This is a genomic window from Bradyrhizobium sp. RT6a, assembly GCF_040547675.1.
Taxonomy (GTDB): Bacteria; Pseudomonadota; Alphaproteobacteria; order Rhizobiales; family Xanthobacteraceae; genus Bradyrhizobium.
In genome coordinates this window covers 230687-287274 of record NZ_JBEPQC010000009.1, presented here as the reverse complement: position 1 = coordinate 287274, position 56588 = coordinate 230687, and the positions used below count along the sequence as shown (strand labels likewise).

The 56588-nt window shown below is 63.4% G+C and carries 50 protein-coding genes, 1 tRNA gene and 2 pseudogenes (2 of these 53 running past the window's edge); 26 read left to right on the top strand and 27 right to left on the bottom strand.

The features are described 5' to 3' along the window. Positions 1 to 1530, top strand: the 3' portion of a protein-coding gene (locus ABIC03_RS33795) for a [protein-PII] uridylyltransferase (RefSeq protein WP_354064554.1). 1260 nt of this gene lie to the left of the window's left edge; only the last 1530 of its 2790 coding nucleotides appear in the window; the start codon falls outside the window, past its left edge; it ends in the stop codon at positions 1528 to 1530. A 140-nt stretch (positions 1531 to 1670) separates the two neighbouring features. Here the strand turns inward: ABIC03_RS33795 and ABIC03_RS33790 are convergent, their stop codons facing one another. Further along, positions 1671 to 2201, bottom strand: coding sequence for a methylated-DNA--[protein]-cysteine S-methyltransferase (locus ABIC03_RS33790; protein ID WP_354064552.1), 531 nt, complete (start codon positions 2199 to 2201; stop codon positions 1671 to 1673). A gap of 9 nt (positions 2202 to 2210) precedes the next feature. Between ABIC03_RS33790 and ABIC03_RS33785 the strand changes: the two genes are divergently transcribed. The 3 genes from ABIC03_RS33785 (at position 2211) to ABIC03_RS33775 (ending at position 5471) form a co-directional block, all read left to right on the top strand. Then, positions 2211 to 2654 (top strand): DUF1304 domain-containing protein, encoded by a 444-nt coding sequence (locus ABIC03_RS33785; RefSeq protein WP_275168632.1) that lies wholly within the window; start codon positions 2211 to 2213, stop codon positions 2652 to 2654. 134 nt (positions 2655 to 2788) lie between these two features. Further along, positions 2789 to 4015 carry an ABC transporter substrate-binding protein gene (locus tag ABIC03_RS33780; protein WP_275168634.1) on the top strand — a complete coding sequence of 409 codons (1227 nt, stop codon included), beginning with the start codon at positions 2789 to 2791 and terminating at the stop codon, positions 4013 to 4015. A 229-nt stretch (positions 4016 to 4244) separates the two neighbouring features. Further along, a complete protein-coding gene (locus tag ABIC03_RS33775; protein ID WP_354064549.1) occupies positions 4245 to 5471 on the top strand; it encodes an ABC transporter substrate-binding protein in 1227 nt (408 codons plus the stop codon). A gap of 118 nt (positions 5472 to 5589) precedes the next feature. Here ABIC03_RS33775 and ABIC03_RS33770 read toward each other — a convergent pair whose 3' ends face one another. After that, on the bottom strand, positions 5590 to 6015 hold the full coding sequence (locus ABIC03_RS33770) for a DUF1330 domain-containing protein (RefSeq protein WP_275168638.1): 426 nt from the start codon (positions 6013 to 6015) through the stop codon (positions 5590 to 5592). Positions 6016 to 6182: 167 nt separating this feature from the next. Here ABIC03_RS33770 and ABIC03_RS33765 point away from each other — a divergent pair, with 167 nt between their 5' ends. After that, complete coding sequence (locus tag ABIC03_RS33765) at positions 6183 to 8390, top strand: transglycosylase domain-containing protein (protein ID WP_354064547.1); 2208 nt, start codon at positions 6183 to 6185, stop codon at positions 8388 to 8390. A gap of 255 nt (positions 8391 to 8645) precedes the next feature. Here ABIC03_RS33765 and ABIC03_RS33760 read toward each other — a convergent pair whose 3' ends face one another. The 4 genes from ABIC03_RS33760 to ABIC03_RS33745 form a co-directional block, all read right to left on the bottom strand. Next, positions 8646 to 9485, bottom strand: coding sequence for a M48 family metallopeptidase (locus tag ABIC03_RS33760; RefSeq protein WP_354064545.1), 840 nt, complete (start codon positions 9483 to 9485; stop codon positions 8646 to 8648). A 216-nt stretch (positions 9486 to 9701) separates the two neighbouring features. Beyond that, positions 9702 to 11030, bottom strand: coding sequence for a polyhydroxyalkanoate depolymerase (locus ABIC03_RS33755; RefSeq protein WP_275168641.1), 1329 nt, complete (start codon positions 11028 to 11030; stop codon positions 9702 to 9704). Between the two features lie 121 nt (positions 11031 to 11151). Continuing rightward, a complete protein-coding gene (locus ABIC03_RS33750; RefSeq protein WP_354064543.1) occupies positions 11152 to 11970 on the bottom strand; it encodes an ABC transporter permease in 819 nt (272 codons plus the stop codon). Positions 11971 to 12079: 109 nt separating this feature from the next. After that, entirely contained in the window at positions 12080 to 12883 is an 804-nt protein-coding gene (locus tag ABIC03_RS33745) for an ABC transporter ATP-binding protein (RefSeq protein ID WP_354064541.1), read from the bottom strand. Between the two features lie 105 nt (positions 12884 to 12988). On the opposite strand from ABIC03_RS33745, the gene ABIC03_RS33740 reads away from it, so the two are divergent. Both ABIC03_RS33740 and ABIC03_RS33735 read left to right on the top strand, forming a co-directional pair. Beyond that, on the top strand, positions 12989 to 14299 hold the full coding sequence (locus ABIC03_RS33740; protein WP_354064539.1) for an ActS/PrrB/RegB family redox-sensitive histidine kinase: 1311 nt from the start codon (positions 12989 to 12991) through the stop codon (positions 14297 to 14299). 103 nt (positions 14300 to 14402) lie between these two features. Beyond that, positions 14403 to 14957: an ActR/PrrA/RegA family redox response regulator transcription factor gene (locus ABIC03_RS33735; RefSeq protein ID WP_007598178.1), complete on the top strand. Its 555-nt coding sequence runs from the start codon at positions 14403 to 14405 to the stop codon at positions 14955 to 14957. A gap of 153 nt (positions 14958 to 15110) precedes the next feature. On the opposite strand, the gene ABIC03_RS33730 is transcribed toward ABIC03_RS33735, so the two are convergent. Continuing rightward, complete coding sequence (locus ABIC03_RS33730; protein ID WP_275169140.1) at positions 15111 to 15599, bottom strand: MmcB family DNA repair protein; 489 nt, start codon at positions 15597 to 15599, stop codon at positions 15111 to 15113. 277 nt (positions 15600 to 15876) lie between these two features. On the opposite strand from ABIC03_RS33730, the gene ABIC03_RS33725 reads away from it, so the two are divergent. Further along, the gene (locus tag ABIC03_RS33725; RefSeq protein WP_275168646.1) at positions 15877 to 17574 is read left to right on the top strand and encodes an alpha-amylase family protein; all 1698 of its coding nucleotides are present in this window, start codon (positions 15877 to 15879) and stop codon (positions 17572 to 17574) included. Between the two features lie 162 nt (positions 17575 to 17736). On the opposite strand, the gene ABIC03_RS33720 is transcribed toward ABIC03_RS33725, so the two are convergent. Further along, the gene (locus ABIC03_RS33720; protein WP_354064536.1) at positions 17737 to 19335 is read right to left on the bottom strand and encodes an alpha-amylase family glycosyl hydrolase; all 1599 of its coding nucleotides are present in this window, start codon (positions 19333 to 19335) and stop codon (positions 17737 to 17739) included. Between the two features lie 172 nt (positions 19336 to 19507). On the opposite strand from ABIC03_RS33720, the gene ABIC03_RS33715 reads away from it, so the two are divergent. After that, the gene (locus tag ABIC03_RS33715) at positions 19508 to 20188 is read left to right on the top strand and encodes an MBL fold metallo-hydrolase (protein WP_354064534.1); all 681 of its coding nucleotides are present in this window, start codon (positions 19508 to 19510) and stop codon (positions 20186 to 20188) included. Positions 20189 to 20191: 3 nt separating this feature from the next. Here the strand turns inward: ABIC03_RS33715 and ABIC03_RS33710 are convergent, their stop codons facing one another. Next, a complete protein-coding gene (locus tag ABIC03_RS33710; RefSeq protein WP_354064532.1) occupies positions 20192 to 20560 on the bottom strand; it encodes a winged helix-turn-helix transcriptional regulator in 369 nt (122 codons plus the stop codon). Positions 20561 to 20692: 132 nt separating this feature from the next. Here ABIC03_RS33710 and ABIC03_RS33705 point away from each other — a divergent pair, with 132 nt between their 5' ends. Then, positions 20693 to 20995 (top strand): hypothetical protein, encoded by a 303-nt coding sequence (locus ABIC03_RS33705; protein ID WP_247463976.1) that lies wholly within the window; start codon positions 20693 to 20695, stop codon positions 20993 to 20995. 1 nt (position 20996) lies between these two features. Here the strand turns inward: ABIC03_RS33705 and ABIC03_RS33700 are convergent, their stop codons facing one another. Next, complete coding sequence (locus ABIC03_RS33700; RefSeq protein ID WP_354064530.1) at positions 20997 to 22163, bottom strand: extracellular catalytic domain type 1 short-chain-length polyhydroxyalkanoate depolymerase; 1167 nt, start codon at positions 22161 to 22163, stop codon at positions 20997 to 20999. Positions 22164 to 22717: 554 nt separating this feature from the next. On the opposite strand from ABIC03_RS33700, the gene ABIC03_RS33695 reads away from it, so the two are divergent. Both ABIC03_RS33695 and ABIC03_RS33690 read left to right on the top strand, forming a co-directional pair. Further along, a complete protein-coding gene (locus tag ABIC03_RS33695; protein WP_354064528.1) occupies positions 22718 to 23953 on the top strand; it encodes an LLM class flavin-dependent oxidoreductase in 1236 nt (411 codons plus the stop codon). A 63-nt stretch (positions 23954 to 24016) separates the two neighbouring features. Beyond that, positions 24017 to 25393: a cytochrome P450 gene (locus tag ABIC03_RS33690; protein WP_354064526.1), complete on the top strand. Its 1377-nt coding sequence runs from the start codon at positions 24017 to 24019 to the stop codon at positions 25391 to 25393. Between the two features lie 119 nt (positions 25394 to 25512). On the opposite strand, the gene ABIC03_RS33685 is transcribed toward ABIC03_RS33690, so the two are convergent. Further along, the gene (locus ABIC03_RS33685) at positions 25513 to 26352 is read right to left on the bottom strand and encodes an SDR family NAD(P)-dependent oxidoreductase (protein ID WP_354064524.1); all 840 of its coding nucleotides are present in this window, start codon (positions 26350 to 26352) and stop codon (positions 25513 to 25515) included. Positions 26353 to 26547: 195 nt separating this feature from the next. On the opposite strand from ABIC03_RS33685, the gene ABIC03_RS33680 reads away from it, so the two are divergent. The 9 genes from ABIC03_RS33680 to ABIC03_RS33640 all read left to right on the top strand — a co-directional run bounded on the left by ABIC03_RS33680 (position 26548) and on the right by ABIC03_RS33640 (position 38213). Further along, positions 26548 to 27513, top strand: a complete 966-nt coding sequence (locus ABIC03_RS33680) for a sensor histidine kinase (protein WP_354064522.1) — start codon at positions 26548 to 26550, stop codon at positions 27511 to 27513. A 208-nt stretch (positions 27514 to 27721) separates the two neighbouring features. Further along, complete coding sequence (locus ABIC03_RS33675) at positions 27722 to 29458, top strand: putative bifunctional diguanylate cyclase/phosphodiesterase (RefSeq protein ID WP_354064520.1); 1737 nt, start codon at positions 27722 to 27724, stop codon at positions 29456 to 29458. A 221-nt stretch (positions 29459 to 29679) separates the two neighbouring features. Continuing rightward, positions 29680 to 30864, top strand: coding sequence for a substrate-binding domain-containing protein (locus ABIC03_RS33670; protein ID WP_354064518.1), 1185 nt, complete (start codon positions 29680 to 29682; stop codon positions 30862 to 30864). A 164-nt stretch (positions 30865 to 31028) separates the two neighbouring features. Beyond that, positions 31029 to 31805 (top strand): ABC transporter ATP-binding protein, encoded by a 777-nt coding sequence (locus tag ABIC03_RS33665; RefSeq protein ID WP_354064516.1) that lies wholly within the window; start codon positions 31029 to 31031, stop codon positions 31803 to 31805. Continuing rightward, positions 31802 to 32524 (top strand): ABC transporter ATP-binding protein, encoded by a 723-nt coding sequence (locus tag ABIC03_RS33660; protein WP_354064514.1) that lies wholly within the window; start codon positions 31802 to 31804, stop codon positions 32522 to 32524. The genes ABIC03_RS33665 and ABIC03_RS33660 overlap by 4 nt, the downstream gene beginning before the upstream one ends. Further along, entirely contained in the window at positions 32521 to 33531 is a 1011-nt protein-coding gene (locus tag ABIC03_RS33655) for a branched-chain amino acid ABC transporter permease (protein WP_354064512.1), read from the top strand. The genes ABIC03_RS33660 and ABIC03_RS33655 overlap by 4 nt, the downstream gene beginning before the upstream one ends. Then, complete coding sequence (locus tag ABIC03_RS33650; RefSeq protein ID WP_354064510.1) at positions 33528 to 34613, top strand: branched-chain amino acid ABC transporter permease; 1086 nt, start codon at positions 33528 to 33530, stop codon at positions 34611 to 34613. Before ABIC03_RS33655 ends, ABIC03_RS33650 begins: the two co-directional genes overlap by 4 nt. 136 nt (positions 34614 to 34749) lie before the next feature. Continuing rightward, complete coding sequence (locus ABIC03_RS33645) at positions 34750 to 37860, top strand: bifunctional diguanylate cyclase/phosphodiesterase (RefSeq protein WP_354064508.1); 3111 nt, start codon at positions 34750 to 34752, stop codon at positions 37858 to 37860. A gap of 276 nt (positions 37861 to 38136) precedes the next feature. Continuing rightward, positions 38137 to 38213 (top strand) — tRNA-Arg (locus tag ABIC03_RS33640). Positions 38214 to 38263: 50 nt separating this feature from the next. On the opposite strand, the gene ABIC03_RS33635 is transcribed toward ABIC03_RS33640, so the two are convergent. Further along, on the bottom strand, positions 38264 to 38473 hold the full coding sequence (locus ABIC03_RS33635; protein ID WP_354064506.1) for a hypothetical protein: 210 nt from the start codon (positions 38471 to 38473) through the stop codon (positions 38264 to 38266). 122 nt (positions 38474 to 38595) lie between these two features. Here ABIC03_RS33635 and dinB point away from each other — a divergent pair, with 122 nt between their 5' ends. Further along, positions 38596 to 39696: a DNA polymerase IV gene (gene dinB / locus ABIC03_RS33630; RefSeq protein ID WP_354064504.1), complete on the top strand. Its 1101-nt coding sequence runs from the start codon at positions 38596 to 38598 to the stop codon at positions 39694 to 39696. A 111-nt stretch (positions 39697 to 39807) separates the two neighbouring features. On the opposite strand, the gene ABIC03_RS33625 is transcribed toward dinB, so the two are convergent. Next, the gene (locus ABIC03_RS33625; RefSeq protein ID WP_354064502.1) at positions 39808 to 40101 is read right to left on the bottom strand and encodes a hypothetical protein; all 294 of its coding nucleotides are present in this window, start codon (positions 40099 to 40101) and stop codon (positions 39808 to 39810) included. A gap of 208 nt (positions 40102 to 40309) precedes the next feature. Further along, positions 40310 to 40996, bottom strand: coding sequence for a DNA-3-methyladenine glycosylase I (locus tag ABIC03_RS33620; protein ID WP_354064500.1), 687 nt, complete (start codon positions 40994 to 40996; stop codon positions 40310 to 40312). A gap of 218 nt (positions 40997 to 41214) precedes the next feature. On the opposite strand from ABIC03_RS33620, the gene ABIC03_RS33615 reads away from it, so the two are divergent. Further along, the gene (locus tag ABIC03_RS33615) at positions 41215 to 42042 is read left to right on the top strand and encodes a metallophosphoesterase family protein (protein WP_354064498.1); all 828 of its coding nucleotides are present in this window, start codon (positions 41215 to 41217) and stop codon (positions 42040 to 42042) included. On the opposite strand, the gene ABIC03_RS33610 is transcribed toward ABIC03_RS33615, so the two are convergent. The 5 genes from ABIC03_RS33610 to ABIC03_RS33590 all read right to left on the bottom strand — a co-directional run bounded on the left by ABIC03_RS33610 (position 41981) and on the right by ABIC03_RS33590 (position 44944). Then, on the bottom strand, positions 41981 to 42466 hold the full coding sequence (locus ABIC03_RS33610; RefSeq protein WP_354064496.1) for a Crp/Fnr family transcriptional regulator: 486 nt from the start codon (positions 42464 to 42466) through the stop codon (positions 41981 to 41983). The genes ABIC03_RS33615 and ABIC03_RS33610 overlap by 62 nt on opposite strands. Positions 42467 to 42524: 58 nt before the next feature. Continuing rightward, positions 42525 to 43070, bottom strand: coding sequence for a GNAT family N-acetyltransferase (locus tag ABIC03_RS33605; protein ID WP_354064494.1), 546 nt, complete (start codon positions 43068 to 43070; stop codon positions 42525 to 42527). A gap of 121 nt (positions 43071 to 43191) precedes the next feature. Continuing rightward, entirely contained in the window at positions 43192 to 43932 is a 741-nt protein-coding gene (locus ABIC03_RS33600) for a di-trans,poly-cis-decaprenylcistransferase (protein WP_354064492.1), read from the bottom strand. 33 nt (positions 43933 to 43965) lie between these two features. After that, positions 43966 to 44340 (bottom strand): transcriptional regulator, encoded by a 375-nt coding sequence (locus tag ABIC03_RS33595; protein ID WP_354064490.1) that lies wholly within the window; start codon positions 44338 to 44340, stop codon positions 43966 to 43968. Further along, the gene (locus ABIC03_RS33590; RefSeq protein WP_354064488.1) at positions 44327 to 44944 is read right to left on the bottom strand and encodes a hypothetical protein; all 618 of its coding nucleotides are present in this window, start codon (positions 44942 to 44944) and stop codon (positions 44327 to 44329) included. The genes ABIC03_RS33595 and ABIC03_RS33590 overlap by 14 nt, the downstream gene beginning before the upstream one ends. Positions 44945 to 45145: 201 nt before the next feature. Between ABIC03_RS33590 and ABIC03_RS33585 the strand changes: the two are divergent. Continuing rightward, positions 45146 to 46392: pseudogene (locus ABIC03_RS33585) on the top strand (S1C family serine protease). A 72-nt stretch (positions 46393 to 46464) separates the two neighbouring features. On the opposite strand, the gene ABIC03_RS33580 reads toward ABIC03_RS33585, so the two are convergent. From ABIC03_RS33580 to ABIC03_RS33560, 5 genes and pseudogenes are all read right to left on the bottom strand, one after another. Then, positions 46465 to 46743, bottom strand: coding sequence for a DUF3551 domain-containing protein (locus ABIC03_RS33580; RefSeq protein ID WP_275168685.1), 279 nt, complete (start codon positions 46741 to 46743; stop codon positions 46465 to 46467). 166 nt (positions 46744 to 46909) lie between these two features. Then, a pseudogene (locus ABIC03_RS33575) lies at positions 46910 to 47089 on the bottom strand (tripartite tricarboxylate transporter substrate binding protein); the annotation flags it as partial. Positions 47090 to 47138: 49 nt separating this feature from the next. Beyond that, entirely contained in the window at positions 47139 to 47600 is a 462-nt protein-coding gene (locus ABIC03_RS33570; RefSeq protein ID WP_354064486.1) for a hypothetical protein, read from the bottom strand. A 23-nt stretch (positions 47601 to 47623) separates the two neighbouring features. Beyond that, positions 47624 to 48862, bottom strand: a complete 1239-nt coding sequence (locus ABIC03_RS33565; protein WP_354064484.1) for an SIR2 family protein — start codon at positions 48860 to 48862, stop codon at positions 47624 to 47626. 294 nt (positions 48863 to 49156) lie between these two features. Beyond that, a complete protein-coding gene (locus ABIC03_RS33560; RefSeq protein WP_027566087.1) occupies positions 49157 to 50131 on the bottom strand; it encodes a Bug family tripartite tricarboxylate transporter substrate binding protein in 975 nt (324 codons plus the stop codon). 124 nt (positions 50132 to 50255) lie between these two features. On the opposite strand from ABIC03_RS33560, the gene ABIC03_RS33555 reads away from it, so the two are divergent. Beyond that, complete coding sequence (locus ABIC03_RS33555) at positions 50256 to 50675, top strand: VOC family protein (protein WP_354064481.1); 420 nt, start codon at positions 50256 to 50258, stop codon at positions 50673 to 50675. A gap of 182 nt (positions 50676 to 50857) precedes the next feature. Continuing rightward, complete coding sequence (locus ABIC03_RS33550; RefSeq protein ID WP_354064479.1) at positions 50858 to 52438, top strand: ATP-dependent acyl-CoA ligase; 1581 nt, start codon at positions 50858 to 50860, stop codon at positions 52436 to 52438. Between the two features lie 177 nt (positions 52439 to 52615). Here ABIC03_RS33550 and ABIC03_RS33545 read toward each other — a convergent pair whose 3' ends face one another. From ABIC03_RS33545 to ABIC03_RS33535, 3 genes are all read right to left on the bottom strand, one after another. Continuing rightward, complete coding sequence (locus ABIC03_RS33545) at positions 52616 to 53710, bottom strand: HD-GYP domain-containing protein (RefSeq protein ID WP_007616064.1); 1095 nt, start codon at positions 53708 to 53710, stop codon at positions 52616 to 52618. A 483-nt stretch (positions 53711 to 54193) separates the two neighbouring features. Beyond that, positions 54194 to 56476 (bottom strand): xanthine dehydrogenase family protein molybdopterin-binding subunit, encoded by a 2283-nt coding sequence (locus ABIC03_RS33540; protein ID WP_354064477.1) that lies wholly within the window; start codon positions 56474 to 56476, stop codon positions 54194 to 54196. Continuing rightward, positions 56473 to 56588: the final stretch of a (2Fe-2S)-binding protein gene (locus ABIC03_RS33535; protein WP_027514647.1), read on the bottom strand. 376 nt of this gene lie beyond the right edge of the window; 116 of the gene's 492 nt are visible here — the last part of the coding sequence; the start codon falls outside the window, past its right edge — the gene reads right to left on this strand; the stop codon is at positions 56473 to 56475. Before ABIC03_RS33535 ends, ABIC03_RS33540 begins: the two co-directional genes overlap by 4 nt.

Below are 56588 nucleotides of genomic sequence, written 5' to 3'. Positions count from 1 at the left end.
AATCTCGCCTTCCACCCGGACGCGATGCGTGACGTAACGCGCTCGCTCGGCCTGATCAACGCGCAGATGCGCGAGAATCCCGAGGCCAACCGGCTGTTCATGGAGATCCTGACATCCGACAATGCGGAAATCGTGCTGCGGCGGATGAACGAGACCGGCGTGCTCGGCCACTTCATCCGCGCCTTCGGCAAGATCGTCTCGATGATGCAGTTCAACATGTATCATCACTACACCGTCGACGAGCATTTGATCCGCTGCGTCGGCTTCCTCCAGGACATCGAGCGCGGCGGCATCGAGGAATTCGCGGTGGCGAGCGACCTGATGCGCAAGATCCGGCCTGAGCATCGCTCCGTGATCTACATTGCGACGCTGCTGCACGACGTCGCCAAGGGCCGGCCCGAGGATCACTCGATCGCCGGCGCCAAGGTGGCGCGACGGCTTTGCCCGCGGCTCGGCTTCAGTCCGGCCGACACCGAGCTCGTGGCCTGGCTGATCGAGGAGCATCTGACGATGTCCACGGTCGCGCAGTCGCGCGATCTCTCCGACCGCAAGACCATCGAGAATTTCGCCGCCGTGGTGCAGTCGGTCGAGCAGATGAAGCTCTTGACGATCCTGACCACCGCGGACATCCGCGGCGTCGGCCCGGGCGTGTGGAACGGCTGGAAGGCGCAGCTCTTGCGCTCGCTGTACTACGAGACCGAACCGGTGCTGACGGGCGGCTTCTCGGAGGTTGACCGCGGCAAGCGCCTCACGGCCGCCTACGGCGAATTCCGCAACGCCTTCGCGGAATGGCCGGCGGAAGAGCTCGACGCCTATATCGGCCGGCACTATCCGGCCTATTGGCTCAAGGTCGAGTTGCCGCGCAAGATCCGGCACGCGCGCTTTGTCCGCGCCAGCGAGCAGGCCGGCCACAAGCTCGCGATCAATGTCGGCTTCGACGAGGTGCGTGGCGTCACCGAGCTGACCATCTTCGCCGCCGACCATCCCTGGCTGCTGTCGATCATCGCGGGCGCCTGTGCCTCGGCCGGCGCCAACATCGTCGATGCCCAGATCTACACCACGACCGACGGTCGCGCGCTCGACACGATCTCGATCTCCAGGGAATACGACCGCGACGAGGACGAGGGACGGCGCGCCACGCGCATCGGCGAGATGATCGAGGACGTGCTGGAAGGCAAGCTGCGTCTGCCCGAAGTGGTGGCGCGGCGCACCGTGCGCGGCAAGGCGCGGCCGTTCGTGATCGAGCCGGAAGTGACCATCAACAACCAATGGTCCGACCGCTACACAGTGATCGAGATGTCCGGTCTCGACCGTCCGGGCCTGCTCTACGAGCTGACCACCGCGATCTCGAAGCTCAACCTCAACATCGCCTCGGCCCATGTCGCGACCTTCGGCGAGCGCGCCCGCGACGTGTTCTACGTCACCGACCTCCTCGGCGCGCAGATCAGCGCGCCGACACGCCAGGCCGCGATCAAGAGCGCGCTGACCCACGTGATGGCCGGTGACAAGGCGGTTCAGCCAGCGGCGTGAGGACGGCTGCGCACCTCTCCTCTCGTCATTCCGGGGCGCCGCGCAGCGGCGAAACCGGAATCCATCGAGCCACTGGTGACGCGGATAAATAGATTCCGGGTTCGCGCTTCGCGCGCCCCGGAATGACGACAGGCGGGTATCTAAACCGCCACGCCTTCATGCCGCAGCAGCCAGCGCTTGCGCTCGAGGCCGCCGCCATACTTCACCAGAGAACCATCGGCGCCGATCAGGCGGTGGCACGGCAGCACCACGCTGATCGGGTTGGAGCCGTTGGCATGGCCGACGGCGCGGATGGCCTTGGGCATGTTGATCCTGGCAGCGAGCGCGCCATAACTCATCGTGGTGCCGGCAGGGATTTGCGCCAACGCATTCCAGACCTTCTGCTGAAACGGCGTGCCGGCAATGCGCCAGGCGATGCCTGAGAGCTGGCCGAGGTCGCCGTCGAAATAGCCCGACAGCGCGGTCCGCATGGCCGCGGGCGCGAGTTGGTCACTCAGCTCCACCACACCGTAATGCAGGCGCAAAAGCCCGCGCATGCGGTGCTCGTAATCCTCCCAGTCGAGCGCGCGCAAGGCGCCCGCGGCGTCGGTGACCAGCAGCGCAATCCCGATCGGCGTCGCCAGCCGATCGAGGCCGAAGCTTACAGGTGGGTTGGTCGGTCGCGCGGGCATTGCAGCACCATGGCATCGAAACACGCCATCGCACTTGCCACGCCCGCCGTGCTAACGTCCACCCGAAAGCTGACGCTGGGGGAGCTCAACTTGATCTGGATCGCGAATATCCTGGTGGCGCTGGTCGCCGCACTGCACGCTTACTTCCTGATCCTGGAGATGTTTCTCTGGGACAAGCCGCAGGGCTTGAAGGTCTTCCGCAACACGCCGGAGAAGGCAGCGATCACAAAGGTGCTGGCCGGCAACCAGGGGCTCTATAATGGCTTCCTGGCCGCAGGCCTGGTCTGGGGGCTGGTGCACGGCAATCCGGCCTTCGCGTTCCAGATCAAGGCATTCTTCCTGCTCTGCGTGATCGTGGCCGGCGCTTATGGCGCGGCGACCGTCAGCACGCGCATCCTGATGGTGCAGGCGCTGCCGGCGGCGCTCGCGCTGTTAGCGTTGTTCCTGACCTGAGACGCCATAGCGCGCCGCCGCGATCCTTGCGCGTCGCCTGCCGTTCCTCCACAATCTCCGACAGCGATGGCGACCGTTGGCAATCAACGGGAAAAGACCGTCGGTCGGAAATTCCGTCAGGAGGAACAACCCACATGAGCAATCGCAGAGCCTTCATCACTGCCACGGCGGCGCTCGCCTTCGCGTTCTCCGCCAACCAAGCTCTCGCCCAGAAGAAATACGACACCGGCGCGAGCGACACCGAGATCAAGATCGGCCAGACCGTTCCGTTCTCGGGGGCCTATTCCGTCTACGCCAATATCGGCAAGACCCAGGCCGCCTACTTCAAGATGATCAACGATCAGGGCGGCATCAACGGCCGCAAGATCAATCTGATCCAGTATGACGACGCCTATTCGCCGCCGAAGACGGTCGAGCAGGTGCGTAAGCTCGTCGAAGGCGACGAGGTGCTGTTCACCTTCCAGATCATCGGCACAGCCGCGAATGCCGCCGTGCAAAAATATCTCAACGGCAAGAAGATCCCGCAGCTGCTGGCCTCGACCGGCGCTGCGCGCTTCAACGATCCGCAGAACTATCCCTGGACCATCGCCTATAATCCCAACTACGTGTCCGAGGGGCGCATCTACGCCAAGTACATTCTCAAGGAGCATCCGAACGCCAAGATCGGCGTGCTCTACCAGAACGACGACATGGGCCGCGACTATCTCGCCGGCCTCAAAAGCGGGCTCGGCGACAAGGCCGCCAGCATGATCGTCGGCGAAGTGTCCTACGAGGTCACCGATCCAACGGTGGACTCGCAGGTGGTCAAACTGAAGTCGCTGGGCGCCGACCTTTTCTACGACGCCTCTACGCCGAAATTCGCGGCACAGGCGATCAAGAAGGTGGCCGAGCTCGGTTGGACGCCGGTGCACATTCTCGACATCAACGCGAGCCCGATCTCGGCGACGCTGAAGCCGGCTGGCCTCGAGATCTCCAAGGGCATCATCTCCACCCAATACGGCAAGGAGCCCAGTGATCCCCAGTGGAAGGACGATCCGGGCGTGAAGGCCTTCTTTGCCTTCATGGACAAGTATTTTCCGGAAGGTGACAAGCTCAATACCGTCAACACCTATGCTTATTCAGTCGCCGAATTGCTGACGCAAGTGCTGAAGCAGTGCGGCGACGACCTGTCGCGCGAGAACGTCATGAAGCAGGTCGCCAACATCAAGGACTTCACCCCGAGCTTCGCGCTGCCCGGCATCAAGATCAACACCGGGCCGAACGACTACCGCGTCAACAAGCAGATGCAGATGATGAAGTTCAACGGCGAGCGCTGGGAGCTGTTCGGCCCGATCATGGAGGATGCGGGTCCAGCGGGTTAGTCTCTCGGAGATTTCATAGGGTGGGTCACGCCCGGCGGACGCGCTTCGCGCATCCGCCGGGGCCGGCCCACCTTACGAACCTGCTACGAAGCCGCGCATGCTACGAACTACCGGCGCACGCCCAGCTTGCGTTGCAACAATGCCTCCTCCACTATCGCCCTCAGCGGTGGCATCAGGTGCGCACAAGCGCACCGATTGATCACCGGCGATAAACACTGAGGAAATGCGAATGAGGAATGGAATTCTGCATCTGGCCACTGCAACGGCGCTGACCCTGGCGCTGTCGATGCCGGCGGCCAATGCCCAGAAGAAATATGATCCGGGCGCCAGCGATACCGAGATCAAAGTCGGCCAGACCGTGCCGTTCTCGGGACCGGCGTCGGCCTATGCGTCGATCGGCAAGACCCAGGCCGCCTATTTCAAGATGATCAACGACCAGGGCGGCATCAACGGCCGCAAGATCAACCTGATCCAGTATGACGACGCTTACTCGCCGCCGAAAGCGGTGGAGCAGGTGCGCAAGCTGGTCGAGAGCGATGAGGTGCTCTTGACCTTCCAGATCATCGGCACGCCATCGAATGCGGCCGTGCAAAAGTATCTCAACTCCAAGAAGGTGCCGCAGCTGTTCGCGGCCACAGGCGCCTCGAAGTTCACGGACCCGAAGAACTTTCCGTGGACGATGGGGTACAACCCGAACTATTTCGTCGAAGGCCGCATCTACGGCCAGTACATCCTGAAGGAATATCCCAACGCCAAAGTCGGCGTGCTCTATCAGAACGACGACCTCGGCAAGGACTATCTGAACGGCATCAAGGCCGGACTCGACGACAAGGCCGCCAAGATGATCGTCAACGAGTCCTCCTACGAAGTCTCGGACCCGACGGTCGATTCGCAGATCCTCAAGATCAAGGATGCGGGCGCCGATCTGTTCTTCAGCGCCAGCACGCCGAAGCAGGCGGCGCAGGCGATCAAGAAGATCGGCGAGATCGGCTGGAAGCCGGTGCAGATCGTCGACATCAACGCCACCTCGGTCGGCGCGGTGATGAAGCCTGCCGGTCTCGACGCCGCCAAGGGCGTGATCAGTGTCAATTACGGCAAGGATCCGCTCGACCCGACCTGGAAGGACGATGCCGGCCTGAAGAAGTATTTCGACTTCATGGCGAAGTACTATCCGGACGGCGACAAGGATTCGAACTTCAACACCTACGGCTACGGCACCGCCCAGCTTCTGGCCCACGTGCTGCAGCAGTGCGGCGACAACCTGACGCGCGAAAATGTCATGAAGCAGGCGGCGTCGCTAAAGGACGTGACCAGCGATATCGCCCTGCCCGGCATCAAGGCCAACACCTCGGCGACCGACTACCGCGTCAACAAGCAGCTTCAGATGATGAAGTTCAACGGCGAACGCTGGGAGCTGTTCGGCCCGATCCTGGAGGATGCGGGTCCGGCGGGTTAGTTCCGCACAGTCATTCCGGGCTGGCGCGCGAGCGCCAGACCCGGAATCTCGAGATTCTCAGGTGCGCAATTGCGCACCTGAGTTCGATGCTTTCGCATCGCCCCGGAACGACGTGGCTCTACTCCGGCACCTCGCCAAAGTTCTTTCCCACGGGCAGCACCGCATGCCGAATGAGCCGTGAATCCTCCACCGCGGCCTGCCTGTGCTTTACCGCCTCGCGATAGACGGGATCGCGGATCATCTCGACGAAGGCGGCGACGCTTGGGTATTCGGCGATGAAGCAATGGTCCCAGCGCTCGGTCTCGGGGCCGATCAGCATCAGTTCGAATTTGCCCTGCCAGACGATGCGGCCGCCGAGGCGTTCGAACACCGGGCCACTCTCGCGGCCATAGGCCGCATAGGCTTCCGCACCGCTCGTCTTGCGGCCATCCGGATAGGCCGCCTCCTTGCGCAAGCGCACCAGGTTGAGCATGTGGATCGGGCCGGGGCGGTCGTTGTCCCGGAACTGCGCGAAAATCTCCTTGGTCGGATCGATGTGGCCCATCTGAGTTCCCTCTTGTTTTATGCCGGCGATCCTACCGCCGCCGTCGGACCAGCGGAACTGCGGCCACCGAATGCCGCACCTCCTAATCACGCGTTAAGCTCTGGGTAACCGGGCCTTAAACAGCGACCGCTAGCGTGCGGCGGGGCGGGCTGACCGGGCGTTTGCGTATGGGGTTGGGAAAGAAAAAGGGTGGGCGGAAGGAGCCGTTGTTCGGCTTGCCTGCGGCACTCGCCGATCTGCGCCTGACCGCGGCCGACCGCATTCCTGGCGGCGATGACAAGCCGAAGAAACCAACGAAATCATCTGCCAAGCGCAAGAGCGAGGATGCCGGCGACGAGCAGCCGCGCGAGCGGAAGGCGCCGGCCGGCCGCGGCAGCGCCAAGCGGCGATCCAAGTCGCGCATTGGCGCCAGTCTAGGCCGCCTGGTCTATTGGGGCGCGGTGCTGGGCCTGTGGGGCGCAATCGCCGTGATCGGCGTCGTGATCTGGGTCGGCGCTCATCTGCCGCCGATCCAGTCGCTGGAAATCCCCAAGCGGCCACCGACGATCCAGATCGTCGGCATCGACGGCAGCATGCTGGCGCAACGGGGCGAGATGGCGGGCGCCAATGTCGCGCTGAAGGATCTGCCGCAATATCTGCCCAAGGCGTTCATCGCCATCGAGGATCGCCGCTTCTATTCGCATTTCGGAATTGACCCCGTAGGCATCCTGCGCGCGCTCGTCACCAACGTGCTCCATCGCGGCGTGTCGCAGGGCGGCTCGACGCTGACACAGCAATTGGCGAAAAACCTGTTCCTGACCCAGGAGCGCACCATGGCGCGCAAGCTGCAGGAAGCGGAGCTCGCGATCTGGCTGGAGCGCAAGCATTCCAAGAACGAGATTTTGGAGCTCTATCTCAACCGTGTCTATTTCGGCTCCGGCGCCTATGGCGTCGAAGCCGCCGCGCAGCGCTATTTCGGCAAGTCGGCCAAGAACGTCACCGTCGCGGAGGCCGCGATGCTGGCCGGCCTCGTCAAATCGCCCTCGCGGCTCGCGCCGAACCGCAACCCCGAGGGCGCAGAAGCGCGCGCGAAAATCGTGCTCACGGCGATGGCGGATGCCAAATTCATCACCGAAGCGCAAGCGCAGGCCTCGATCGGCCAACCCTCCTACAATGTGAAGCCGGTCGGCGCCGGCACGGTCAATTACGTCGCCGACTGGATCGGCGAGGTGCTGGACGATCTGGTCGGGCAGATCGACGAGAGCATCAAGGTCGAGACCACGATCGATCCGAAGCTCCAGAGCGTGGCCGAAGCCGCCATCATCGACGAGCTTGCGGCCAAGAGCGTGAAGTTCAATGTCAGCCAGGGCGCGCTGGTGGCGATGACGCCTGACGGCGCGGTGCGCGCCATGGTCGGGGGCCGGAACTATTCCGAGAGCCAGTACAACCGCGCGGTCACTGCCAGGCGCCAGCCGGGCTCCTCGTTCAAGCCGTTCGTGTACTTGACCGCGCTCGAGCAGGGGCTGACGCCCGACACGCTCCGCCAGGACGCGCCGATCGAGGTCAAGGGCTGGAAACCTGAGAACTACACCCACGAATATTTCGGCGCGGTGACGCTGACCCAGGCGCTCGCGATGTCGCTCAACACGGTCGCCATCCGCCTCGGCCTCGAGGTCGGGCCGAAGAACGTGGTGCGCACCGCGCACCGGCTCGGCATCTCCTCGAAACTCGAGCCCAACGCCTCGATCGCGCTCGGCACCTCCGAAGTCTCGATGGTCGAGCTGGTCGGCGCCTATGCACCCTTCGCCAATGGCGGCTTCACGGCGACGCCGCATGTCGTCACGCGGATCAGGACGCTCAGCGGCAAGCTGCTCTACATGCGCCAGGCGGACGAGCACAATCAGGTGGTCGACCCGCGCTATGTCGGCATGATGAACGCGATGATGCGGGAAACACTGATCAGCGGCACCGCCAAGAAGGCGGAGATCCCGGGCTGGCCGGCGGCCGGCAAGACCGGCACCAGCCAGGACTACCGCGACGCCTGGTTCATCGGCTACACCGCCAACCTCGTCACCGGCGTGTGGCTCGGCAATGACGACAACTCGCCGACCAAGAAGGCGACCGGCGGCGGCTTGCCGGTCGAAGTCTGGTCGCGCTTCATGAAGACGGCGCACGAGGGCGTGCCGGTGGCAGCCTTGCCAAGCTCTCCAGGTGGCTGGGGCCTCTCGAACCTCGCGCAGGCGACGTCGCAAGTGTCGCCGCCAACGGCGGCAGCGCCCGCGCCGGCCAACAACGGCGGCTATCGTCCACCCCCCACGCGCGCCAATGCGCGACCGGAAGCAGCCGCAGGACTCGATGGCTGGTTGATGGACCGGCTGTTCGGCGGAAATCGCTAGGTTCGGCTTGAGGTCCGGGTGACCTCAAAACAAAAACTGCAAAAACAACCCCATGCACAGTAGCCGAGGATAACGAAATCAACGGCTTGCGCGGGCAGCACAGACCCTTGAAACGCGCGCTGGGCTGTCATTCCCCGCGGAGGCGGGGAAGCCAGTACGCCGCGGCTTCTTGATTCAATAACAACTGTCTCTGGAATACTGGATCGCCCGCTTTCGCGGGCGATGACAGCGTCGGATGGAGTTGGCAGCGAGAGCCTAATCCTCGATCCCATAGCGATGCAGGTCGTTGCCGTACGTATCGAGCCACTTCTTGGCGCGCTCCATCGACGGGCAGACCTTGCCGCAGACACGCCAGAACCGCGCCGAATGGTTCATCTCGACGAGATGGGCGACCTCGTGGGCGGCGAGGTAGTCGAGCACATAGGGCGGCGCGAGGATCAGGCGCCAGGAGAACGACAACGAGCCGGCCGAAGTGCAGGAGCCCCAGCGGCTCGATTGATCGCGGATCGAGAGCCGCTTGACCTTGACGCCGAGCTCCGCGGCATAGGATTCCGCGGCGCGCTGAAGGTCGCGACGGGCCTCGCGCTTGAGAAAGTCGCCGATGCGACGGTCGGCATGCTCGACGCCGCCGGCGACGCAGAGAATGCGTTCACCGCTGTCGCGCACTTCCGTCCACACCGTACCGCGCGTGCCGGCGCGATGAACGATACGATGAGAAACGCCACGAAGCGGTATCACTGTGCCAGGCTGGAACGGTGCGGCCTTCGGCAAACGGCCAAGACGTGCCGCGATCCATGCGCCGTGACGCTGCGCGAAGTCTTTTGCTTCGGCGAGCGTGCCGCGCGGCGGCATGGTGAGGATGGCTTCGCGATCGCTCGGATGAATTCTGAGCGTGTAACGGCGCGCGCGGCGATGCCGGCGCAGTCGAATCGCAAAATATTGCGATCCATGGGTGATCAGGAGGGTCTTCGGCTCGTGGGGCCGACGATAGAGGAGTGCGCGAGTGGCCATGTCTGTCAGTCCGGGGGGCAGGAGAGCGCCCGGATTCTGCCATAACCGCCGCCAGGGAAAGCGCTCGGCGCAAAAACAAATCATTTGCCCAATATACAGGGGTCTGGCGTCCGGGAGACCCTACAGACTGGGGCTGGAACCGGCTTTTTTCGCCCCCGTCAGGCGCATGCGGCACCCCCAAGAGGTGAGGGTGGACTCACTCCTACAAAGCTACCTAAATACCGCGAATCTGGCGGGAACTCGCCCCTGTCGGAGCCTCCGACAGGGCGTCGATTTTCAGCGGGAAAGCCGAAAACGCGATTATTCTGCCGCGAGCGCCTGCAATGAGCTCGGATTCGCCGCCGACACCATGAAGTCATGGATGCGCGGCACGATTTCCGATTTGAAGCGCGAACCATTGAACACGCCGTAATGTCCAACGCCCTTCTGGACGTAATGAACGCGGCGATGATCGGGAATCGAGCTACACAATGCGTGTGTTGCTTCGGTCTGACCGATGCCGGAGATGTCGTCGTTCTCGCCTTCGACCGTCATCAACGCGACGCGCGTGACCTTTGAGGGATCGACGCGTGTTCCACGATGGGTCATCTCGCCCTTCGGCAGCGAATGCTTCACGAACACGGTGTCGACGGTCTGCAGGTAATACTCGGCGGAGAGATCCATCACCGCGAGATATTCGTCGTAGAAGTCGCGATGCTTGTCGACGAGGTCGCCGTCGCCCTTCACCAGGTTGGCGAACAGCTGCTTGTGGGCGTCCATATGCCGGTCGAGATTCATGCTGATGAAGCCGTTCAGCTGCAGGAAGCCCGGATAGACGTCGCGCATCATGCCCGGATGCGGGAACGGCACCTTGGTGATGACGTGGTTGCGGAACCAGTCGATGCCGCGCTCCTGCGCCAGGTTGTTCACCGCGGTTGGATTGCGACGGGTGTCGATCGGACCACCCATCAGCGTCATCGAGGTCGGCACGAAGGGATCACGCCGCGCTTCCATGATCGAAACGGCAGCAACGACGGGAACCGAGGGCTGGCACACCGCCAGCACATGCGTGTTACCGCCGAGGACATGCAGCATCTCGATGACGTAGTCGATGTAGTCGTCGAGATCGAAGCGGCCGTCGCTGAGCGGCACCATGCGGGCATCGGCCCAATCGGTGATGTAGACCTCATGCGCCGGCAGGAAAGCCTCGACCGTCCCGCGGAGCAGCGTCGCGTAATGGCCGGACATCGGCGCCACGATCAGGACGCGCGGCTGCGGGCTGCGCAGCGGACGGGTGAACTTGCGATCGAAGTAGAGCAGGCGGCAGAACGGCTTTTCCCAGACCGAGCGAACCTCGACGGGGACGCGGATGCCGTTGACCTCGGTATCGTTGAGGCCCCATTCCGGCTTGCCGTAGCGGCGCGTGGTGCGTTCGAACAATTCGCAAGCCGCGGCAACCGACTTGCCGACCTCGGTGCGTGCCCACGGATTGAGGGGATTTTGAAACAGCAGCTTGGTTGCGTCCGTGATCGCACGCGCCGGATTGAGAGAGGCTTGCCCCATCTCGTACATCCAGTACATCGGCGTCGTCAGGACCGGACTGCCTTCGGCCACCAGGGGCGGCGCGCCGCCAAACTCACCAATCGGCATCGCTATATTCCTCTTCGCATCGCAGCATACTGCCGAATGCGTAATATTGCGTCAATGCATGGTTCCGTACATCTACGTGGCCCAGGTGCCCAAACCGGGCTGAATCCACGAGAAAGTGACGTTATTCGCCGCCTGACAGCAGCGAGCCCTGCATCCGGGCGCTGCGCAAAAGGGCAAGGAATGCCCCAAAAGATGCAACCAACAGCACCACGTTGATGGCCAACGCGCCCAGCATCAGATCGGTCCTGAAGGTGTTTTCGATCAGCAGCGCGCGCATCCCTTCGAACACATAGGTCGGCGGCAGCGTCCAGGCGATATATTGCAACCAGACCGGCAGCACGCTGACGGGATAGTAGACGCAGGCGAGCGGCATGATGCCGAACATCAAGGTCCAGACGATGCTCTCGGCGCCGAGGCCGTTTCGCAGCACCAGGCCGGAAACGAAGATGCCGACCGACCAGCTCGTGAAGATCAGATTGCAGAAGAACGCAATCAGCGGCACGCCGAGCGCATAAACGTTGAAGTGAAACAGGAACAACGCGAGCAGCGTCATCGGGATGACGCCGATCGCGAGCCGGATCAGGCTCATGATCATCAGCGACAGCAGAAATTCGATCGGCTTCAGCGGGCTCATCATGAGATTGCCGAGGTTGCGCGCCCACATCTCTTCCAGGAACGAGATCGAAAAGCCGAGCTGCCCGCGAAACAGGATGTCCCAGAGGATGACGGCGCCGATCAGCGTGCCGCCGGCACGCGCGAAGAAGTTTGCATTCTGCGCGATATAAAGCTGAAGAAAGCCCCAGGTGATGACTTGCAGCGCCGGCCAGTAGAGCAGCTCGAGCAGCCGCGGCCAGGACGACAGCAAGAGGTACCAATAGCGCAGGATCATCGCGCCGATGCGATGCAGGGAGATGCCGCGGTGAACGGTGAGCTCGCTCATGGCGGCCTCCCGTAGCCCGGATGGAGCGTAGCGCAATCCGGGGCCGGTCGGGCCAGATGCGCGAATCCCGGATTACGCTGCGCTCCATCCGGGCTACGAATGCAGTCACTCATCGTGCGTCCTCCTGCGCGCCGTTCACCCGGCCGCGCGCGACGTCCAGAAACACCTCTTCCAGCGTGGTGCGGTTGTAGCGCGCCATGATGGCTTCGGGCGTATCGTCGTCCTCGATGCGGCCGCGCTTCATGATGATGACGCGGTCGCAGAGCCGCTCGACTTCGAGCATGTTGTGCGAGGCCAGGAGGATGGTGGCGTTGTTCGCCTTGCGATAACGCTCCAGATGACCCCGAACCCAGTCGGCGGTGTCGGGATCGAGCGAGGCGGTCGGCTCGTCCAGCAACAGCAGCTCGGGCTGGTTGATCAGCGCCTTGGCAAGCGCAACGCGGGTCTTTTGTCCTGCGGAGAGCTTGCCGTTAGCGCGGTCGATGAACTCGGTGAGATCGAGATCGTCGGCGAGCTCAGCGATGCGCTCGGAGAGGTTCTTCACCGCATAGAGCTTGCCGAACACGGTGAGGTTCTGACGCACCGTGAGCCGCATCGGCATGTCGACATAGGGGCTCTCGAAATTCATCCGCCCCAGCACGGAAGCGCTGTCCTCCGGCATCCGATGCCCGAGCACCTGGACGCGACCGGAGGTCGGCAGCACGAGGCCCATGATCGTCGCGATGGTCGTGGTCTTGCCGGCGCCGTTGCCGCCCAGCAGCCCGGTGATGCTGCCGCGCGGAAGCGAAAAGGAGATGTCGTCGACGGCGCGGGTCTGCTTGTACACCTTGACGAGGTGATCGACCGCAATTGCCGCGGAGAGGCTGCGATCCGCGACAGTCGGCCAGCTTGAAGCCTTGTCATTCTCGGTCATGCTGGGCGTTCTTCTGCTATTGCAGCGGAGAGCGCAAGGCTTGTAATCCGGTGGTTCCGTGAGCCGCGCGCTTGTGATCGAGAAGGCACCGCCCCATTGGCCGAAATGACCGAACTTGCCGCTTCCGACTTTCGCCCCGCGCAGCGGCATATCCGCCTGGATACGATCCTGCGGCTGCGCTGGCTCGCGGTGCTGGGCCAGCTCGCCGCGATCTTCATCGTGGCGCAGGGGCTGGAATTCAACGTCGAGATCGTCCCCTGCGTCAGCATCATCGCGCTGTCGGCGGCGCTCAATCTGGGGCTCCAGACCGTGTCCAATCCGCTGCAGCGGCTGGAGCCGATGCAGGCGGCCGGACTGCTCGCGCTCAACATCGTGGAGCTGGCGGGTCTCCTGTTTTTCACCGGCGGACTCCAGAACCCGTTCTCGTTCCTGTTCCTCGCACCCGTGCTGATCTCGGCGACCGCGCTGCCGGCCCGCTTCACCTTCGGCCTCGGCGTGCTGGCTGTCGCCTGCGCCTCGGTCCTGTTCTTCTTCCATCTGCCGCTGCCCTGGGATTCCGACGATCCGCTGGTGCTGCCGCCGATCTATCTCGTCGGCGTCTGGCTCTCGATCGCGCTCGCGATCGGCGTCACCAGCCTCTACTCGTTCCAGGTCACCGAGGAGGCGCGCAAGCTCGCCGACGCGCTGGCCGCGACCGAGCTGGTGCTGACGCGCGAGCAGCATCTGACCCAGCTCGACGGCCTGGCCGCGGCCGCAGCGCACGAGCTCGGCACGCCGCTCGCGACGATCTTCCTGATCTCGCGCGAGCTGGAGAAGACGGTGAAGGAGCCGAACTTTGCCGCCGACCTGAAGACCCTGCGCGAGCAGACGCAGCGTTGCCGCGACATATTGAGCAAGATCACCCAGCTCTCCTCCACCGGCGCACCGTTCGACCGCATGAAGCTGTCGGAGCTGATCGAGGAGGTGGTGGCGCCGCACCGCGATTTCGGGGTCGATATCAAGGTGCGCATCGCCGTCGCCATCGTGGCCGAGCCGGTGGGCTCGCGCAATCCGGCGATCCTTTACGGCGTCGGCAACATCGTCGAGAACGCGGTCGATTTCGCCCGCACCACCGTCGAGGTGAATGCGTGGTGGAACAAGGACACGATCGAGCTCGTGATTTCCGACGACGGTCCCGGCATTCCGCCTGACATCCTGAACCGGATCGGCGAGCCCTATTTGTCGCGGCGGCGCAACCGGGACGAAGGCGGCGGCCTCGGGCTCGGCGTGTTCATCGCGCGCACCTTGCTGGAGCGCACCGGCGCCAAGGTCTCGTTTACCAACCGGACCTTTCCGGATCATGGCGCAGTGGTCCAGATCACGTGGCCGAGAGAGCGTTTTGAGACTATCGAGACCTTCGAAGAAACAATAGGATAGGCCGCGACCTTGCGTCGCACAACGGGGCCGATCGACTATTGGCGCCCTTGGCACCGCCCGATTGCGCCGCCATATGTAGACGCGCTGGAGAGAGGACCAAACCTTGAACGCCATCGCCGAACTGAACGAACAGACCGACCGCTCGCTGCTGATCGTGGAGGACGACAAGCCGTTTCTGGAGCGGCTGTCGCGCGCCATGGAAACGCGCGGCTTTGCGGTGACGTCATGCGACACCGTCTCGGACGGTCTGGCGCAGATCGGCAAGGCGGCGCCGGCATTCGCCGTGGTCGATCTGCGGCTCGGCGACGGCAACGGTCTCGACGTGGTCTCGGCGCTGAAGAAGAAGCGTCCCGACGCCCGCGCCATCGTGCTGACCGGTTATGGCAACATCGCCACTGCCGTCACCGCGGTGAAGATGGGCGCGGTCGATTATCTCTCAAAGCCCGCGGATGCCGACGACGTCGTCGCGGCGCTGCTGTCGACCGGCTCGGACAAGTCCGAATTGCCGGCGAATCCGATGTCGGCCGACCGCGTGCGCTGGGAACACATCCAGCGCATCTACGAGATGTGCAACCGAAACGTCTCGGAAACCGCGCGCCGGCTCAACATGCATCGGCGTACGTTGCAGCGGATCCTGGCCAAGCGCGCGCCGCGCTGATAGTCACGCCTTCCGTGCCCCGGACGCAGCGCAGCACGAAGTGATGCGCTGCTGAGCCGGGACCCATGCCTCAGCTCGAATCGTCGCCTGCTGGGTCCCGGCTCTGCGCAGCAACGCTGAAGCGTTGCAGCGCGTCCGGGACACGAGACCGGCCTATTCCCAAAACTCCGCATGCCCCTGCGGATCGACCAGCCGGTTGATCCGCAACGCCGCCGCCATCGCGAACCGCACCGTCATCTGCTTGCGCGTGGCCGCAGCGAGCTTGTGCTCGGGCGCCTCGCATTGCAGGTGCGCGCCATAGGCGTCCGCGATGATCAGGCCCGTATCTTGCGGAAAGATCTCGCAAGGCAGCTCCTGCGTGAAGGCGAAGAACAGCCGGTCGCAATGCGCCCGGTATTCGTGCCATTTCTGATCGGCGCGCAAATCCTCTACCGACGATTTGATCTCGACGATCCAGATCTCGCCGCGCTCGTTCAGCGCGACGAGATCGGCGCGCCGCCCCGAGGGCAACGGCAATTCGCTGATGCAGGTGAAGCCGAGCGAGCCCAACAATCGCGCCGTGCCGCGCGCGATGGCCAGCGCTGTCTCGGATTGACGGCGGTCGGGTGGTGGCACGAGGGCAATGCGGGCGGGATTGTCCATGGCGGGAGGATAGCCGATTCCTCCGAACGCGGACACCTTGCTCCATTCTCAAATGTCGTCCCGGCGAAGGCCGGGACCCATAATCACGGAAAGGAGTTTAGCGAAGGCTAATGGTTGCGGCCCGCGGTAGGTGCACCGCGCCTCACGGAGAAATCACGCGGTATGGGTCCCGGCCTTCGCCGGGACGACACCTGAGTAAAAGCGGGGAACCTCAAGTCTCCCTCGCACTTATCACGCAGCCGCCGCACCTCGGCGGAACCACCGAGGCTGCGCGCGCATGATCGACGATCTCTGGTACAAGAACGCCATCATCTATTGCCTGTCCGTCGGCACCTATATGGACGCCAACGGCGATGGCATCGGCGATTTCAAGGGCCTGTTGCGCCGGCTCGATTATCTGCACGGCCTCGGCATCACCACGATCTGGCTGATGCCGTTCCAGACCTCGCCCGGCCGCGACGACGGCTACGATGTCGCGGATTATTACAGCGTCGATGCCCGCTACGGCACGCTCGGCGATTTCGTCGAGTTCACCCATGGCTGCAAGCAGCGCGGCATTCGCGTCATCATCGATCTCGTCGTCAACCACACCTCCGACCAGCATCCCTGGTTCAAGGCGGCGCGGAGCGACAAGAACTCGCCCTACCGCGACTGGTATGTCTGGTCCGACAAGAAGCCGGCCAACGCCAATCAGGGCATGGTGTTTCCCGGCGTTCAGAAATCGACCTGGACGCGCGACAAGGAAGCCGGCGCCTGGTACTTCCACCGCTTCTACGATTTCCAGCCCGATCTCAACACCTCGAACCCGCGCGTGCAGGCCGAGATTTTGAAGATCATGGGCTTCTGGATCCAACTCGGCGTCTCAGGCTTTCGCATGGATGCCGTGCCTTTCGTCATCTCGACCAAAGGCGCCAAGGTGAAAAAGCCGGCCGAGCAGTACGACATGCTGCGGACGTTTCGTGAATTCCTGCAATGGCGGCAGGGCGATGCCATCATCCTCGCCGAGGCCAACGTGCTGCCAAAGACGGACATGGAATATTTCGGCCGCGATGCCGACCGCATGCATATGATGTTCAATTTCCAGGTCAACCAGCATCTGTTCTATGCGCTGGCCTCGTCCGATTCACGCCCGTTGGGGAAAGCGCTGAAGGCGACCAAGCCGCGGCCCGCCTCGGCGCAATGGGGCCTGTTCCTGCGCAATCATGACGAACTCGATTTGGGGCGGCTGACCAAGGCGCAGCGCGAAATCGTGTTCAAGCGCTTCGGTCCCGACAAGGACATGCAGCTCTACGACCGCGGCATTCGCCGTCGCCTGGCACCTATGCTGGGCGGCGACCGCAGGCGGCTCGAGCTCGCCTACAGCCTGATGTGCACGCTGCCGGGGACGCCGGTGATCCGCTATGGCGACGAGATCGCGATGGGCGATGATCTTTCGCTGCCGGAACGCAATTGCGCGCGCACGCCGATGCAATGGTCGACCGAGCCGCATGGCGGATTCACCACCAGCGACAAGCCGGCCTTGCCCGTCATCGACGAGGGACCTTATGGTTTCGAGCACCTCAATGTCGCAAAACAACGGCGCGATCCCAACTCCATGCTGAACTGGACCGAGCGCATCGTCCGCATGCGCAAGGAGGTGCCGGAGATCGGCTGGGGCGATTTTACAGTCATTCCGACGCGCGATCCCGCAGTCTTCATCATGCGCTACGACTGGCGCAACAATTCCGTGCTGTTCGTGCACAATCTCGACGAGAAGCCGCGCGAGATCGCGTTCTCGGCGGGGCTGCCGGGCGAGGCCGGCAAGCACCTGATCAATCTGCTCGCGGAAGACCACAGCCATGCCGACAAGCGCGGCCAGCACCGCGTCGTGCTGGAACCCTACGGCTATCGCTGGTATCGCGTCGGCGGGCTGGATTATCTGCTGAAGCGGAGCGATATCGACAAGACGATACGGGGCAACAAGCATCCGGGGTGATGTGGAGATGCTGGAGTTGCGCCGCTTCCACGATCGTCATTGCGAGCGCAGCGAAGCAATCCAGACTGTCACCGCGGGAAGATTCCGGATTGCTTCGCTGCGCTCGCAATGACGAGGAAAGTGCGTCGCCCATCTCTGCGCTTCGCTTGTCCAGGACGACGGTCATGGCGGCGTGATGATCACGCCCTCGTTGCCGCGCAAATCCAGCACGCCTTCGAGCCGCTCGCCCTCGCGATCCAGGAATGTCGACAGCAGAATCTCGCTGCCAAACTTGATCGCGCTGGTGGTGACCGGGATCGGCTCAGGGCCGAGATTGAGCACCACGATCACCGCCCTGCCCTCGGCCTCTCGGCGATAGACCAGGAGATCGCCCTGCGCCGCGATCGGATGATAGTCGCCCGCAACCAGCGGCGGACACGCCTGCCGCAACGCGATCAGGCGCTTGTAGAGCGTGAGGATCGAACGTGAATCGGCTTCGAGATCGACGACGTTGTTGTGGATGTGATCCTCCGGCAGCGGCAGCCATGGCCTGACGTCCGAGAAGCCGGCGAAGTTGGAGGAATCCCACTGCATCGGCGTGCGGCAGCCGTCGCGACCGACACCGATGCCGGGTACGTTCTTCTCGAAGGGGTCGCGCACGAACTCGGGGGCGATCGCGAGCTGATGCATGCCGATCTCGTCGCCGTAATACAGCGTCGGCGTGCCGCGCAGCGTCAGCAGCAGCATGGCGGCGATTCGGGCCTGCTCCGGCCCGACGCGGCTTGCGACGCGCGGGCGATCGTGATTGCCGAGCACCCAGTTCGGCCATGCGCCTTTCGGCAGCGCCTTCTCGTAGTCCTCGACGATCTTCTCGATCGAGCGCGCGCTCCAGAAGGTCGAGAGCAGCGCGAAATTGAACGGCATCTGCGCGCCGGTGAGATCGTTACCGTAATAAGCCATCAGGCGATGCAGCGGCAGATAGATCTCGCCGATCAGGACGCGGGCAGCATAGGCATCCGTGACGCGCCGCATCTCGGCGATGACGTCGTGCACCTCCGGCTGGTCGGTGGAATATTGTGTGAGGATCCTTTCGTTCGGCGGCCGGCTCTCGACATAATGCGGATTGGGCGGGTTGTCGCGGAAATCGGCGTCCTTGATCAGGTGCCAGATCACGTCGACGCGAAAGCCGTCGACGCCCTTCTCGAGCCAGAACCGCATCACGTCATAGATCGCCGCGCGGACATCGGGATTGCGCCAGTTGAGGTCCGGCTGCTGGGCGAGGAAGGCGTGATAGTAGTACTGACCGGTCGTCTCGTCGAACTGCCACGCACTGCCGCCGAACTCGGACAGCCAGTTGTTCGGTACGCCGCCACCCTCGCCCGGGTCGCGCCAGATGTACCAGTCACGTTTGGGATTGTCGCGCGAGGAGCGGCTTTCGACGAACCAGGGATGCTGGTCCGAGGTGTGGTTCGGCACCAGGTCGAGGATCAGCTTGAGGCCGTTGTCGTGCGCGGCGGCAAGAAGCGCATCGAAATCCGCCATCGTGCCGAACAGCGGCTCGATGCCGGTATAGTCGGAAATGTCGTAGCCGAAATCGGCCATTGGCGAGGGGAAGATCGGCGACAGCCAGATCGCGTCGACGCCGAGCGATTTCACATACGGCAGCCGCTGCAAAATGCCGGCGAGATCGCCGACACCGTCGCCATTTGAATCCTGAAAGGAGCGCGGGTAGATCTGATAGAAGATGCCGTCGCGCCACCAATTGCTGCCGCTCTGAGCCATGCGGGAAATCCATCCAAAAACTGCTTCTCGCGCGGGAGAACGCGGAAGGAGCGCCCCGGTTCAAAACAGCAGGCGAATTGGGACAGCTGTGTGACGATGTCCGCGACTGTTCCCGAGCCATGGGGACAAATCTTTTGCTTGGCGACATGGCAAAAATCGGCATTGTGGCGCCATGACCGAGCAAAACGAGACACAGGCCCAGGCAGGCGCGAAAGCGGGCGCGATCATCGTCCCCGTGACGCTGTTTGAGCAGAATTGCACCATCATCTGGGACGAGCCTTCCAAGAAGGCCGTGGTGATCGATCCCGGCGGCGACGTGCCGAAGATCCTGGACGCCATCAAACAGACCGGCGTCACCGTGGAGAAGATATGGCTGACTCACGGCCATATCGACCATGTCGGCGGCGCGGACGAACTCCGCGACGCGCTGAAGGTGCCGATCGAGGGCCCGCATCTCGCGGACAAATTCCTGCTCGACAACGTGGTCGAGAGCGGCGCGCGCTTCGGCATGACGGGGGTGCGCAATTTCGAGCCGGACCGCTGGCTCGACGAAGGCGACAGCGTGGCGATCGGCGATCTCCAGTTCGAGATCTATCATTGCCCCGGCCATTCGCCCGGCAGCGTGGTGTTCTTCAACAAGGATCTGCGCTTCGCCCATGTCGGCGACGTCCTGTTCGCCGGCTCGGTCGGACGCACCGATCTGCCCGGCGGCAGTCACGCGACGCTGATCGACTCGATCAAGACCAAGCTGCTGCCGCTCGGCGACGATGTCGGCTTCATCTGCGGCCATGGCGCCGGCTCGAGCATCGGCCAGGAGCGGATGACCAATCCGTTCATCACCGGCGAGATGTAGGCCCTACTCGGCGGCGTCCGCCAGCACTTGGGGCGCACTCAGGTTACGGTCGCCCCAGTCGCGGATCGCCGCCACGACCGGCACGAAGCTCTTGCCTTTGCGGGTGAGGCGATATTCGACCTTCGGCGGCACCTCGCCAAAATCCTTGCGATCGATCAGGCCGCTCGCCGTCAGCGCCTTCAACTCGCGACTCAGCACGCGCGGGGTGATCTCCGCGCTGCCTTCCGTGCCGCGCAACAGGCCGGTCCTGATCTCGCCATAGCGGCGCGGACCGTCCTTGAGGTCCCAGACGATGCGCAGCTTGTACTTGCCGCTGATCATCTTCTGAAAGGCCGCGACCGGGCAGCTGCGCGCTGGAACTGTCTTCGCCATGTCGTTTCCTCCATGTGCGAGATGAAGAATAGGAGCGACGCCGAAAAAGTCCATACTATCAATTTTGTCCATACTTGCAGGATCGCATCCAGCACGCAGATGATGACGCACAACGCGAACAGGGAGCGTCACATGAAGCACTTCATGATCCGGTACGAATTCAAGAACGGCACGACGGAGGCCTGGCACCAGGAGGTCGGCCGCTTCATCAAGGCGATCGACGGCGATCCGGAACTGAAAGGACGGATCGGCTATCGCGTCCTGAAGAACCGCGACAATGGCAGCTATTTCCATCTCGCCAGCGTCAGCGACGATGCCGCGCAAAAGGCGCTGCAATCGCGCGACTTCTTCAAGGCGTATCAGGAGATGACGCGCAAGGTCGCCGGCGGCGAGGTGACGGCGACGCCGATCGAATGGATCGGCGCGACGGCCTGAGTTACTTCATCAATCCCGCGGCCGTGAGCGCGCGCGTGATGATCTGGCCGAGATCGAAGCCGCGGGCGTCCTCGCGCTTCGGCTCGGCCGGCTGTTCGGCGACCGCGGCGCGGATCGAGCGGGCCAGATGCGGCGCGGGCGAGCGAGCCGGCGTCGGCTTTGGCTCGGCCTTCTTGGCCACGTCGGGAATCCAGCCGGTGAGGCCGAAGAATTTTGCGATGTGATAGGACGAGGAGATGCCGGCCTCGATCAGGAACGCGCCTTCCACGCCATAGCGCTGGTCGTTGTCGGCCAGGCCGAGCGGCGTGCCGTGGGCCATGTCGGTGATGGCATAGGACTCGACGAGGGTCTCGCCGTCCTTGTTCCACCAGGCTTGGCGCGGATAGCCGTCGATGTCGGTTTCCGCCATCGGCGCCTCGGGCAGATCGTGCAGGTCGAGCCATTGCTTGACGATCTCGTTGGCATTGCCGGGATTGACGGTCCGATCGGCGCTGCCGTGCCACACCGAGATCCTCGGCCAGGGCCCGCGATGATTCGAGGCCCGCCGCACCAGATCGCCAAGTTCGCGCGCCGGCCGCTCCGGGGAATGAAACATGCCGTCGAGCGCCTCGCGCAGATTGGTCGCGATGCCGTAGGGAAGCCCCGCGATGACCGCGCCAGCCGCGAAGACTTCAGGGTAGGTCGCGAGCATCACCGACGTCATGCCGCCGCCGGCCGACAGGCCCGTGATGAAGATGCGGCGGGGATCGACGCGATGCGTTTCGATCATGTGCGCGATCATCTCGCGAATCGAACACGCCTCGCCGCTGTCCCGTGCCGTGTCTTCCGGATTGAACCAGTTGAAGCAGGTGTTGCTGTTGTTGATGCGCTGCTGCTCGGGCATCAGCAGCGCGAAGCCGTAGTGCTCGGCGAGCGTCGACCATCCGGCGCCGAGGTCGTAGCTTGCTGCGGTCTGGCCGCAGCCGTGCAGCACGACGACGAGCGCGCGCGGCTTCTGCAATTGCGGCGGCACGAACGCGAACAGGCGCAGATTGCCGGGATTGTCGCCGAAGCCCGTGACCTCTTGCAACGGACTGGACGCATCGGCGCTCCGGCCAAACTCGGCGAAGCGCAATCCGTCCAGCTTTGGCAGACGTCTCAAGAGATCGACATTTCTGGTTAACGACACGGCAGCTCCTGGCAGGCGACGTTCAACGTCCACCCAAACCAAATAGTTGCTGCAGCGCAAAATAAAAAGACCGTGTGCTGTCGATGAGGAGCTAAATCGCAGGAAAACCTGCAGAAATCCGCACGTATTCACCGCAATGCCTCAACTTCGTGCAGATGCACGGCGCATCCACGCCGGGAATGCGGCGCAGATCATGATTAACATCAGGAACAGCGCGAGCGAGACGAGCATTCCTGCCCGCGCCGATTGCACCGCTTCGACGGCAAAGTCAGGGCGAAGCCGGAGCAGGCCGGCCAGAAGGACGTTTTGGTGCCCGGATGTCGCTCACCGGCTCGCGCGACGAATCGATCTGCTTTGTGACGGTTTGATGCATCGGCGCGCGAACGCGCGATGACCTGCGAGCACGAATCGCGAGGCCTTACGTCTTCCACGAGAGAGCGCTCCATCGCATGGCTGCATTCCACCGCGCGGGACATCGCGTGATTGCGCTCGCTGCGTTCAGCACGTAGCTTCGCGCCACAAACAAACAAAAAATGTAAGCTGGAGAGAATGCCATGGCGCGCCTGAAGTTCGGAGCCTTCCTTGCCCCGCATCATCCGATCGGGGAGCATCCGATGCTCCAGTTCCGGCGCGACCTCGATCTGGTCGAGCAGTTGGATAGCCTCGGCTATGACGAGTTCTGGTGCGGCGAGCATCATTCCTCCGGCTGGGAGATGATCGCCTCGCCGGAGATGTTCCTGGCTGCGGCCGGCGAGCGCACCAAGCGGATCAAGCTCGGCACCGGCGTGGTGTCGCTACCCTATCACCACCCCTACAACGTCGCGCAGCGCATGGTGCAGCTTGACCACATGACCGGCGGCCGCGCCATCTTCGGCTCCGGTCCCGGCGCGCTCGCCTCCGACGCGCATACGCTCGGCATCGATCCGATGACGCAGCGCGACCGCCAGGACGAGGCGATCGGCGTGATCCGCCGTCTCTTCGACGGCGAGCGCGTCACCGCGAAGAGCGACTGGTTCACCATGAACGACGCCGCGCTGCAGCTCCTGCCGCTGCAGGAGGAAATGCCGTTCGTGGTGGCCTCGCAGATCTCGCCTTCCGGCATGACGCTGGCCGGCAAATACGGCATCGGCATCATCTCGCTGGGTTCGATGACGACGCAGGGGCTGATGTCGCTGCAGCAGCAATGGCAGTTCGCCGAGGACGCGGCGAAAAAGCACGGCACCAAAGTCGATCGCGCGAACTGGCGCGTGCTGCTGACCTGGCACATCGCCGAGACCCGCGAGCAGGCCCGCCGCGAGGCCGGCGCCGGGCTGATGCGCTGGCACAACGAATATAATGTCGGCACGCTGCAACGGCCGGGCCTGACGGCGTTCGCCTCGCCGGACGAGGCCGTGGACAAGACCGCTTTCGTCGACGGTGCGGCCTCCGTCATCGGCACGCCCGACGACCTCGTCAAGATGATCAAGAATGTGATGCAGGTGTCCGGCGGCGTCGGCGCCGTCATCGGCTTCGTGCACGACTGGGCCAATCCAGAGAACACGCGCCGGAGCTGGGACCTTGTCGCGCGCTACGTCGTGCCCGAGATCAACGGCTACATCGACGGCTTGCGCAAGTCGCAAAAATTCGTGATCGAGAACCGCGCGATCTTCGAACGCGCGGGCCAGGCCGTGATGGCCAAGATCATGGAAAACGAGAAGGCCGCCGAGGCGCTGAAGGTGACCGGCGCCGGCCGCGTTGCGATTCCGGCCGTCAACGCGCCGGATTTGCAGAAGGAAGCGGCGAAGCTGTAGCGCGGAGTCATCGTCACCGGATCGTGCTATGTTGGCCGGGCCTCGCCAACCGGAGCAATCGTCATGTCGATGCAGAATGTGGCCGCCCCTGCGCACGGCTTCACTCCGCCCAAGCGCAACGAGCTGACACATATTCCCGGCGACGAAGGCTGGCCGATCATCGGCAAGACCTTTCAGGTGCTCGCCGACCCCAAGGGGCACATCGAGGCGAATGGCGCCAAATACGGCCTGGTCTATCGCACGCACTTCTTCGGCGAGACCAATGTCGTACTGCTCGGCCCCGAGGCCAACGAGCTCGTGCTGTTCGACCAGCAAAAGCTGTTCTCCTCGACCCATGGCTGGAACAAGGTGCTCGGCCTGCTGTTTCCGCGCGGATTGATGCTGCTGGATTTCGAGGAGCACCGGCTGCACCGCAAGGCGCTATCGGTCGCGTTCAAGTCCGGCCCGATGAAATCGTATCTGAGCGATCTCGACCGCGGCATCGGCGCCCGGGTCGCGCAGTGGAAGGCGAAGCCCGGCGAGATGCAGCTTTATCCGGCGATGAAGCAGCTCACGCTCGATCTCGCCGCCGCGTCCTTTCTCGGCGCCGATATCGGGCCGGAGGTCGACGAGATCAACCGCGCCTTCGTCGACATGGTCGCGGCCGCCGTCGCCCCGATCCGCCGACCGCTGCCCGGCACGCAGATGGCGGCCGGCGTCAGGGGACGCAAGCGCATCGTCGCTTATTTCCGCGAGCAGATTCCGCTGCGACGCGGCAATCACGGCGGCGATGACCTGTTCTCGCAGCTCTGCCGTGCAACCCACGAGGACGGCGCCCTGCTCTCGGAACAGGACATCATCGACCACATGAGCTTCCTGATGATGGCGGCGCACGACACGCTGACTTCGTCGCTGACGTCGTTCATCGGGGAGCTCGCCGCGAATCCCGACTGGCAGGACAAGCTCCGCGCGGAGGTCATGGCGCTGGGGCTCGCCCCTAATGCGCCGAGCAGCTTCGATGATCTCGAAAAGATGCCGCTGTCGGAGATGGCGTTCAAGGAAGCGCTGCGGATCAAGCCGCCGGTGCCCTCGATGCCGCGTCGCGCCATGCGCGATTTCACCTTCAAGGGCTTTTCAATTCCGGCCGGCACCGCGATCGGCGTCAATCCGCTCTACACCCACCACATGAAGGACATCTGGCCCGAGCCGGACCGCTTCGATCCGCTGCGCTTCACCGAGGAGGCCCAGCGCAATCGCCACCGCTTCGCCTGGGTACCGTTCGGCGGCGGCGCGCATATGTGCCTCGGCCTGCACTTCGCCTACATGCAAGCCAAATGCTTCGCGCGGCACTTCTTGCAGAACATCGAGGTGTCGCTGGAGCCCGGCTACAAGCCGGACTGGCAGATGTGGCCGATCCCGAAACCGCGCGATGGATTGCGGGTGCGGGTGAAGGCGGTGTGAGCATCGCTCTCGTAGGGTGGGTTAGCCGAAGGCGTAACCCACCTCTTTGGTGTCCGCAGTGACAGAAGTGGTGGGTTACGCTTCGCTAACCCACCCTACGGCTTCGTCGCCCGTGGCGCCTACGCCCCCTGATCGAACGCCTTGCGCAGAGCCACGTAGCCCTGCTGCTGCTGGCTCCAGTTGCGGCCGCCGGTCATCGCGCCGTCGATGACGAGGTCATGGCCGTTGATGAAGCTGGACTCGTCGCTGGCCAGGAACACCGCGGCATGGGCGATGTCGTCGGGAAGGCCCGCGCGCGGGATCGGCTGCGCAGTCTTGTAGACCTCGCGCATCACCGCCGGCGTCTTCTCCGCCGCGTCGGTCGAAAGCCCGAGCGCCTTGCCGAAAATGCCGGTCGCGATGGCGCCAGGCGAGATCGAGTTGACGCGGACGTTGGATTCGCCGAGCTCCATCGCCACGCATTTTGTGAGATGAATCACCGCCGCCTTGGCCGCACCATAGACCATCGAGGACGAGAAGCCGGCGAGACGGCCGGCGATGCTGCCATTGTTGATGATGCTGCCAAAGCCCTGCTTCTTCATGTGGGGCGCGGCGTGCTTCATGCCGAGCATGACGCTGCGCAGCAGGGTCGCCATCGCCGCGTCGAAGCGCTCGACCTCGAGGCCTTCGATGCCGCCGGTCTGCGCCGGGCCGCCGGCATTGTTGAACAGGCAGTCGATGCGGCCGAATGTGTCCACCGCGAGCGCGATCAGCGCCTGCATCTGCGCTTCGACCGTCACATCCGTCTGGCGGAAGACGCAATTCGGCCCGAGCTGCTTCGCCAGCGCCTCGCCTTCCGGTATGCGCCGGCCCGCGATCACAATTTTGGCACCTTCGGCAACGAAGACTTCAGCAGTCCGCAACCCGATCCCGCTCGTCGCGCCCGTGATCACCGCGACCTTGCGATCCAGCCTGCCCATGGAATGTCCCTGTTTTCGAACCCCCTGACGCCAAATGGCGGACACCAATCGACGACGGCGCCGCGACGGTCGGCGCCGCAGCAGGCACTATTCCTGCCGGCTTCCGACAAGGCAAGCTTTGCCTGGGGCCGGCGACATGCGTAACATTCCTGGCGACCGCTCGATTGTCGAACGCATATCGCGACCGGACTGCGCATGGGGAAGCTGATCGACGAATTCCGCAAGGGCTGGCACGGCGCAGCACCGCCGTCGCTCGGCCTGAGCCTTGCGTTTGCGGTCGCCTGCCTGCTGGTTGCGACGCTGGCGCGCTGGGCTCTCGCCCATGTGCGGCCCGACGTCTATTTCACGCCGTATTTCCCGGCCGTGTTCTTTGCGGCCGCGTTCGGCGGCTTCCGCATCGGCATCATCACGGCGCTGGTCGGCGGCGTGCTCGGCGTCGTCGTGAATTTCGGCGATGCCTTTGCCGATAACGCGCGATTCGCCCTGCTGGCGCTGTATTGGACGGTCTGCGCGCTCACCATCTGGGGCGTCGAGCACTATCGCTCGCTCCTCGTCGAGCAGCGCCGGATTTCCAGGCGCCTGATCGAGGAAGAAGACTACCGCAAGCTGCTGGTCGACGAGCTCCAGCACCGGCTGAAGAACAAGCTGTCGACGGTGCATGCTGTGCTGCATCAGGTGCTGCACGATCAGCCGCAAATCTGGGCCCGGATCGATCCGCGGCTGCGGTCGCTTGCCGCGACCGACGATTTGATCTCGCGGATCGACAAGGCCGGCTGCGACATTCGCGACCTCCTGATCTCCGAGCTCGGCCCTTATGGCCATGTCCGCTTCACGCTCAACGGCGAACGGCTGTTCCTGCCGCCGAAGCTTGCGGTCACGCTGTCGCTAATGTTTCACGAGCTCGCCACCAACGCAGGCAAATATGGCGCGTTCTCCGCGCCGCGCGGGTTGTTGCAGGTGTCATGGACCGTCAGCGACGACCGTCTGACCGTGACCTGGGATGAAACCGAGGGCCCGAGCGTCGACAAGGTCTCCGAGCCAGGTTTCGGCACCAAGCTGTTGAAGTCGGCGCTGTCGGCCTTCGACGGCAAGACGGAGGTCTCCTATCTCAGGAGCGGACTCCATTGCACCATGCAATGCCGTATCCCCAAGGACGGTTAGACACGGCGCAAACGAAACCCGTTCGCGCGCGTCGTTCGCGGTTTCGCCGAACGCGTTGACGCCCTGTTAATGACGATGGGCTGCGCGCGTCGCATCGCCGCAAAACACCACCGTAATTCTCCGGACCCCTTAACCAAACTTAAGAGGGAACCGCGCAAGATCGCGGCCATTGCAAAGTCGCGCTGAAACAACAAGATTCATGACTTCTATGAACGACAACAAATATTCCGGCGCGAGTGAAGCCGAACTCGGATTCCTCAAGGAAATCGTTAGAATGCTGCCTGCCGGCTTGACCGTGCAGGACGCGCAGGGCGAACTTCTCCTGGTCAACGATGTCGCGGCCGCCCAGCTCGGCATGGACGGCAGCCGCCCCTCGCGCGATCTCGCATCGCGCCTGGAAGCCTGCCGGCAGGCCCTGAGCTCCGGCCAGGCGGTCGTCGCCGAGGAAGCGCTCCACGACGGAGCCGCACGCCAGGTGCTGCTGACCACTCATCGTCCGATCCGCCTCGACGGACGCGAGCTGCTGATCTCGGCCTCCTCCGACATCACTGAGCAGAAGAATTTCGAGGACCAGCTGTTCCGCTCGGCCTATTTCGACGAGCTGACCGGCCTGCCCTCGCGGCGCGTTATCGAACATCGCGCCACCAGCCTGCTCGCGCAGGGTCGCGTCGGCGAGCGCTTTGCGCTCGCCTTTCTCGACGTCGACAATTTCAAGCACATCAACGACTATTACGGCCACGCGGTGGGCGATGCGCTGCTGGTCGAGCTGTCGAAGCGGCTTGGACGCGGCTTGCGCGATTCGGACATGCTGTCGCGCATCTCCGGCGACGAATTCCTGCTGCTGCTGTCGCCGATCCAGAGCCAGGAGGAAGTCGCCGAATTTATGCAATCGACGCTGGAGCGGCTGACGGCGCCGTTCTTCATCGACAATTCGGAAGTGTTCGCCTCAACCTCCGTCGGCATCAGCCTCTACCCCGATCACGGAAGCAGCTTCGAGACACTGCGTCAGAACGCCGACATCGCGATGTACCGCATCAAGAATGACGGCAAGGGATCGGCCGCCTTCTTCGACTCCAGCATGGAGCGCGAGGCGCTGGCGCGAATGAAGATCGAGCAGTCGCTGCGGCTCGCCATCCTCGAGAAACGCTTCTGCTGCGCCTTCCAGTCCAAGGTCGACATCCGCACGCAGGACGTGAAGGGCATCGAGGCTCTGGTACGGCTGCGCGACGACGAGGGCGTGATCCAGGCGCCGGGCTCGTTCATCAATCTTGCCACCGAACTCGGATTGATCGACGAGCTGACTCATCTCGTGCTCGCCGAGATCGTCAAGTCGATCGACCTGATCAACGAGACGTTCGGTGCGGAGGCGACCATCAGCATCAACGTCGCGGCCAAGCAGGCCGGCAACCCCGAATTCATGCGCAGCTTCGCCCAGGCGCTCGACGACACCGGCTTTCCGCAGCGCTTCATGATCGAGGTGACGGAAGACGCCTTCGTCGCCAAGAATCATTTCCAGGCCGAGATCCTGCCGATGTTCCGCAAGCTCGGCGTCGCCATCTCGATCGACGATTTCGGCACCGGCTATTCCTCGCTCTCGGCGCTGGCCGACATCACCGCGGACGAGATCAAGATCGACCGCTCCTTCATCACCGATATCCATAAGCGCCCACGCAACCAGGGCATCCTGCGCGCGATCGAATCCCTGAGCGAAGCGCTCGGCATGACCGTGATTGCCGAAGGCATCGAATCCTACGAGGAGCTCGCCTACCTCCAGGCTGCGACCAAAATCCGGTACGCGCAGGGCTATTATTTCTCACGGCCGATCTTCCTGGAGGAGCTGAAGCTCGCAACGCCCATCTCCAGCGAAGCACGCGCCGGCGTCACAAACCGCTCGACCCAACAGAACCGGCAGGGCTATTCCCGGGCGAACGGATACAGGCGGTAAGCCCCGGCCTTGATCGTTGATTTCCAAAGCTTGAGCAGCCCGTTCCACGGGTGAGGTCAACAATTGCATCTGCCGATTTCCTCGGCAGAAGCGATCCGGCGCGGCCAAGCCGGGACAATGTCACACATGCCCTTCGCGTGGTCCCGCCGGAAGGTGGAATTGCAATGTCTGCACGGTTGTGCAAATCGCTATGGCCAAAGAATTTACCAGGAGGGACCATCGTGCGCCGCTCGCTCATCTTAACAACAACCATCCTCGCCCTCGCCGCGGGCACGTCCGCACAGGCCGACGATCTCAAGGTCGCGCTGATCTATGGCAAGACCGGCCCGCTCGAGGCCTATGCCAAGCAGACCGAGACCGGCCTGCAGATGGGTTTTGAATACGCCACCAAGGGCACCATGACGCTCGACGGGCGCAAGATCGTCGTCATCACCAAGGACGACCAGGGCAAGCCGGATCTATCCAAGGCCGCGCTCGCGGAAGCCTATCAGGACGACAAGGCCGACATCGCGATCGGCACGACCTCGTCGGCCGCGGCGCTCGCGATCCTGCCCGTCGCCGAGGAAAACAAGAAGATCCTGATCGTCGAGCCCGCGGTCGCGGATCAGATTACCGGCGAGAAGTGGAATCGCTACATCTTCCGCACCGCGCGCAACTCGTCGCAGGATGCGATCTCGAACGCGGTCGCGATCGGCAAGCAGGGCGTCACCGTCGCGACGCTGGCGCAGGACTACGCCTTCGGCCGCGACGGCGTAGCCGCCTTCAAAGAGGCGCTCGGCAAGACCGGCGCGACGCTCGCCGCCGAAGAATATGCCCCGACTTCGACCACGGACTTCACGGCGGTCGGCCAGCGCCTGTTCGACGCGCTGAAGGACAAGCCGGGCCGCAAGGTGATCTGGGTGATCTGGGCCGGCGCCGGCAATCCGCTGGCAAAACTCCAGGACATGGATCCGAAGCGCTACGGCATCGAACTGTCCACCGGCGGCAACATCCTGCCGGCGCTCGCGGCCTACAAGGGCCTGCCCGGCATGGAAGGCGCGACCTATTACTTCTACGAGATCCCGAAGAACCCGGTGAATGACTGGTTGGTCGCCGAGCACCAGAAGCGCTTCAATGCGCCGCCGGACTTCTTCACCGCGGGCGGTTTCGCCGCCGCGATGTCCGTCGTCGCCGCGGTCACCAAGGCGAAGTCGACCGACACCGAGAAACTGATCAGCGCCATGGAAGGCCTGGAGTTCGACACGCCGAAGGGCAAGATGATGTTCCGCAAGGAAGACCATCAGGCGCTGCAGAGCATGTATCACTTCAAGGTCAAGGTCGATCCGAATGTCGCCTGGGCCGTGCTCGAGCCGGTGCGCGAGCTGAAGATCGAGGACATGAACGTTCCGATCAAGAACAAGCGGTAGGTGCTTCTTCACCTCTCCCGCTTGCGGGAGAGGCCGGGAGAGGGCTCTATCTTCTTGGTGGTTCTCGATTGCTGAGACACCCTCTCCCCGACCCTCCCCCGCAGGCGGGGGAGGGAGCGCGGCGCGATCGCGGAAATATTCCTCTCTCACCATTTGCTAGACCCATGACGCTGACCCTCGAAACCCGCGACCTCACCATCCGCTTCGGCGGCCATGTCGCGGTCAACAGCGTCACCTGCAGCTTCCGCCCGGGCGAGCTCACCGCGATCGTCGGGCCGAACGGCGCCGGCAAGACCACTTATTTCAACCTGATCTCCGGTCAGCTCCGCGCATCGAGCGGGAGCGTCCTGTTCGGCGGCACCGACATCACCCAGCAGTCCGCGCCGATGCGGACGCGCGCAGGCCTGGGGCGCGCCTTCCAGCTCACCAATCTGTTTCCGAATCTCTCGGTGGAGGAAAACGTCCGCCTCGCCGTGCAGGCCGCCGACGGCACTCACTATGACATGCTGCGACCCTGGATGGTCCGCCGCGATCTGATCGCCCGGGCCGATGCTATTCTGGATCAGGTCGCGCTTGGCGGCCGCCGTGGCGTCGCCGCGACCGCACTGTCGCATGGCGATCAGCGCAAGCTCGAGGTCGCGCTGATGATGGCACTCGAACCGAAGGTGTTCATGTTCGACGAGCCGACCGCAGGCATGAGCATCGACGAGGTGCCGGTCGTGCTGAACCTGATCGCGCAGCTTAAGCAGGACAAGAGCAGGATCATTCTCCTGGTCGAGCACAAGATGGATGTGGTGCGATCGCTCGCCGACCGCATCATCGTGCTGCATAACGGGCAGCTTGTTGCGGACGGCAGGCCTGCCGAAGTGATCGCGTCACCGATCGTGCAGGAGGCCTATCTCGGCGTCGCGCCCAAGAATGTTGCAGGGAGCGCAGCATGACCGATCTGTTGAGGCTCTCCGGTGTTCACACCCATATCGGCCGCTATCACATCCTCCAGGGCATCGATCTCGATGTCGCGCAGGGGCAGACCACGATGCTGCTGGGCCGCAACGGCGCCGGCAAGACCACGACGTTGCGTACCATCATGGGCCTCTGGAAGGCCTCTTCCGGCGAGATCAGCCTCGCCGGCGAGCGCATCGAGAGCCGTGCGACGCCCGACATCGCGCGGCTCGGCGTCGGCTACGTGCCGGAGAGCATGGCGGTGTTCTCCGACCTCACGGTGAAGGAAAATCTGGTGCTGGCGGCGCGCGACGGGCCGCTCGACGACGCCCAGCTCGAATGGATTTTCGGCTTCTTTCCGGCGCTGCGCCGATTCTGGCTGTCCCGCGCGGGAAGTCTCTCGGGCGGACAAAAGCAGATGTTGTCGATTGCCCGCGCCATCGTCGAACCGCGCAAGCTCCTGCTGATCGACGAGCCGACCAAGGGGCTGGCACCGGCGATCGTGATGGCGCTGATCGAGTGCCTGAAGGAGATCAAGCGCAAGGGCGCCACCATCCTGATGGTCGAGCAGAACTTCTTTGCTGCCCGCGAACTCGGCGACGACGTGCTGGTGATGGACAACGGCACCATCGTCCATCGCGGCGAGATGGCGGCCTTGGCCTCCGACGTGGCGCTGCAGGAGCGGCTGCTCGGCCTGAGCCTGGAGACGCATCAATGACCGAGCTCGCCGCAACCGATCCGCTGCCGAAGCCGAAGCGCGACATCGCGCCGATCCTGCTGCCGATCGCCGTCGCCCTCGTGATGATCCCGCTGATCGGCTCCCCCAGCACTTGGCTGACGCTGACGGCCGCGAGCCTCGCGATGGGCATGATGATCTTCATCATGGCCTCGGGCCTCACGCTCGTGTTCGGCTTGATGGACGTGCTCAATTTCGGCCATGGCGCCTTCATCGCTGTCGGGGCCTATGTCGCGACTCTGGTGCTGGCGCCGTTCGCGGCCTCCCTCCAGGCTGATTCGCTGTGGATGAACCTCGCGGTGCTGGCGCCGGCGGCATTGCTGTCGATGGCGGTGTCCGGCGCGCTCGGCCTGGTCGTCGAGCGGGTGCTGATCCTGCCCGTCTACGGCCAGCATCTGAAGCAGATCCTGATGACGACGGGCGGCCTGATCGTCGCCGAGCAGACGCTCTATGCGGTGTGGGGGCCGCAGATCATCCCCACGCCGCTGCCGACGTCGTTGCGCGGCTCCTTCATCCTCGGCGACGTCGCGATTGCGAAATACCGCGTGCTGGCGACGCTGATCGGCCTCGCCGTCTTCATCGCGATCCAGCTCGTGCTCAACCGGACCAAGCTTGGGCTTCTGATCCGCGCCGGCGTCGAGAATCGCGAGATGGTCGAGGCGCTCGGCTATCGCATTCGCCGTCTGTTCCTCGGCGTGTTCATGACGGGATCGGCGCTGGCCGGCCTCGGCGGCGTGATGTGGGCGCTGTATCGCGAGCAGGTCCACGCCTCCATGAGCGACGACCTCACCGTCCTGATCTTCATCGTCGTCATCATCGGCGGCCTCGGCTCGATCGGCGGCTGCTTCATCGGCGCGATCCTGGTGGCGATGATTGCCAATTACGGCGGCTTCCTGGTGCCGAAGCTCGCCCTCGTCTCCAACATCCTGCTGATGGTCGCCATTCTGATGTGGCGGCCGCGCGGCCTCTATGCGGTGACCAGCCGATGATGATCCTGTCAGGCGACCCGCCGCGCAGCCGCGTGCTCACGCTCGTTCTCGTCCTCGTCGTCCTGGCGCTGGTGGCGACGCCGTTCCTGTTCCCCGGGGCGAAGGCACTGAACGTTGCGGCCAAGATTTGCGTCTTCGCCGCGCTCGTCGCCTCCTACGATTTGCTGCTCGGCTATACCGGCTCGGTGTCGTTCGCACACACCATGTTCTACGGGATCGGCAGCTACGCGATCGCGATCGCGCTGTACGGAATGGGCCCGAATTGGGGCGCGGTCGCAACCGGCATTGTGGTCGGCCTGCCGCTTGCCGCGCTGCTTGCGCTTGCGATCGGACTGTTCTCGCTGCGGGTCGCCGCGATCTTCTTTGCCATGATCACGCTCGCGGTCGCATCCGCCTTCCAGGTGCTGGCCTCGCAGCTGTCCTGGCTGACCGGCGGCGAAGACGGCCGCAGCTTTCAGCTTCCCGAGCTGCTCAGGCCCGGCACGGTGCTGATCTCGAAGAACGTGCTTGGATTCGAGCTCAACGGCCGCATCCTGACCTACTATCTGGTGTTCGCCGTCTCGGCCCTGATGATCCTCGCTTTGCTGCGGGTGGTGAACTCGCCGTTCGGGCGCGTGCTGCAGGCGATCCGCGAAAATCGTTTCCGCGCCGAGGCGCTCGGCTTCCGCACCGTCTTCCACCTGACCTACGCCAACTGCATCGCCGCACTGGTCGCTGCTAGCGCCGGAATTCTCAATGCACTGTGGCTGCGTTATGCCGGCCCCGATACTTCGCTCAGCTTCTCGATCATGCTGGACATTCTCCTGATGGTCGTGATCGGCGGCATGGGCACGATCTACGGCGCGATCATCGGCGCCACCATTTTCATCCTCGCCCAGAACTATCTGCAGTCGCTGATGGGCGTTGCCTCCAAGGCGGCGTCGGAAGCCGGCCTGCCGCTGCTGCCCGGGCTGTTGCATCCCGACCGGTGGCTGCTGTGGCTTGGGCTGCTCTTCATCGCCAGCGTCTACTTCTTTCCGACCGGCGTGGTCGGACGGCTGCGCAGTCTCCGCGGCGACAAGAGTGCGGGCAGCTCGCATTAACGCGCAATTCATGATGCAGCGCAGCGGCTCGCTGAACACGACTGCGATCACGCAACGAGATTAACGCTCAGGTAACTGGCTTTCCTAAGCTTTACGCCATTTGTGTGGTGTATCCCTGTCCCTCCAGGGAGGGGGAATGCGCCAGGTCTTTGCAGGGATTGCAGCCGGAATGTTCCTAGCCGCGAAGCACGGCTGGGAGGCGGCCATTCGGCGCGGACCGGTGCTGTGGCTCACCCTGTGCGGCGTGTTGCTGGTCGCCGGGATCTTCGCCGTGACCGCCATGGCCGTCGGCGAATTTCGCGAACGTACCCTGGTCAACCGCGAGCGCGAGCTGGAAAATACGGTGCAGCTGATCGCGCGGCACTTCGATCAGCAATTCGAAGATTCCGACGTCGTCGCTGCCGATGTGATCGGGCAGATGAATCTGCCGGAGATCAGTTCGGCCGCGATGTTCCGCGAGCGCATGTCCGGACCCGCGACGAACCAGATGCTGCGCAGCAAGATCGGCCCCGTGTCTTACCTCGGCGACATCGCGATCTACGATGCCGACGGCGAACTGATCAACTGGTCGCGGGCCCAGCCGCTGCCCAAGATCAACATCTCCTCGCGCGCCTACTTTCAGACCTTCAAATCGAATCCGATGGCCGAACCGGTAGCGCTGGAATCGGTCCGCAGCTTCATCATCGGAAAATGGACCACGATTGTCGCGCGTCGGCTGAGCGGCGCGGACGGCAGCTTCTTCGGCACGATGGTCCGCCGGATCGATCCGGACAGCTACCAAAACTATTTCGCGTCCGTTGCGCTTGCAGAGGGCACGGCGATCTCGCTGTTCGACCGCAATGGCAAGATGCTGTCGCGCTACCCGCATGTCGAAGAGCTGATCGGCAGGGACTTCAAGGACGCGCCGCTGATGCGCAAGATGCTTGCCGAAGGTGGCCGGCACACCCTGCGCGTCAAGGGCCCGATCGACGGCGACGAGCGCCTCGGCTCCGGGGCCTCGCTGTCGCATTTCCCGCTGGTCATCGTCGCGACCAACACCACGAGAGCCGCGCTGGCCGACTGGCGGCAGCAGACCGGTTTCATGGTCACCACCGCCGCGCTTTCGGCCACGGTGATTGCGCTGATCCTGTTCCTCATCGTTCGCCAGATCAACCGGCAGAACCGCGAGGCGCAGCAACGGCTGGAAGCTGAGCGCGGGCGGCTCGACACCGCCTTGAACAACATGTCGCAAGGGTTGATCCTGTACGATGCCGCCGGATTCATCGTCACCTGCAACCGCCGCTACGCCGACATGTTCGGCCTCTCTCACGATGTCATCAAGCCCGGCTGTCACATCCGCGAGGCGATGTATCATCGCAAGGAGCGCGGCGCGTTCGACGGCGATGTCGAGGCATTTTGCGCCGACGTCATGAGGATCGTCGCCGAGGGCACGGTCTCCACGAGAAGCCATCAATTGCCGAGTGGCCGCGCTTTCCAGGTCATCAACACCCCGCTCGCGCAGGGCGGATGGGTGGCCACGATCGAAGACATCACCGAGCGCCGCAAGCTGGAGCAGGAACGCGACCGCAATTACATGTTCCTGCGCGAGATTATCGACCACATCCCGTCGCAGATCACGGTGAAGGATGCTCACACGCGGCGATATCTGTTGGTCAACCGGACCGCCGAAGAGCAATTCGGCCAATCAGGCGAAAACATCGTTGGCAGGACCCCCTTCGACATTTACCCGGATGCCTCCGCCAGGATTGTCACCGACGACGACAGCAAGGCGCTGAAGGCGGGCGGGGGCTTATTCAAGGATGAGCATGCCTGGCAGAGCCAGGCCAAGGGGATGCGCTACATCACCTCGACCCGTATCGGAATCCGCGACGAATCCGGCGAGCCGCGCTACCTCATCAATGTGGTCGAGGATGTCACCGAAAGGCGGCGCGCCGACGAGAAGATCGCGCATATGGCGCATTACGATGCGCTCACCGACCTGCCGAACCGGGCGCTGTTCCGCGAACAGATCGAGCGCGAACTGGAGAAGGTCGGCGACGGCAATCAGTTCGCGCTGCTTTATATCGACGTCGACGAGTTCAAGGGCATCAACGATTCGCTCGGTCATCACGTCGGCGACGAGCTGTTGAAGGGGATTGCGGCGCGCATCCGCGGCTGCCTCGGACAGGGCGACCTGATCGCGCGGCTCGGCGGCGACGAATTCGCGGTGATCCAGACGGGGATCAGATCATCCGCCGACGTGGTGTCATTCGTGACGCGGATCTTCGAGGCGATCCGCCGGCCCTATCACTGCTTCGGCCATCAGCTCTCCACCGACGCCAGCATCGGCATCGCGATGGCGCCGCAGGACGGCACCGATCTCGATCAGCTCATCAAGAATGCCGACCTCGCGATGTACGGCGCCAAGGCCGAAGGACGCCGCACCCACCGCTTCTTCGAGCCGGAGATGGATGCGAGCGCCAAGGCGCGCCTGAGCCTGGAGCAGGATTTGCGCCAGGCCCTGGTGAACGGCGGTTTCGAGATCCACTATCAGCCGCTAGTCGACCTGCGCACCAACGATGTCACGGGCTGCGAGGCGCTGCTGCGCTGGCGGCATCCCGAGCGCGGCATGGTGTCCCCGGCAGAGTTCATCCCGATTGCCGAGGACACCGGCCTGATCAACGAGCTCGGCGACTGGGTGCTGCGCATGGCCTGCAACGAGGCCGCGACCTGGCCGGCGCATGTGCGCGTCGCGGTCAACGTCTCGCCGGTACAGCTCAAATGCGAGACGCTGGCACTGCGAATCGCCGGCGCGCTCGCGGATTCCGGACTTGCCCCGTGCCGGCTCGAACTAGAGATCACCGAGGCCGTGCTGATCCGCGACGACGAGGCGGCGCTCTCGATCCTGCACCAGCTCCGCGCGATCGGCGTGCGCATCGCGCTCGACGATTTCGGCACCGGTTACTCCTCGCTCAGCTATCTCAAGCGCTTCCCGTTCGACAAGATCAAGATCGACCGCTGCTTCGTCGCCGATATCGCCGAGGCGAGCGGCGCGCCCGTGATCGTGCAGGCAGTGGTGAACATCGCCGCCGCCAGCAACATGACCACGGTCGCGGAGGGCGTCGAGACCGAGGCGCAGCGCGAGATGCTGCGCGCACTCGGCTGCACGGAAATGCAGGGATATCTTTTCAGCAGACCGAAGCCGGCCAGCGAAGTGCGCGAGCTGTTCGGTCCGAGCCATGCCTTGCCGGTGGCGGCGGTGGCCTGAGATGGCGAAGTCGAGGAAAACGTCGGCCAGACGGTCGACGTTGCGGATGCCTAATGCCGTGCGGCCGACCGGCGCCGCCGCCTCCGAGGTGACGCACCAATACGCACTGGCAGGCCTTCTACGAGGCCAGGCGCCCTTGCCTCGCCGACCTCCGACGGGACGGCGTGCCGGTTCCTGGCCGCGTGGCCCGTAAAACGGCCTAGCCCAAATCAGCCTGGCAGAAGACGGCGGAAGCGGTTGCCCGCCTCTCGCCAATCGGCTAAATGAACCCCGACTGCACCCGTAGCTCAGCTGGATAGAGCGTTGCCCTCCGAAGGCAAAGGTCACACGTTCGAATCGTGTCGGGTGCGCCAGTCTCTTCCAATGCAAGCTGGAGTCATCGCCTGCTCCACCGAGCCGACCCTCACGTCAGCATCGAGATGATCGCCTGGACCTGGTCGGAAGCCGACGTCACCAGTCCGTCGTAGGACGTCTGACCGTGTGCGGCCGCCTTCAGGATGCATTCGGCTACGGCCGCTTTCAAGCCTAACACCGACTGATCGGGCGGCACGCTCGCCATTACGGCCTCCAGGGCCTGACGCATCGTTCGAATGAGTTCGGAGCTGTATTGCATGGGCTGTCCTCCGCGACCTCATATTAGATCGCATGCCCATGCTTGCCACTCACAAGCCTGAGATTGCTCTGTGAATCACACCTCACCTCGCGCTTCGCGCCGCTCAATTGTATCATCTTGCCATGAGCGAATCCGACACGGCGACCGGCGAAGCCTCGCCCGTCCGCAAGATCATCCATATCGACATGGATGCCTTCTACGCGTCCGTGGAACAGCGCGATCATCCGGAGCTGCGCGGAAAGCCGGTCGCGGTCGGAGGCTCCGCAGAACGTGGCGTCGTCGCGGCCGCCAGCTATGAGGCCCGCGAGTTCGGCGTTCGCTCCGCCATGCCATCCGTGACGGCGAAGCGACAATGTCCCGATCTGATCTTCGTCAAACCGCGCTTCGAGGTCTACAAGGCGATCAGCAGGCAGATCCGCGACATCTTCGCGGAGCACACCCCGATCATCGAGCCGTTGTCGCTCGACGAGGCCTATCTCGACGTGACGGAGAATCTGCAAGGCATCCCGCTGGCGCGCGACATCGCACTCAAGATCCGCGAGAGGATCAAGGCCGAGACGGGTCTCAACGCTTCGGCCGGCATCTCCTACAACAAGTTCCTGGCCAAGCTCGCCTCCGATCATCGCAAGCCCAACGGTCAATTCGTGATCTCACCGGAGATGGGACCCGCCTTCGTCGAGACGCTTCCAGTCGGAAAATTCCACGGGATAGGCCCGGCCACGGGCGCGAAGATGAACGCGCTCGGCATGTTCACCGGTCTCGATATTCGTCGTCAGACGCTGGAGTTCATGAATGCGAATTTCGGCAAGTCGGGCGCCTATTACTACTGGATCGCGCGCGGTGTCGACGAACGGCCGGTCCGGGCCAACCGGGTCCGCAAGTCCATCGGCGCGGAGACCACGTTTTCAAACGATCTCACCGAATTCGACGCGCTGGTCGCCGAGCTCAAGCCGCTCGTCGACAAAGTGTGGCGCCATTGCGAGGCGACGGGCAGCCGTGGCCGCACCGTCACTTTGAAGATAAAATTCGCCGACTTCGAGATCATCACGCGAAGCAGGTCCGCTCTTTCGCCGGTCGCAGGCCGGGACGATCTTGAGCGCCTAGCTTGCGGCCTGCTCGAAGTCGAGATGCCGCTGCCCAAGAGCGTCAGGCTGCTGGGAGTATCGCTGTCTTCCCTCCAGGCCGGGGACGATGCGGAGCCGCAGCTGACTCTCGGCATCTGAACCGAACTGACGGGCTTTTGGCGAACGCAGACAGGCGCAGAGCGCGCTCGCCGTGAATGTACGGTGGCGGGTTTTCAGACTCGCCACCGAAGGTCGATCCGACGGGGCTGGTCAATGCCTCACGTGCTCGAACACCACGATCACGCCGGTCGGCTCGGGCTCGTGCGCCATCAGGCGGGTCAGCTCGGAATCGCCCCAATCGGCGAGGCTGACGACTTCGCCGCTCTGGCGCTCGGTGCCGGGCGGCGCCGTGGGCTCGACGACCTTCAGCCCCGTCTCATCGACGAAGAAAGTGTGCTCGCCAAACATGCTGTTGAGCTGCGGCATGGCGGGATGCTCGTCGGGCAGCACCTGAGCGCCGAGCTGGCTGACGGTCTGCTTCACCTGTTCGGATGTGAGCTTCATAAGCTGCTCCGTTTCTGTCACGTCGGTTTCATGAGGTAAGCCAAAGCGGGCGTTCCGCCGATGTTCGCGTGGCTCAATGTCCCGAACGGGTGCTGCGCACAAATGTTCCTGAGAAATGCATTTCGTGATCGCGCGTCGCGTCTGCCGCGCCTGCGGCACGAGATCGCCACAGGACGCACATGATTCGACATTTCAAGAGCCGAATTCGCTACTCGCTTCTGTTCTCGCCGACAGAAAGTGCACAGATGCGTGACAGACATGTGTAGGACAGCCCGGTCTCCTCGGCCCAGGCGTTGAACTGCGCCTGCACCTTGGCGAGATCGCCCTTCGACTTGACCTCTTCGGCAATGTCGAGACCGGCATCGCGCAGGCACGCCACGACGTCCCTGGACGTCACAAAGCCGTCCCAGCCGACGAACCGCAGCAGCATCTGGCCGGTATTGCCCCCTAACCGGCTGCCACGCTTGCTCAGGAGATCGAGCAGGCCGATCTGGTCGGACGGCGGCCATTTCGCCAAAAACCTGCCGAAGCTGCCGTGCTCTTTTGCGATCTCCTGGATGAAGGCGGCGTTGTCGCGCACCGACATGATCTTGGCACCGTTGCGCACGATGCGCACGTCGCGCAGCAGGCCCTCCCAATAATCCTCCGGCTGAAAGGTGAGCTTGGCCGGCTGGAAACGCAGGAAGGCGTCTTCAAACCCGTGCCATTTCGTCTCGATCACGCTCCAGGCAAAGCCGGCGCAAAACACACGCTTCGTCATCTCTGCGAGAATGCGGTCGTCGCCCCGCTTGGCGAGGCCTTTCAGGTCGGGCTTTTCGGGCATCAGCTTTTCGAGCGCCTTGGGCCCGCCCTTGCGCTTTTCCGCGCGAGCACGAATGGTCTTGAACGAGGTCATGGGAAACGAGCTGTTGGGGGTACGAGCTGTTGAGGATACGCTACGACATCAGAATTCGATGATCCGGTCCAGCCCGGCAACGCTTCGATGCTTGCACCCGCGGATGGGCCGCAGCATACTGCCCGCGTTGAATTGGCAAGAAATGCCACTGGTCCGCTTCTTGCGTTCAGATATTTTGCAATCCCGAACATTTTTGACGTCTCACCCGTGGATTTCCAATGCGCTGCCTGGTCGTGGCCGACCTGCACTATTCGCTGCCTCAGCTCGACTGGCTCGTCAGCGCCGCACCGCAATTCGACCTCGTGATCTTCGCCGGCGATGCGCTCGACATCGGCTCGATGGTGGATTTTCGCGCGCAGATCGTGGTGGTGAAGAAGTACCTCGCCCTGCTCGCCACGAAGACCCGGGTGATCCTGTGCTCCGGTAATCACGATCTCGACGAGCGCAATGCGGAAGGCGAAAAGATCTCGCGCTGGATCTCGGAGGTGCGCGAGTTGGGCGTTGCCTGCGACGGTGACAGCCTCACCGTCGGCGACACGCTGTTCACGGTGTGCCCATGGTGGGATGGACCGCTGGTCAAGCAGCGCCTCGTCGCGCAGCTCGCCGCCGCCGCGGCCGGCCGGCCGCAGCGCTGGATCTGGATCCATCATGCGCCGCCGGCGGATTCACCGACGAGCTGGGGCGGCAAGCGTTTTTTCGGCGACATCGAGCTGGTGCAATGGATCATGCAGTACCAGCCCTCGATGGTGATCTCGGGCCATGTGCATCAGTCGCCGTTCATTACCGATGGCTCGTGGTTCGACCGGCTCGGCCAGACCTGGGTCTTCAACACCGGCCTGCAACCCGGCCGTCCGCCGACATATATCGTGCTGGACCTCGATGCGAACAGGGCGTTCTGGCTTGCGGCCGGTGAGGCGCAATCGATCGATCTTGGCGCGCCGCTGAAGCGGCCCGCCGCTCCGATCGAGGCTCCGCCCGACTGGCTCACATTCTTGGATCGGATTGCCGATCCGAGCCTGGCGAGACCTCGAGCGGCGGCAGGTTGATCATGCTCTGGAGCACCTCGCCGACCATGGCCAGATGGGTGCCGTGGCCGGCATATTGCTGCTTGAGATCGGCGAGATAGGTGTTGGCGACATTGAGCCGCTGCGCCAGCATTTTGGCGATCAGAAGCGCCACGCCCGCCTCCTGCTTGAGGAACGAGGCGGCATCCTCGAATTCGTAAACGATGGAGTCGGAGCAGGCCCGTACGGTCGCAGTGTGCGGCTGCCCCAGCAGCACCGACATTTCGCCCAGCACCGCACCGGGCTCGACCACGGTGGCGACCACCATCTCGCCCTTGAGCACTTCGAGCTTGCCCTGCATCAGCACATAAAGATGGCCGGTGGAGCCGCCCTCGGCGACGATAATCGTGCCGGCCACAACCTGCCGCTCTGTCCCACCGGTGCAATAATCCAGAACTGCGCGCATCCGACCAAAGCTCCCGCCGCAGGGAGATAGTAGGGCACGATCGGCGTCGCGCGCTTGCTCAAATTTGTGGCAAGCCCCGCAGCCGCGACAAACGCTTCGCCAGGTGGACCGACTGCCAGTCTCCCAGACCGGTATCCTCAAACCCCGCCTTCTTCGCAAGGCCGCGCATTTCGGCGTTCACGCGCGCGGTCTCTGCTGCAATCATCTCGTGACCGAGATCGCTCGCGTGCCTCTCCAAGGCCGTCATCATCCGGAGGCCGACGCCCTTGCGCTGAAAGCCATCGGCAACCGAGATGGCGAAATCACCATGCCGTGCAGCCGCATCGTAGGCGTATCTGGTTTCGCCGATGATCGTGCCTTCCCCTTCCTGCCTGATCTCGGCGAGCAGGGTGAACTGATCGGGATGGCTGGTCCTGGCGACGCATTCGGCCGCGACCACGGCAAAGTCCGCCCGCGCGCCCATGAAACGCTTGTTGCGCGATGTCGTGGAGAGGCCCGTGAAATAGATCGAGAGGCTCTCGACATCGGACGCGCTGGCCGGCCTGATACGGACCGCGCCTCCTTCGACCGACTCGACAACGGCATCCAGCAATAACTGTGACATGCGCGAGGCTCTCGGCAGGTTGCATCGAATGCACACCTAACCGAGACCGCGCGCTGACCGCTTGGACATTGCCGCCAATCTTGCGGCCGAAAACGAACAGTTCGCTCCTCAGTGCCGGGCGTCACACGCGAGAGAGTGACGGCACCTCCTCCGGCACGATCGCCTGCAGGCCGCCGAAGCGGCGCTCGCGGCCGTGGAAGGAGGCCAGGGCCGCGGCGAGATCGCCCGCGTCGAATTCGGGCCACATCCGCTCGGTGAAGTGCAGCTCGGCATAGGCACCTTCCCAGAGCAGGAAGTCCGACAGCCGTTTCTCACCCGAGGTGCGGATGATGAGGTCGACGTCGCGCAAACCAGCTTCTCCGGTGACGAGCTGCGAGAACGCCTCGCGGGTGAGACTCGTCAGCGCCGCCGCCTTCGCGGCCGCGTTGAGGATGGCATCGCGCGCGGAATAATCGACGGCGATGCGCAGATGAAGCGTGCTGCCCTCCGCGGTGGCGCCTTCCGCTCGCGCGATCGCATTGGCAATGCCGTCGGGCAGGCGGTCGCGGCGGCCGATCACGGTGAGGCGCACGCCGTTCTTGACCAGGCTCTGCACCTCGTTGGCGAGATAGAAGCGCAGAAGCGTCATCAGCGCGCCGACCTCGGCCTTCGGCCTTCGCCAATTGTCGGTCGAGAAGGCGTAGAGGGTCAGCGTGCCGATGCCCTGCTTGGGCGCGGCTTCGACGATGCGGCGGATCGCCTCGACGCCGGCCTCATGGCCACGCACGCGCGACAGGCCGCGCCGCGTCGCCCATCTGCCGTTACCGTCCATGATGATGCCGACGTGAAGCTTCTCGTTGCGGGACGCAAGGTCACTTTGCATTGCAAAGTCTCCGGTCAAAAAAAGGGAAGGGGATCAGGTCGAGACGATACCGAGACGGCCGAACGGCGCCGTCTCGCGGCCGGCGGCCTTGGCGGCGTCGCGCACCAGGCGTTCGAGCACGGCGAGATAATCGAGGAAGCGGCGGCGGCCGGCCTTGGTCAGGCGGCAGGTCGTGTGCGGGCGATTGCCCTCATAGCCCTTGGTCACCTCGACGAGGCCGGCTTCCTGGAGCACGGCGAGATGCCGGCTGAGATTGCCGTCGGTGAGGCCGCAGAGCTGCTTGAGATCGGCGAACGCCAGACCCTTCGGATGCGCCATCAGCGAGGTCAGAAGTCCGAGCCTCGCCTTTTCGTGGATCACGCGGTCCAATCCTTCATAAGAGAAGGGTGCGCTGTCAGTCTTCGACATCATGGTCTCCGGATGCGAAATAAAGAATGCCTGCCATCACCGACTGCCCGATCAAGAAAGGCAGGCCCATGGTCCATGGCGACAGCGTGTGGGTTTGGCTCGCGAGCACGACCACCGCGAAGCCGGACATGAAGTACCAGGCGCCGGCGAGCGCCACGGTGCGTGGCAGCGAGCGGACGGAGGCGAAAATGCCGAGCGACACCAGGATCTGCCACAGGCCGGGCAGCAGCCACAGCGTTTCGCCCGCGAACTTCCACATCACCACTGCAAGCAGCACACCGGCAACGCCTGCGGGCAGGAACTGCTCGACTGCCTGGTGGATCATTGCATCGGCGAGGCCTGAATGATGGCGGCGCGAACGTGCGCGCATCTCGACGCCGATGATCAGGCCGGAGAGCGCGGCGGCTATGAACCACCCGAAGAAGAAACCGAGCGGCTCGCCGGTGGGATCATCGAGCAACCAGAATTGCAGGATCGCGGTGAGAAGCGCGACCGCGCCGGTCGCGGCCATCGTCGCCGGGCCGTAGCCGCGGAATGCCGTGCCGGCCGCAATCTGGCTGCGGATCGCCACGATGTCGGCCAGTGCCTTGTCGAGATCGCGCATTGGCAACGCCAAAACCTCGCTCCGCCCATGCTTGCCGGGAATATCGGCCCCGTTACTTTGTATTGCAAAGTATATCGGATCGCAAAGTAAAGGCAAGCCCGAACGTCGCCTCTCAACACTGGTCCCTCGCCGGACAACTGCCGGTTGCGCGTCACCTCCTGCCACAGATAAGATGCGCGCGAATGCGCTCTGGGGGAAAGTATGTGGCTTAAGTCATTCATCGTTGCGTCTTTATTGCAGCTTGGCGTCGTTACCGCAGCGCACGCGGCCGGGCCATTCGGCAGCGTAAAAATCGGCAACTGGGTCGGCGGCGCGTTCAGCAATGACGAAACGGGAGCCTTCTCGCATTGTGCCGCGACGGCGCCTTATGCCAACGGCGTCATTCTGGTCGTCGGCCAGAATTCTGGGGGCTCGTGGATATTGAGCTTTGCGAGTCCCAGCTACCGCTTCACCAAGGGCGAGAACGCCGCGATCGACGTCATCTTTGACGGACAGGAGCAGGCCAGACTGTTCGCCACGGCCAACCAGACGAACATGCTCAGCTCCGTCATGCCTGCCAACGTGGTACGAACGTTTCAGAAGGCGAGCCTGATGGTGGCGACGAGCGGCCGCACCGTCCTGAACTTCGACCTGACCTCGGCCGGGCCCGTGATCGCGGCGTTGGCACCAATTGCGTCACCAAGGTCAAAGCCGACGGGCTGAGCAAGGCTGGAGACTTTACTAAGGTCGCGGCAAAGCCGCAGGCCGCGCCGGACAAACAGGCATCCCCGTCGGCTAGCAAGCCCGCCAGAGCCAAAAGCGGTACCGGCTTTGTCGTGAGCGCCAGCGGACATGTCGTCACCAATAACCATGTGATCAATGGCTGCGTCGGCGACATCAAGGGCAATCTCACGGGTGAAGCCGGAATGGTGTTGCGCGTGGTGTCGAGCGACGCCAACAACGACCTCGCGTTGCTGCAGGCGCCATCGACGACCACGTTCAAGGAGTTCGCCCGAATCCGCGACCGCTCGATCCGCTCCGGCGATTCCGTCGTCGCGATCGGCTTTCCCTTCCATGGGCTGCTGACTTCGGACTTCACCGTGACGACCGGCATCGTCAGCTCGCTCAGCGGCATGCGCAACGATTCGCGTTTCCTGCAAATCAGTGCGCCGGTGCAGCCCGGCAATAGCGGCGGCCCGCTGTTCGACACCGCCGGGCAGATCGTCGGCGTCGTTACGGGAAAGCTGGACGGATTACGGGTCGCGGCCGCGACCGGCAACATCCCCGAGAACATCAACTTCGCGATCAAGACCGGCGCGCTGCGTGACTTCCTCGACAACTCCGTGGTGCCCTACCAGACTGCCGAACCGAAGGGCGAGATCAAGACCACCGACATCGCGGGCAACGCGCGGCCCTATACGATGCTGATCTCGTGCAGCGGGATCGAGCAGGCCGACGCGAAGCGGTAGCGGCAACGCAAGCCGGATAGAGCGGTTGGGCCTATACGAAGCGCTCTGTCCGGGCTGAAATCAGCCAGCTCGCTAGTACGGCGCGACGGGCCGCGGTCGTCGGTGCGGCCGCGGTTGCGCCGGCGAAACCTGGCTGTAGGCAAAGCGGGGATTGCGATCGCAGTACAGCAGTCGGCCGGACACGCTAGCCTGACATTGTTCATAGGTGCTGTAGGAGCATTCGCCCGGATAGTCATACTCACCGCCCTGGGCACACCAGGGATAGTCGCGCGCCGCTGCGGGCGTGACGGCGGAGAAGCCGGCAAGGAGTGTCGCGCCGAGCCCCAGCAGTGCCAATTGCGTCTTGCGCATGATCCCAACTCCTATCCTCACAGCGCGAGATACGCGCCATATAACATCAGGTTTCGCCACGCCGTTTTATTCCAGATCGACGGGCGCTGACACGCAAGAAACCTTGATGCGCAAGAAAAAAGCCCTGCCGAACGAGCAGGGCTCCATCACGGACATCACGAGATCGCTACTCGACCTTCCGGCCGGCGAACTCGACGACCTTCTTCCACTTCTCGGTCTCGGCCTTGATCTCCTCGCCGAACGCCTCGGGCGTCTGCGCCCGCGGTTCGCCGCCGAGCTCGACCAGGCGCTTGGCCATGTCCGGCGCCTGTATCAGCGTGTTGATCTCGCTGTTGAGCTTGGCGATGCTGATAACGCGTGCTCCCTCTCGGCTTCGGCACTAAGATCAACGATGCTTAAATTTCGGAAAAGTCGCGCTCACGACCGAAAATCCAAGCGACACAATAACGCTCGATGTTCCGTTCGCTCAGCGGCTTGCAGTCGCCCAAGTTATCCATCAACTCAGATAGCTTCGCATCGATAGCAGCATTCCGCCCAGGAGACACTAACTCCCATTTTTTCATTGCCGCGGTCAAAAAACGACTACCAGCACAAAACTCACCCTTCGCAATCAGCAATTCGCCGATCCACAAACGTATGTAACCTTGATCTTCGATGTGCTTTGCGTGTGCGGACTGCAGTAGAATTGCAGACTTTCGATAGCAAACAAGCGCAGGCTCAATCTGGCCCATCAAATGCAGACAGCGCCCGACATTGCCATAAAATGCGTGATACCAAGTCTCATCAAATTCATCAGGGTCAATAACAGCTCCAAGATCGATTCCCTTCAAAAACACTCTCAGAGCCTCGTCAACCATTCCAGCATCTCTTTGGGCGAGGGCTAGATTGTGTTCCGTATCGAATTGCGTATCCACATTGGTTTTCTCTTTAAGTTCCTTTCCTCGCTTACCCCATTCAATGGCTTCTTGATATCTGTTCTGGGTCCAGTAGCGGACACGCTAAGCCCCTCCAAACGGAGGCTAAGCGTATCGGGTCCGGAGTACTGAACTGAGGGCCGACACGTGAAGATCACACGACTTAGCAAGCCCGCCGCGAGAAAGACTCTCAGAAATGCATCAGCATTTGCGACAAGAACATTATTCTCTAGATCGACGTAATGGTCTATATTATCAAATACGAACAAATATTTTGTAGATGAAATTACGCGGACTAACTGTTCGCTGATCGCCACTATGTTTAAGTGCGAGAGATCATTCCCGCTAACAGTACCCTTGGATTCACGCACCAGGATGGAGATCAATCTATTTTCAAACCGTTCGCTTTCTTCTTTGCAATCGACCCATACAAATTTATTGAACAAGCCCTGTTCCCAGCCGCCGTATCCGCAGACTAGCAGGGTCTTGTCTTTGAGAATTTGTGATAAGGAGTGCTTTAGACGCGGACGGTCTTGGGCGAGTTGCCGAACGGTATGGAGTGTATCCGCCCCGTGCCAATAGCCGTGTAGATGCACTACGTGACATCCCTCGGCTGTAGTTTGAGATAGATATCCGTCGCGCTGCAGGACGGTTCGAAACTGACGTCCACCTTGCCGCTGGATGGCCACTTCAAGCAGTGGATCAAAGTTTGTGGTCAGTATCTGCTTGCCAAAGTGATCTGGATAATAAGCGGCCAATTTGCCAACCGCTTCGACTGCGGGACTCAGATACCAACCATCAATATCCGAATCGAGCGTTTGGCATGCTTGATCGTCGGTGGTAACGCTTGGAATATACGTTTGCTGACTAACGGGCTTGCGAGCCCTCCAAACCGACCTCTTTATTATCTCGTTAGCAACCTCCTGACTGCGGCGGCCAAGCAAATAGTGAAAAGCCTCTTGGTATTGGTTAGCCGCCCCCCTGAGTGCCTGTTCTAGCCCATTCAACGCGTCATGTGTACTAAACTCAGCGCGAATCAAGTCTACGATCTGTGACGTGCCAGGCACGCCTAGCCCATTTGCGCTCAGCGGAGCTGTAATCGCCGATCCGAACAAGAATACAATGGGCCTCGCTTCGCGTAGTACTCCGTCTGTAAGCCGGTCGTACAAAGCTTCTGGGTCGTAATATGTCTCGTGCGAATCCATGCCCGCATGTTTGCGAGCACAGCGGTCCGTTGCAACGCAAAATTGTTCTCTTACGAACCGGTTTCTGCAATATTAACGAGCAGCCCCCGCCCGGGGCCGCACGCGCCCTCAGCCGCCTGCGGCGAGTAGTGATCGTGCAGATGGACCCAATCCGCCTGATAGGCCAGCCCCTGCTCGTGACGGCCGAGTGGCGTCAGCTTAAGCCGCAATTGTTATTCCAGATCAGCAGTCTTGGCCCGCAAGAAAAAAGCCCTGCCGAACGGGCAGGGCTCCATCACGGACATCACGAGATCGCTACTCGACCTTCAGGCCGGCGAACTCGACGACCTTCTTCCATTTCTCGGTCTCGGCCTTGATCTCCTCGCCGAACGCCTCGGGCGTCTGCGCCCGCGGCTCGCCGCCGAGCTCGACCAGGCGCTTGGCCATGTCCGGCTCCTTTATCAGCGTGTTGATCTCGCTGTTGAGCTTGGCGATGATCTCCTTTGGCGTGTTCTTCGGCGCTCCCATGCCGAACAACGCGCTCGCCTCGTAGCCCTTCACGGTCTCGCCGATCGCCGGCACGTCGGGCAGCTGCGGCGAGCGCTCCGCCGTGGTGACGCCGATGGCGCGGAGCGAGCCGGACCGGATATGCTGGATGATCGAGGGCATGTTGTCGAAGATCACCTGCACCTGGCCCCCGAGCATGTCGGTGATCGCGGGCGCGGCGCCGCGATAGGGCACGTGCTGCATCTTGCAGCCCGTCAGCGCCATGAACATCTCGCCGGACAGATGCACCGAGGTGCCGTTGCCGGAGGAGGCCATGTTGACCTTGCCGGGATTGGCCTTCACGTATTCGATGAATTCGGCGACGGTCTTGGCCGGCACGTCCTTGTTGACGGTCATGACGTTCGGCACACGCTGGAACGAGGCGACTGGCGCGATGTCGCGCACGAAGTTGAACTTCAGGTTGGTGTAGAGCGAGGCGTTGATGTAGTTGGCCGGATTGACCAGCTGCAGCGTGTAGCCGTCGGGCTCGGCGTTGACGACCGATTCGGTCGCGATATTGTTGCCGGCGCCCGGCTTGTTCTCGATCACGAATTGCTGGCCGAACTTCTCCGACAGCCGCTGGCCGATCAGCCGCGCCAGGATGTCGGTGGCTCCGCCCGGCGGATAACCGACCACCCATTTCACCGGGTGGGTCGGGTAGTCGGCGGCAAGCGCCTTCGACAGCGGGCTGGCTGCAAGCGGACTGGCGGCGAGCAGGCTCAGCGCGGTACGGCGAGTGATCATCTCAAGGGTTCTCCCAAGTGTTGTTCTTGAAGCCAGCTAGCTTGAAAACGGCATCGGCGCGCTTGTAACAAAGCTTGCCGCAGGCGGAAAGTGCACGGGGCGCATCGCGACGAAAGGATAAGGCATGGCGGTCAAGGTCGAAGCCCTCGATCATCTCGTGATCAACGTCGCGGACGTCGCAGTGACCGCCGCGTGGTACGGCAGGATTCTCGGCATGGAAGTCAAGGTGTTCGACCCCGGCGGCGGCAAAGCGCCGCGGACTTCGCTACAATTCGGTAACCAGAAGATCAACGTCCGGCCTCGCGATGCCGACAAGGTGGAGTGGTTCACCGCGGACCACCAGACCGCCGGCAGCGAGGATCTGTGCTTCCTCACCTCCGCCAGCCCCGACGAGGTGGTGGCGCATTTGAAGGCACATGGCGTCGCGATCGAAGAGGGCCCGGTTCCCAAGCAGGGCGCCCGCGGCACCCTGCGCTCGGTCTATTGCAGGGATCCGGATGGCAGCCTGATCGAGATTTCGTCGTATGAGGACGACGGCCGGTAAGGCCAAGTCGCCCGCCCCACGCACCGTCATTGCGAGGAGCCCTTGCGACGAAGCAATCCAGACTGTCTCCGGGGAGGGATTCTGGATTGCTTCGCTCCGCTCGCAATGACGGCGGAGAGAGCAGGAAGACGCAATAAAGAAAACGCAGCCGCCGGCAAGATGCAGGCTGCACGGGAGGAGCCATGCCAGTTCAACAAACCGCCGCCGGAATCGTGGGCCCCTTCGACGGGCTCGACGTGCCCTGGCTGCTGAAGATGCGGGCTGAGGTGCGCAGCTCGCATCCATTCCTGATCTGGGCGCCGTTCGACGCGCCCGCGCGGCGCTGGAGCTATGGTGAGTTTCACGAGCGGGTCGGCGCGCTCGCGGCGGGACTGGCGAAGCGCGGCGTCAAGCCGGGCGAGTATGTGCTTATTCACCTCGACAATTGCATCGAGGCGCTGCTGGCCTGGTTTGCCTGTGTCGAGTTGGGCGCGATCGCGGTGACCACCAACACACGCTCGGCACCGGCCGAGCTCGACTATTTTGCCGATCATTGCGGCGCGGTCGCCGCGATCACGCAGCCGGCCTATGCCGAGATCGTCGCACAGAACTGCCGCAACATCCGCTGGATGGCGGTGACCTCGCATGATTCGGGCGCGGCGCCCGCAAAACCGGTTTCGCGCAGCGACAGCTTTGAGGAGTTGTTCGCCGACAGTGCCGACCGTCCCAGGCGCGCGACCGATCCGCTCGCGCCGTGCAGCGTGCAATATACCTCGGGCACGACATCGCGCCCCAAGGCGGTGCTGTGGACCCACGCCAACGCGCTGTGGGGCGCCAAGATCAACGCCGCGCACGAGGACCTGCACGCAAGCGACGTGCATCAGACCTATCTGCCGCTGTTCCATACGAACGCGCTGGCCTATTCGATGCTGGCGACGCTTTGGGTCGGTGCCACCTGCATGATCCAGCCGCGCTTTTCCGCCAGCCGGTTCTGGGGCGCCGCGCGCGAGCACGGCTCGACCTGGACCTCGACCATCCCGTTCTGCATGAAGGCGCTGCTCGAGCAGGAAATCCCGCGCGATCACAAATTCCGTCTGTGGGGCACCGCGATCAACGAACCGCCGGCCTTCGCCGCCTTCGGCGTCAAGATGATCGGCTGGTGGGGCATGACCGAGACCATCACCCACGGCATCGTCGGCGAGATCGACCAGCCCAACATTCCGATGTCGATCGGCCGCGCCGCGCCGGAATATGAAATCCGCATCACCGACGACGACGGCAGGCCGACCGAGGTCGGCGACACCGGCAACCTCTCGATCAAGGGCATCGTCGGCCTGTCGCTGTTCGCCGAATATCTGCACAACGAGAAGGCGACGCGCGAAAGCTTCGACGAGCACGGCTTCTTTCTCACCGGTGATCGGGTGGTGCGGCTGGAGAACGGCTACATCCGCTTCGGGGACCGCAGCAAGGACATGCTCAAGGTCGGCGGCGAGAACGTCGCCGCGTCCGAGATTGAGCAGGTGGTCGCAGTCGTCCCTGGCGTGCGCGAGGCCGCCGTGGTGGCGAAGACGCATCCGATGCTGGACGAGGTGCCGGTCGTTTTCATCATCCCGCAAGGGGGCGTCGCCGGTGCGCGGCCCGATCTGCACGAGGCGGTGATGGCCGCCTGCCGCGCCGGCCTCGCCGACTTCAAGGTGCCGCGCGAGATCCGCTTCGTCGACGACATGCCGCGCTCGACGCTAGAGAAGGTGGCGAAGGCGGAGCTGAGGAAGATGGTGGGGTGACAATGTCGTCCCGGCGAAGGCCGGGACCCATACCGCGTGATCTAACGACGGCGCGCAGTGCGTGTACCAAACGACGAGTCGTCGCCAAACCACTCCCGGTGATTATGGGTCCCGGCCTTCGCCGGGACGACACCAAGCGTGTAGTGCTAGCGCCGCAAGATTCGCGGCAACGGATCGTCAGAACGATCCCAGCGCCACCGGGCGGAACGCCTGCAACAGCTGCTGGTCCAGCTTGCCGCCCATGCCTTCCATCATCGCAAACGCTCGCGCGTGGGTGAAGGGCATGCGATAGGCGCGCTTCTCCACGAGTGCCGCGTAGATGTCTACGATCGTCGTGACCCGCACGATATCGCTGATCTGGTTCGACGAGAGATTGTTGGGATAGCCGGAGCCATCGAGGAATTCGTGGTGATGCAGCACGACGTCCAGCATCTCCGGCGGGAAGCCGCCCTGCGCTGCGAGCGCGTCATAGCCGCGGCGCGGATGCTGGCGGATTTCGGCCATCTCCTCGTCGGTGAGCTTGCCGGGCTTGTCGAGCAGCGCGGAGGGAACGAACGCCTTGCCGACATCGTGCAGCAGCGCGGCACGGGTCAGCCGGCGCTGGTCGTCCTCGCGCATGCCGAGGTGCTGGGCGAAGGAGACCGCAAATCCGGTCACGAACAGGCAGTGGCGGTAGCTGCCGACATGGTGGCAGCCCACCGTGGTGAGCCACTCGCGCAGCGAGGAGTGCTTGATCGCCTTCAGTATCTTGCTCTCGGCGGCGATGACATCGTCGAAGGTCAGGGGCACGCCGAGCGGCAGCTTCTCGAACATCTTCTTCAGCACCGCGTGCGCGGCCTCGACGCCGCGGTTGAGCGTCTTGCCGCGATCGGTCGCGTCATAGACGGCGGTGTCGGGGAAGGCCGCACGGATGCGCTGCAGGATGTCCTCGGGCTGAAGCGGCCGCGAGATGGTGTCGGTGGCGCCCAGCGCCCAGGCCTGCATGGTGCCGTGATGCAGGGCGTCCGCAAGCACGAACAGTCGCGGCATCGCGCGATAGGCGTCGCCGCGCAGCTTGTTGCGCACCCGCTGCACGCTCTCGGGCGAGCGCAAATTGATGTCGACCACGAGGCCGGAGAGATCGCGCGAGGGCTGCTCGGGGAGCTCCTGCGTCGTCACCGTGGCAACGTCGCCGACCGCCTTGAGGATGCTGGCGAGCTCGGTGCTCTCGTCGCTCCGGTCGGAGGCGAGCAGAAGCCGGCGTTTGGCGGCTGGTTTGGCTGAGGCGTTCATGGCTTCCCCAAGAGCACGGGCGGTGTTTCGGGCCAAAGCCTAAGCCGGATCAGGTTCTCCGGCCCTTAAGAGGCGTGCTCAATGGAGCCCTGCGGAATTAGGGACAATTTTACGGAGTTCGGTTCCCGTGGCCTCTAATCAAAAACCTCGAAAACAACCCCATGCACAGTAGAATGGTCATTGATAACAAAGGAAATTTTGGGCACGGCCCGTCCCGCCCCCGCCGTCATCGCCCGGCCTGACCGGGCGATCCAGTACGCCGAGACGGCGCGACTAGAACCGAGAAGCCGCGGCGTACTGGATGCCCCGCTTGCCGCCTTCGCTAAAGCTTCGGCGTCTCTGGACCTGAACCCCGGCGAAGCCTTGGCGTAGCCGGGTCGCGGAGCATGACAGCGAATATGCGGATGCGGTGTATCACGCTCAAACGAATCCGCCGGAGGCTGCCCCCCGGCGGATCATGTCAGGTCACAATCGCAACCGGCCTTACGCCTTCATTGCGCCCTTCACGGCTTCGGCCGTGATCGGCAGCGCCCGGACGCGGGCGCCTGAGGCGTTGAAGATGGCGTTGCCGATCGCGGGTGCGATCACCGTCACCGCGGGTTCGCCGACGCCGGTGGCCTTCTCGCCATTGGCGATCACGGCAATCGCGACCTCGGGCACCTGGCTCATGCGCAAGGGCGTGTAGCTGTCGAAATTGGTCTGCTCGATGCCACCGTCCTTCAGCGTCGCCTTTTCGTACATCGCGAGCGACAGGCCCCACAGCGCCGCACCCTCGACCTGAGCGCGGATGTTGTCGGGATGCACCTGCGTGCCGACGTCGGTTGCGACCGTGAGCTTCTTCACGGTCACCTCGCCCGAGGGCGCGACGGCGACATGGGCGACGCAGGCCGTCCAGCTTGCGGTCGCGCGTTCCTGCGACGACACGCAGGCCACGCCCATGCCCTCACCCTTCGGCAGCTTCTTGCTGCCGTAACCGGCAAGGCCCATCGCGGCGAGCAGCGTGTTGCGCAGCCGCTGCGCGCCGCCGTCGTTCTTGCCGGCGCCGTCGAGCAGCGAGATGCGGAACTGCGCGGGGTCCTTGCCCGCGGCAGCCGCGATCTCGTCGATCATGCTTTCCACTGCCCAGAAGGTCCAGCCCGGTGCCACCGAGCGGAGCTGGCCGGACGGCGTGGCGTTGTGCGCCATCTCGTTCTTGATCGCGCGCACATGATGGTTGGGCACGGTGTAGAAGAAGTCGGCCCCGTTCACCGTGAAGGAGTCCAGCGGACCCTTCTTGTCCACCGAGGGCGTCAGGAAATCGGGGATTCCCCAGCGCGCCGTCGGCCAGGCCGAAACCACATCGTGGCTGAGCGCGACGAGCTTGCCGTCGCCGTCCACGCCCGCCTTCACTTTCTGGTAGGTGAGCGGACGCGAGAAATCCATCGTCATGTCGTTCTCGCGCGTGTAGATCACCTTCACCGGCTTGCCGATGGCCTTCGCCGCCTGCACCGCCGGAATCATCATGTCGGCATCGAGCCTGCGGCCAAAGCCGCCGCCGAGCCACATCTGGTGCATGACGACGAACTTCGGATCGATCCCGGCCGCACCCGCCGCGATCGCACCGGAGCGCGTTGCGAACTGGTTGCCGGAATAGATGTGCAGGATGTCGCCCTTGAACTCCGCAGTGGCGTTCATCGGCTCCATCGGCGCGTGGATGTTGATGCTGGTCGTGTACTCCGCCTCCAGCACCTTGGTCGCCGTGCCGAACGCCGCCGCGGGATCGCCGTCCTTGACAAAGAATTGCCCGGAATCCTCCAGCTTCTGAAGCCGCTTGGCCTCGTCGAGCAGCGACTGGCTCGACACTTTCGCATTCGGACCGCCGTCATAGGCGATCTTGAGCGCCTGCGCTGCCTTCTTGGCGTTGGCATAGGTGCTGGCGACCGCGACGACCCAGCCCGAGGTTGTTCCGGTCTTGTCGTCGAGGGTGACGGTCTTGATGAAGCCCGGCACCTTCTTGGCGGCGCTGTCGTCGACCGATTTCACCGTGGCGCCGAAGCGCACCGGCGGCGTCACCACCGCGCCATAGGCCATGCCCGGCAGCATTACGTCGATGCCGTATTTGGCCGTGCCGTTGGTCTTGGAGGGAATGTCGAGCTGCGGCACCGACACGCCGATCATGGTGTATTGATCCGGCGTCTTCAGCTTGATCGCCTTGAGCTCGTCCGGCGTAAAGGTTTTGGTCGCCTTGCCGCTCTTGACGACATCGGCGAACGACATCTGCTTCTTCGACTTCGGATGCGAGATCATGGAATCGCGCACCACGAGTTCCGACGCCGGCACGCCCATGGCGGCAGCCGCACCTTCGGTCAAGGCCATCCGTCCAGCGGCGCCGGCGCGGCTCATGGCGTCGAAGTTCATCATGGTCGACCAGCTGCCGCCGGTGATCTGCGCGCCCAACACGGGATCGTTGAACTTCGGATCGTTGGAGGCGAGGGCAACGCGCATGTCGCTCCATTTGGCCCCTAACTCTTCGGCCACGATCTGCGCCATGGTGGAGGCGATGTGCTGGCCCATGTCAGCCTTGCCGCAGGTGACGGTGACGAGACCATCGGGCGCGATCGCATACCACACGCTCGGCTCGAAGGCCGAAGGCGCGGCAAGCGCCTCACCGATGCCGGGCACGCCGGCATAGCCGAGCACGAGGCCGGTGGCGGCGGTGCCGACCAGGAAGGAGCGGCGGCTAAGATCGGTCGTTTCGGCTGTGACGGTCTTGATGTGCTTATTCATGTGGGCCTCCGCTCGTTGCCGGAGGCGGATGCGGTGCGCATCTCGGTTGCGGCGCGCATGATTGCCTTCTGGATTCGCGAATAGGTCATGCAACGGCAGAGATTGCCGTCCA

Coding starts and splice junctions, on each gene's coding strand:
- ABIC03_RS33790 (WP_354064552.1), bottom strand. CDS start 2,201: ATGCCCGCGCGACCGACCAACCCACCTGTAAGCTTCGGCCTCGATCGG.
- ABIC03_RS33785 (WP_275168632.1), top strand. CDS start 2,211: ATGGCATCGAAACACGCCATCGCACTTGCCACGCCCGCCGTGCTAACG.
- ABIC03_RS33780 (WP_275168634.1), top strand. CDS start 2,789: ATGAGCAATCGCAGAGCCTTCATCACTGCCACGGCGGCGCTCGCCTTC.
- ABIC03_RS33775 (WP_354064549.1), top strand. CDS start 4,245: ATGAGGAATGGAATTCTGCATCTGGCCACTGCAACGGCGCTGACCCTG.
- ABIC03_RS33770 (WP_275168638.1), bottom strand. CDS start 6,015: ATGGGCCACATCGATCCGACCAAGGAGATTTTCGCGCAGTTCCGGGAC.
- ABIC03_RS33765 (WP_354064547.1), top strand. CDS start 6,183: ATGGGGTTGGGAAAGAAAAAGGGTGGGCGGAAGGAGCCGTTGTTCGGC.
- ABIC03_RS33760 (WP_354064545.1), bottom strand. CDS start 9,485: ATGATTTGTTTTTGCGCCGAGCGCTTTCCCTGGCGGCGGTTATGGCAG.
- ABIC03_RS33755 (WP_275168641.1), bottom strand. CDS start 11,030: ATGCCGATTGGTGAGTTTGGCGGCGCGCCGCCCCTGGTGGCCGAAGGC.
- ABIC03_RS33750 (WP_354064543.1), bottom strand. CDS start 11,970: ATGAGCGAGCTCACCGTTCACCGCGGCATCTCCCTGCATCGCATCGGC.
- ABIC03_RS33745 (WP_354064541.1), bottom strand. CDS start 12,883: ATGACCGAGAATGACAAGGCTTCAAGCTGGCCGACTGTCGCGGATCGC.
- ABIC03_RS33740 (WP_354064539.1), top strand. CDS start 12,989: ATGACCGAACTTGCCGCTTCCGACTTTCGCCCCGCGCAGCGGCATATC.
- ABIC03_RS33730 (WP_275169140.1), bottom strand. CDS start 15,599: ATGGACAATCCCGCCCGCATTGCCCTCGTGCCACCACCCGACCGCCGT.
- ABIC03_RS33725 (WP_275168646.1), top strand. CDS start 15,877: ATGATCGACGATCTCTGGTACAAGAACGCCATCATCTATTGCCTGTCC.
- ABIC03_RS33720 (WP_354064536.1), bottom strand. CDS start 19,335: ATGGCTCAGAGCGGCAGCAATTGGTGGCGCGACGGCATCTTCTATCAG.
- ABIC03_RS33715 (WP_354064534.1), top strand. CDS start 19,508: ATGACCGAGCAAAACGAGACACAGGCCCAGGCAGGCGCGAAAGCGGGC.
- ABIC03_RS33710 (WP_354064532.1), bottom strand. CDS start 20,560: ATGGCGAAGACAGTTCCAGCGCGCAGCTGCCCGGTCGCGGCCTTTCAG.
- ABIC03_RS33705 (WP_247463976.1), top strand. CDS start 20,693: ATGAAGCACTTCATGATCCGGTACGAATTCAAGAACGGCACGACGGAG.
- ABIC03_RS33695 (WP_354064528.1), top strand. CDS start 22,718: ATGGCGCGCCTGAAGTTCGGAGCCTTCCTTGCCCCGCATCATCCGATC.
- ABIC03_RS33690 (WP_354064526.1), top strand. CDS start 24,017: ATGTCGATGCAGAATGTGGCCGCCCCTGCGCACGGCTTCACTCCGCCC.
- ABIC03_RS33685 (WP_354064524.1), bottom strand. CDS start 26,352: ATGGGCAGGCTGGATCGCAAGGTCGCGGTGATCACGGGCGCGACGAGC.
- ABIC03_RS33680 (WP_354064522.1), top strand. CDS start 26,548: ATGGGGAAGCTGATCGACGAATTCCGCAAGGGCTGGCACGGCGCAGCA.
- ABIC03_RS33675 (WP_354064520.1), top strand. CDS start 27,722: ATGAACGACAACAAATATTCCGGCGCGAGTGAAGCCGAACTCGGATTC.
- ABIC03_RS33665 (WP_354064516.1), top strand. CDS start 31,029: ATGACGCTGACCCTCGAAACCCGCGACCTCACCATCCGCTTCGGCGGC.
- ABIC03_RS33660 (WP_354064514.1), top strand. CDS start 31,802: ATGACCGATCTGTTGAGGCTCTCCGGTGTTCACACCCATATCGGCCGC.
- ABIC03_RS33655 (WP_354064512.1), top strand. CDS start 32,521: ATGACCGAGCTCGCCGCAACCGATCCGCTGCCGAAGCCGAAGCGCGAC.
- ABIC03_RS33650 (WP_354064510.1), top strand. CDS start 33,528: ATGATGATCCTGTCAGGCGACCCGCCGCGCAGCCGCGTGCTCACGCTC.
- ABIC03_RS33645 (WP_354064508.1), top strand. CDS start 34,750: ATGCGCCAGGTCTTTGCAGGGATTGCAGCCGGAATGTTCCTAGCCGCG.
- ABIC03_RS33635 (WP_354064506.1), bottom strand. CDS start 38,473: ATGCAATACAGCTCCGAACTCATTCGAACGATGCGTCAGGCCCTGGAG.
- dinB (WP_354064504.1), top strand. CDS start 38,596: ATGAGCGAATCCGACACGGCGACCGGCGAAGCCTCGCCCGTCCGCAAG.
- ABIC03_RS33625 (WP_354064502.1), bottom strand. CDS start 40,101: ATGAAGCTCACATCCGAACAGGTGAAGCAGACCGTCAGCCAGCTCGGC.
- ABIC03_RS33620 (WP_354064500.1), bottom strand. CDS start 40,996: ATGACCTCGTTCAAGACCATTCGTGCTCGCGCGGAAAAGCGCAAGGGC.
- ABIC03_RS33615 (WP_354064498.1), top strand. CDS start 41,215: ATGCGCTGCCTGGTCGTGGCCGACCTGCACTATTCGCTGCCTCAGCTC.
- ABIC03_RS33610 (WP_354064496.1), bottom strand. CDS start 42,466: ATGCGCGCAGTTCTGGATTATTGCACCGGTGGGACAGAGCGGCAGGTT.
- ABIC03_RS33605 (WP_354064494.1), bottom strand. CDS start 43,070: ATGTCACAGTTATTGCTGGATGCCGTTGTCGAGTCGGTCGAAGGAGGC.
- ABIC03_RS33600 (WP_354064492.1), bottom strand. CDS start 43,932: ATGCAAAGTGACCTTGCGTCCCGCAACGAGAAGCTTCACGTCGGCATC.
- ABIC03_RS33595 (WP_354064490.1), bottom strand. CDS start 44,340: ATGTCGAAGACTGACAGCGCACCCTTCTCTTATGAAGGATTGGACCGC.
- ABIC03_RS33590 (WP_354064488.1), bottom strand. CDS start 44,944: ATGCGCGATCTCGACAAGGCACTGGCCGACATCGTGGCGATCCGCAGC.
- ABIC03_RS33580 (WP_275168685.1), bottom strand. CDS start 46,743: ATGCGCAAGACGCAATTGGCACTGCTGGGGCTCGGCGCGACACTCCTT.
- ABIC03_RS33570 (WP_354064486.1), bottom strand. CDS start 47,600: ATGGTTGACGAGGCTCTGAGAGTGTTTTTGAAGGGAATCGATCTTGGA.
- ABIC03_RS33565 (WP_354064484.1), bottom strand. CDS start 48,862: ATGGATTCGCACGAGACATATTACGACCCAGAAGCTTTGTACGACCGG.
- ABIC03_RS33560 (WP_027566087.1), bottom strand. CDS start 50,131: ATGATCACTCGCCGTACCGCGCTGAGCCTGCTCGCCGCCAGTCCGCTT.
- ABIC03_RS33555 (WP_354064481.1), top strand. CDS start 50,256: ATGGCGGTCAAGGTCGAAGCCCTCGATCATCTCGTGATCAACGTCGCG.
- ABIC03_RS33550 (WP_354064479.1), top strand. CDS start 50,858: ATGCCAGTTCAACAAACCGCCGCCGGAATCGTGGGCCCCTTCGACGGG.
- ABIC03_RS33545 (WP_007616064.1), bottom strand. CDS start 53,710: ATGAACGCCTCAGCCAAACCAGCCGCCAAACGCCGGCTTCTGCTCGCC.
- ABIC03_RS33540 (WP_354064477.1), bottom strand. CDS start 56,476: ATGAATAAGCACATCAAGACCGTCACAGCCGAAACGACCGATCTTAGC.